Source organism: Metapseudomonas otitidis (genome assembly GCF_900111835.1).
GTDB classification, from domain to species: domain Bacteria; phylum Pseudomonadota; class Gammaproteobacteria; order Pseudomonadales; family Pseudomonadaceae; genus Metapseudomonas; species Metapseudomonas otitidis.
The window spans coordinates 110872-168131 of record NZ_FOJP01000009.1; the positions used below are offsets into that span (position 1 = coordinate 110872).

The 57260-nt window shown below is 67.6% G+C and carries 49 protein-coding genes and 2 tRNA genes (2 of these 51 only partly in view); 20 read left to right on the forward strand and 31 right to left on the reverse strand.

Annotation, left to right across the window (positions count from 1 at the left end):
* From BM198_RS13185 to BM198_RS13215, 7 genes are all read left to right on the forward strand, one after another.
* Positions 1–426, forward strand: the 3' portion of a protein-coding gene (locus BM198_RS13185; protein WP_044401292.1) for a TetR family transcriptional regulator. It extends 210 nt beyond the left edge of the window; 426 of the gene's 636 nt are visible here — the last part of the coding sequence; its start codon lies beyond the left edge, outside the window; it ends in the stop codon at positions 424–426.
* A 171-nt stretch (positions 427–597) separates the two neighbouring features.
* Positions 598–1098 carry an urease accessory protein UreE gene (gene ureE, locus BM198_RS13190; protein WP_074970484.1) on the forward strand — a complete coding sequence of 167 codons (501 nt, stop codon included), beginning with the start codon at positions 598–600 and terminating at the stop codon, positions 1096–1098.
* Between the two features lie 17 nt (positions 1099–1115).
* On the forward strand, positions 1116–1787 hold the full coding sequence (locus BM198_RS13195; RefSeq protein WP_074970679.1) for an urease accessory protein UreF: 672 nt from the start codon (positions 1116–1118) through the stop codon (positions 1785–1787).
* 9 nt (positions 1788–1796) lie between these two features.
* Complete coding sequence (ureG, locus tag BM198_RS13200; RefSeq protein ID WP_044401282.1) at positions 1797–2411, forward strand: urease accessory protein UreG; 615 nt, start codon at positions 1797–1799, stop codon at positions 2409–2411.
* Between the two features lie 18 nt (positions 2412–2429).
* Positions 2430–3002: a HupE/UreJ family protein gene (locus tag BM198_RS13205; RefSeq protein WP_074970487.1), complete on the forward strand. Its 573-nt coding sequence runs from the start codon at positions 2430–2432 to the stop codon at positions 3000–3002.
* Between the two features lie 384 nt (positions 3003–3386).
* Positions 3387–3836: a BRO-N domain-containing protein gene (locus tag BM198_RS13210; RefSeq protein WP_044401276.1), complete on the forward strand. Its 450-nt coding sequence runs from the start codon at positions 3387–3389 to the stop codon at positions 3834–3836.
* A 280-nt stretch (positions 3837–4116) separates the two neighbouring features.
* Complete coding sequence (locus tag BM198_RS13215; RefSeq protein ID WP_074970489.1) at positions 4117–5031, forward strand: glycerophosphodiester phosphodiesterase family protein; 915 nt, start codon at positions 4117–4119, stop codon at positions 5029–5031.
* On the opposite strand, the gene BM198_RS13220 is transcribed toward BM198_RS13215, so the two are convergent.
* From BM198_RS13220 to amaB, 9 genes are all read right to left on the reverse strand, one after another.
* On the reverse strand, positions 5009–5773 hold the full coding sequence (locus BM198_RS13220) for an SDR family oxidoreductase (RefSeq protein ID WP_044401270.1): 765 nt from the start codon (positions 5771–5773) through the stop codon (positions 5009–5011). The two genes, BM198_RS13215 and BM198_RS13220, sit on opposite strands and share 23 nt — an antisense overlap.
* A gap of 820 nt (positions 5774–6593) precedes the next feature.
* Positions 6594–7523 (reverse strand): bifunctional Delta(1)-pyrroline-2-carboxylate/Delta(1)-piperideine-2-carboxylate reductase, encoded by a 930-nt coding sequence (gene lhpI / locus BM198_RS13225; protein WP_074970491.1) that lies wholly within the window; start codon positions 7521–7523, stop codon positions 6594–6596.
* A gap of 96 nt (positions 7524–7619) precedes the next feature.
* The gene (locus BM198_RS13230; RefSeq protein WP_074970493.1) at positions 7620–8336 is read right to left on the reverse strand and encodes an ABC transporter ATP-binding protein; all 717 of its coding nucleotides are present in this window, start codon (positions 8334–8336) and stop codon (positions 7620–7622) included.
* Entirely contained in the window at positions 8333–9208 is an 876-nt protein-coding gene (locus tag BM198_RS13235; RefSeq protein WP_074970495.1) for an ATP-binding cassette domain-containing protein, read from the reverse strand. The genes BM198_RS13230 and BM198_RS13235 overlap by 4 nt, the downstream gene beginning before the upstream one ends.
* Positions 9205–10482: a high-affinity branched-chain amino acid ABC transporter permease LivM gene (livM, locus tag BM198_RS13240; RefSeq protein ID WP_044401258.1), complete on the reverse strand. Its 1278-nt coding sequence runs from the start codon at positions 10480–10482 to the stop codon at positions 9205–9207. Before livM ends, BM198_RS13235 begins: the two co-directional genes overlap by 4 nt.
* Before the next feature lie 2 nt (positions 10483–10484).
* Entirely contained in the window at positions 10485–11399 is a 915-nt protein-coding gene (locus BM198_RS13245) for an ABC transporter permease subunit (RefSeq protein WP_044401255.1), read from the reverse strand.
* Positions 11400–11674: 275 nt separating this feature from the next.
* Positions 11675–12796, reverse strand: coding sequence for a branched-chain amino acid ABC transporter substrate-binding protein (locus BM198_RS13250; protein WP_044401252.1), 1122 nt, complete (start codon positions 12794–12796; stop codon positions 11675–11677).
* A 438-nt stretch (positions 12797–13234) separates the two neighbouring features.
* Positions 13235–14518: an L-pipecolate oxidase gene (gene amaA, locus BM198_RS13255; protein ID WP_074970498.1), complete on the reverse strand. Its 1284-nt coding sequence runs from the start codon at positions 14516–14518 to the stop codon at positions 13235–13237.
* Between the two features lie 33 nt (positions 14519–14551).
* Positions 14552–16042, reverse strand: coding sequence for an L-piperidine-6-carboxylate dehydrogenase (gene amaB / locus BM198_RS13260; protein WP_074970500.1), 1491 nt, complete (start codon positions 16040–16042; stop codon positions 14552–14554).
* 130 nt (positions 16043–16172) lie between these two features.
* On the opposite strand from amaB, the gene BM198_RS13265 reads away from it, so the two are divergent.
* Positions 16173–17084 carry a LysR substrate-binding domain-containing protein gene (locus tag BM198_RS13265; protein WP_044401243.1) on the forward strand — a complete coding sequence of 304 codons (912 nt, stop codon included), beginning with the start codon at positions 16173–16175 and terminating at the stop codon, positions 17082–17084.
* 80 nt (positions 17085–17164) lie between these two features.
* Positions 17165–18190 (forward strand): DUF1338 domain-containing protein, encoded by a 1026-nt coding sequence (locus BM198_RS13270; protein ID WP_074970502.1) that lies wholly within the window; start codon positions 17165–17167, stop codon positions 18188–18190.
* Between the two features lie 192 nt (positions 18191–18382).
* On the opposite strand, the gene azu is transcribed toward BM198_RS13270, so the two are convergent.
* Positions 18383–18832: an azurin gene (gene azu, locus BM198_RS13275; protein ID WP_074970504.1), complete on the reverse strand. Its 450-nt coding sequence runs from the start codon at positions 18830–18832 to the stop codon at positions 18383–18385.
* Between the two features lie 357 nt (positions 18833–19189).
* On the opposite strand from azu, the gene BM198_RS13280 reads away from it, so the two are divergent.
* The 8 genes from BM198_RS13280 (at position 19190) to BM198_RS13315 (ending at position 30371) form a co-directional block, all read left to right on the forward strand.
* Positions 19190–19777, forward strand: coding sequence for an LOG family protein (locus tag BM198_RS13280; RefSeq protein ID WP_044401235.1), 588 nt, complete (start codon positions 19190–19192; stop codon positions 19775–19777).
* Positions 19778–19849: 72 nt separating this feature from the next.
* Positions 19850–20224 (forward strand): thiol-disulfide oxidoreductase DCC family protein, encoded by a 375-nt coding sequence (locus tag BM198_RS13285; protein ID WP_074970506.1) that lies wholly within the window; start codon positions 19850–19852, stop codon positions 20222–20224.
* A 3-nt stretch (positions 20225–20227) separates the two neighbouring features.
* Entirely contained in the window at positions 20228–20674 is a 447-nt protein-coding gene (locus BM198_RS13290) for a GNAT family N-acetyltransferase (RefSeq protein WP_074970508.1), read from the forward strand.
* Between the two features lie 91 nt (positions 20675–20765).
* Positions 20766–22007 (forward strand): parallel beta-helix domain-containing protein, encoded by a 1242-nt coding sequence (locus tag BM198_RS13295; protein WP_074970510.1) that lies wholly within the window; start codon positions 20766–20768, stop codon positions 22005–22007.
* A complete protein-coding gene (locus BM198_RS13300; protein ID WP_074970512.1) occupies positions 22004–23125 on the forward strand; it encodes an SO2930 family diheme c-type cytochrome in 1122 nt (373 codons plus the stop codon). The genes BM198_RS13295 and BM198_RS13300 overlap by 4 nt, the downstream gene beginning before the upstream one ends.
* A 509-nt stretch (positions 23126–23634) precedes the next feature.
* The gene (locus BM198_RS13305; RefSeq protein ID WP_074970514.1) at positions 23635–26916 is read left to right on the forward strand and encodes a transglutaminase family protein; all 3282 of its coding nucleotides are present in this window, start codon (positions 23635–23637) and stop codon (positions 26914–26916) included.
* Between the two features lie 27 nt (positions 26917–26943).
* Positions 26944–29439 (forward strand): circularly permuted type 2 ATP-grasp protein, encoded by a 2496-nt coding sequence (locus BM198_RS13310; protein WP_074970516.1) that lies wholly within the window; start codon positions 26944–26946, stop codon positions 29437–29439.
* The gene (locus tag BM198_RS13315; protein WP_074970518.1) at positions 29439–30371 is read left to right on the forward strand and encodes a transglutaminase family protein; all 933 of its coding nucleotides are present in this window, start codon (positions 29439–29441) and stop codon (positions 30369–30371) included. Before BM198_RS13310 ends, BM198_RS13315 begins: the two co-directional genes overlap by 1 nt.
* A 79-nt stretch (positions 30372–30450) precedes the next feature.
* Here BM198_RS13315 and BM198_RS13320 read toward each other — a convergent pair whose 3' ends face one another.
* Entirely contained in the window at positions 30451–32745 is a 2295-nt protein-coding gene (locus BM198_RS13320) for a YgiQ family radical SAM protein (RefSeq protein ID WP_044401200.1), read from the reverse strand.
* 234 nt (positions 32746–32979) lie between these two features.
* Here BM198_RS13320 and BM198_RS13325 point away from each other — a divergent pair, with 234 nt between their 5' ends.
* Positions 32980–34866 carry a diguanylate cyclase gene (locus BM198_RS13325; protein ID WP_139233621.1) on the forward strand — a complete coding sequence of 629 codons (1887 nt, stop codon included), beginning with the start codon at positions 32980–32982 and terminating at the stop codon, positions 34864–34866.
* Between the two features lie 18 nt (positions 34867–34884).
* Here BM198_RS13325 and alr read toward each other — a convergent pair whose 3' ends face one another.
* From alr to rnr, 8 genes are all read right to left on the reverse strand, one after another.
* Entirely contained in the window at positions 34885–35961 is a 1077-nt protein-coding gene (gene alr, locus BM198_RS13330) for an alanine racemase (protein WP_074970522.1), read from the reverse strand.
* Positions 35962–36048: 87 nt separating this feature from the next.
* A complete protein-coding gene (gene dnaB, locus BM198_RS13335; protein ID WP_044401194.1) occupies positions 36049–37443 on the reverse strand; it encodes a replicative DNA helicase in 1395 nt (464 codons plus the stop codon).
* A 144-nt stretch (positions 37444–37587) separates the two neighbouring features.
* The gene (rplI, locus tag BM198_RS13340; protein ID WP_044401193.1) at positions 37588–38034 is read right to left on the reverse strand and encodes a 50S ribosomal protein L9; all 447 of its coding nucleotides are present in this window, start codon (positions 38032–38034) and stop codon (positions 37588–37590) included.
* Positions 38035–38055: 21 nt separating this feature from the next.
* Positions 38056–38931: a hypothetical protein gene (locus BM198_RS13345; RefSeq protein ID WP_044401192.1), complete on the reverse strand. Its 876-nt coding sequence runs from the start codon at positions 38929–38931 to the stop codon at positions 38056–38058.
* Positions 38932–38965: 34 nt separating this feature from the next.
* Entirely contained in the window at positions 38966–39196 is a 231-nt protein-coding gene (rpsR, locus tag BM198_RS13350; RefSeq protein WP_003452992.1) for a 30S ribosomal protein S18, read from the reverse strand.
* A 29-nt stretch (positions 39197–39225) separates the two neighbouring features.
* On the reverse strand, positions 39226–39645 hold the full coding sequence (gene rpsF / locus BM198_RS13355) for a 30S ribosomal protein S6 (protein WP_044401190.1): 420 nt from the start codon (positions 39643–39645) through the stop codon (positions 39226–39228).
* A gap of 222 nt (positions 39646–39867) precedes the next feature.
* Positions 39868–40635 carry a 23S rRNA (guanosine(2251)-2'-O)-methyltransferase RlmB gene (rlmB, locus tag BM198_RS13360; protein ID WP_044401189.1) on the reverse strand — a complete coding sequence of 256 codons (768 nt, stop codon included), beginning with the start codon at positions 40633–40635 and terminating at the stop codon, positions 39868–39870.
* Entirely contained in the window at positions 40632–43421 is a 2790-nt protein-coding gene (rnr, locus tag BM198_RS13365) for a ribonuclease R (RefSeq protein WP_074970524.1), read from the reverse strand. The genes rlmB and rnr overlap by 4 nt, the downstream gene beginning before the upstream one ends.
* 203 nt (positions 43422–43624) lie before the next feature.
* Here rnr and BM198_RS13370 point away from each other — a divergent pair.
* Positions 43625–43711 (forward strand) — tRNA-Leu (locus BM198_RS13370).
* Positions 43712–43819: 108 nt separating this feature from the next.
* Positions 43820–43906 (forward strand) — tRNA-Leu (locus BM198_RS13375).
* 55 nt (positions 43907–43961) lie between these two features.
* Here BM198_RS13375 and BM198_RS13380 read toward each other — a convergent pair.
* From BM198_RS13380 to tsaE, 12 genes are all read right to left on the reverse strand, one after another.
* A complete protein-coding gene (locus BM198_RS13380; RefSeq protein WP_074970526.1) occupies positions 43962–45896 on the reverse strand; it encodes a methyl-accepting chemotaxis protein in 1935 nt (644 codons plus the stop codon).
* Positions 45897–46113: 217 nt separating this feature from the next.
* Positions 46114–47409, reverse strand: a complete 1296-nt coding sequence (locus BM198_RS13385; RefSeq protein ID WP_044401184.1) for an adenylosuccinate synthase — start codon at positions 47407–47409, stop codon at positions 46114–46116.
* Between the two features lie 52 nt (positions 47410–47461).
* The gene (locus tag BM198_RS13390; RefSeq protein WP_044401182.1) at positions 47462–48646 is read right to left on the reverse strand and encodes an ATP phosphoribosyltransferase regulatory subunit; all 1185 of its coding nucleotides are present in this window, start codon (positions 48644–48646) and stop codon (positions 47462–47464) included.
* Between the two features lie 34 nt (positions 48647–48680).
* Entirely contained in the window at positions 48681–48866 is a 186-nt protein-coding gene (locus tag BM198_RS13395; RefSeq protein WP_044401399.1) for a DUF2065 domain-containing protein, read from the reverse strand.
* Positions 48867–48971: 105 nt separating this feature from the next.
* On the reverse strand, positions 48972–49838 hold the full coding sequence (hflC, locus tag BM198_RS13400) for a protease modulator HflC (protein WP_044401180.1): 867 nt from the start codon (positions 49836–49838) through the stop codon (positions 48972–48974).
* Entirely contained in the window at positions 49838–50998 is a 1161-nt protein-coding gene (gene hflK / locus BM198_RS13405) for an FtsH protease activity modulator HflK (protein WP_074970528.1), read from the reverse strand. Before hflK ends, hflC begins: the two co-directional genes overlap by 1 nt.
* Positions 50999–51095: 97 nt before the next feature.
* Positions 51096–52397, reverse strand: a complete 1302-nt coding sequence (hflX, locus tag BM198_RS13410) for a ribosome rescue GTPase HflX (protein WP_074970530.1) — start codon at positions 52395–52397, stop codon at positions 51096–51098.
* A 12-nt stretch (positions 52398–52409) separates the two neighbouring features.
* A complete protein-coding gene (gene hfq, locus BM198_RS13415; RefSeq protein ID WP_003453015.1) occupies positions 52410–52664 on the reverse strand; it encodes an RNA chaperone Hfq in 255 nt (84 codons plus the stop codon).
* Positions 52665–52761: 97 nt separating this feature from the next.
* Positions 52762–53736, reverse strand: coding sequence for a tRNA (adenosine(37)-N6)-dimethylallyltransferase MiaA (gene miaA / locus BM198_RS13420; RefSeq protein WP_074970532.1), 975 nt, complete (start codon positions 53734–53736; stop codon positions 52762–52764).
* 1 nt (position 53737) lies between these two features.
* Positions 53738–55621, reverse strand: coding sequence for a DNA mismatch repair endonuclease MutL (gene mutL, locus BM198_RS13425; protein WP_074970682.1), 1884 nt, complete (start codon positions 55619–55621; stop codon positions 53738–53740).
* A 5-nt stretch (positions 55622–55626) separates the two neighbouring features.
* On the reverse strand, positions 55627–57066 hold the full coding sequence (locus tag BM198_RS13430) for an N-acetylmuramoyl-L-alanine amidase (protein WP_160480390.1): 1440 nt from the start codon (positions 57064–57066) through the stop codon (positions 55627–55629).
* Between the two features lie 8 nt (positions 57067–57074).
* Positions 57075–57260, reverse strand: the 3' end of a protein-coding gene (tsaE, locus tag BM198_RS13435; protein WP_074970538.1) for a tRNA (adenosine(37)-N6)-threonylcarbamoyltransferase complex ATPase subunit type 1 TsaE. It continues 282 nt past the right edge of the window; the window shows 186 of its 468 coding nt (coding positions 283–468); its start codon lies off the right edge, out of view; the stop codon is at positions 57075–57077.

Below are 57260 nucleotides of genomic sequence, written 5' to 3' on the forward strand. Positions count from 1 at the left end.
ACCTTCCGCGCCACCATCCGCGTGGTGCGCCACAACGAATTCGAGATGGGCGGGATCATCGACGCCTCGGTGCGCATCTTCCTCGACGCCGTCGCCGCCAACCGTGGCCAGTTCCTGTTCCTCGCCCGCGAGCAGTACGGCGGCTCGCAACCGGTGCGCCAGGCCATCGCCGCCCTGCGCGAGCGCATCACCGACGACCTGGCCGCCGACCTCAAGCTGATCAACCGCATGCCGCACCTGGACGACGACGCCCTCGACGTGGTCTCCGACCTGGTGGTGAAGACCGTCTTCGCCACCCTGCCCGAGCTGATCGACCCGCCCGCCCGCGACTTGCCGGCGCACCTCACCCCGGCGGCGAAGATCACCCAGCAACTGCGCTTCATCATGATCGGCGGCAAGCACTGGCACGGCCTCGGCCGGGCCTGAAGCTGACCGAAGCGTCAGCGCACCATTTCGACCCACGCCACGCACCAATAGCGCGCACCCGAGCGCCCCGTCCTTGCGCACCCACGCGCCACAGGCCCGCGCCCCGGGCGTTTCGCCGTCTTGGCAAGCCCCTTGCTGAGGCACCGGCATTGCACACTGCCGGAACTGCCCATGCTGGTCATCCAGGAACGCCTCCCGCCCCGCGAGCAGTGGGACGAAGAACTGCTGCTCACCTACGAAGCGCGAAGCAAGAGCCGCCTGCGCTGCTTCACCGTCGCCGGTGAAGACGTCGGGCTGTTTCTCGAACGGGGCCAGCCGCCCCTGCGCGACGGCGACTGCCTGCTGGCCGGGGATGGCCGCGTCGTGCGCGTCCGTGCCCGGCCCGAGGCCCTGCTCCACGTCACCTGCGCCAACGCCTTCGAACTGACCCGCGCCGCCTACCACCTGGGCAATCGCCACGTCGCCCTGCAGATCGGCGACGGCTGGCTGCGCCTGCTGGACGACTACGTGCTCAAGGCCATGCTCGAACAGCTCGGTGCCACGGTGACCGCCGTGGAGGCCGGCTTCCAGCCCGAGCACGGCGCCTACGGCGGCGGCCACCACCACTCCCACCAACTGGAAGCCGACTTCAACTACGCCCCGCGCCTGCACCAGTTCGGAGTGCGCCCGTGAGCGAAGCCGGCCCCTCCCTGGGCGCCTGGCAACTGCTGCGCCTGGCCAGCCCCCAGCTGCCCATCGGCGGCTACAGCTATTCCCAGGGGCTGGAGATGGCCGTGGACCAGGGCCAGGTGCACGACACCGAAAGCGCCCGGCGCTGGCTGGACGACCAGCTGCGCCTCAACCTCGCCCGCTTCGAAGCGCCCATGCTGCTCGACCTCTGCCAGGCCGCCGCCGACGAGGACTGGGCGCGCCTGCTGCAACTGGGCGCCGAGCAGCGCGCCAGCCGCGAGACCCGCGAACTGCACCTGGAATGCCGGCAGATGGGCTACTCCCTGCAACAGCTGCTGGAGGGCCTGCCCGAGCTGGATGCCCCGGCCCGCGACGCCCTGGCCCGCCAGGGCGAACCCACCCTCGGCGTCGCCTGGGCGCTGGCCGCCCGCGCCTGGCGCATCCGCCCCGACGAGGCCCTTGGCGCCTGGCTCTGGGGCTGGCTGGAGAACCAGCTGGCTGTGCTGATGAAGACCCTGCCCCTGGGCCAGCAGGCCGCCCAGCGCCTCACCTCGCACCTGCTGCCGAGCCTCCAGGCCGCGAGCCTGGCCGCCCGCACACCCCCTTCCCACCCACGGGGCAGCGCCGCTTTCGGCCTGGCCCTGGCGAGCATGGCGCACGAGCGCCAGTACAGCCGCCTGTTCCGTTCCTAGGAGAGCACCATGAACAGCCAACCCCTGCGCGTCGGCATCGGCGGCCCCGTCGGCTCCGGCAAGACCGCCCTCACCCTCGCCCTCTGCCGTGCCCTGCGCGAGCGCTACAACATCGCCGTGGTGACCAACGACATCTACACCCAGGAAGACGCCCAGTTCCTGGTGCGCAACGAGGCCCTGGAGCCCGAGCGCATCATCGGCGTGGAGACCGGCGGCTGCCCGCACACCGCCATCCGCGAGGACGCCTCCATCAACCTGGAGGCGGTGGACCAGCTCAACCGCCGCTTCCCGGGCCTGGACCTGATCCTGGTGGAATCCGGCGGCGACAACCTCTCCGCCACCTTCAGCCCCGAGCTATCGGACCTGACCCTCTACGTGATCGACGTCTCCGCCGGCGACAAGCTGCCGCGCAAGGGCGGCCCCGGCATCTGCAAGTCCGACCTGCTGGTGATCAACAAGATCGACCTGGCGCCCATGGTCGGTGCCTCGCTGGAGGTGATGGAACGCGACGCCCGCAAGATGCGCGGCGAGCGGCCCTTCGTGTTCAGCAACCAGAAGGTCGGCCAGGGCCTGGACGACATCATCGCCTTCATCGAAAAACAGGGCCTGCTCGGCGCAGCCTGACCCCCACAAGGAGCCCCCATGAACCTGCGCAAATCCCTCTTCGCCCTCGCCCTGTTCTGCACCCCGGCACTGGCCTTCGCCCACGCCGGGCATGACCACTCCGGGCTGATGGCCGGCGTCGCCCACCCGGTGACCGGCCTCGACCACCTGCTGGCCATGCTCGCCGTCGGCCTCTGGGCCGCCCAGCAACAGGGCCGTGCCCGCTGGGCCCTGCCGCTGACCTTCGTCGCCACCCTGCTGCTCGGCGGTCTGCTGGGCTTCCAGGGCCTGCAGCTGCCCTTCATGGAAACCGGCATCGCCGCCTCCGTGCTCGCCCTCGGCCTGCTGGTGGCCGTGGCCGTGCGCCCGCCGATGGCCGTCGCCGTGACCATGACCGCCCTGTTCGCCCTGGCCCACGGCGTCGCCCACGGCCTGGAGCTGCCGGAGCTGGCCAGCCCCTGGGGCTACGCCGCCGGCTTCGTCGCCGCTACCGCCGCCCTGCATGCCATCGGCTACGCCCTGGTGCGCACCCTGCCCCTGGCCGCCGCGCCCCTGGTACGCATCGCCGGCGGCGCCTCGGCCGTCGCCGGGGCCTGGTTGCTGGCGGGCTGAAAGGCTCGCCCCCAGGAAGTACAGGCCGGCCCCATCTCACCATTGCCATGAGCATGAGGAATTTTCTGAAACCGCTTTCCTGAGCTTGTTCCTGGCCCGCAGGGCTCCTAAGTTCGCCCGGTCGCGGCAAACGCCGCGACCGGGTTTGACGACCTGAAGCAAACGGCGCGATAGCGCCTACGGGACAAGTGGAGAGCGGCGTACGCTCTCCGCGAGTCCTGGCTGGCATGCAGTTTTTCTGGCTGCAGCCTGTAATGGCGGATCGCGTGGGGAGACCCTTGTGGTCTGCCGGCTCCGTTTGCCCGGTTCGTCAACCCCACGCGATCCTCCACCCTTTGACGACGACAAGGGATGGAGGCGGAGAACTGCAAACGGAGTCTTGCCATGGAAGATGCATACATCCCCATCACTTTCATCCGCCATAAGCGTCCATTGCGCGGCGTGATGATCGACAACCAGCCCTGGTTCAGCACCTACGACTTCGCCCGCTTGCTGGGCCTGCACCACCCGCATTCGTTGCACAGGCGTCTTCGTGCACATGAAACACAGCGCGTACGACTGACCTACCGAACAGGTAGCGAAGAGATTGTCGATGTCATGAACGAAGCCGGGCTCTACAAGGCACTTATCCGTTTTGGCCATCCGGAAACCCATCACCTCGATGAGTGGCTGACCCGTGAGGTAATCCCCACCCTCCGTGACCAAAACAACGCAGGGCTCTACGCGCCTCGACGCGTGATGATCGGTTGGCAGAACCAACGGCTATCGCTGCTGGAGTGGCAAGGCGAGCTGTGGATGCACTGGGAAGACGTACCTCGCCATCTGACCCAGTAGATGCCCCCAAGTTGCCCCGTGCGCACGGGGCAACTCCAAAGCTGAATAGCTTCTCCTGGCGAAAAATCGTCCGCCATTCGGCAGCCCACGGAACGCAAGGCCTGCAGCAATCTACCCAGAAGATACCCACAGGCTGGCCCACCGTTTATGTGGGCAGCCCCGGCCCCGCCCCCCACACGCGGGGCCCCTGGGACACCTCGCCACTCGCGGCGCTTTCATGTCTTTGTCATAGTCGCCGGGTCTGATTCGGCACGCCCGTCTTCATCGAAATGGAAGCCCCATGAAACGCTTTGCCCGGTTCTGCCTCGTTCCGCTCTGCCTCCTGGCCATCGCCCTGCTGGGCATGGCGCTGACCAGTCGCCCGGTGGAGCGGCCGGCGGTGCTCGCCGGGCTGGGGGACCACCCGCTGGTGATCGCCCATCGCGGCGGCCGAGGGTTGTGGCCGGAGAACACCCTGTTCGCCTTCGAGCGCGCGGCCGCGCTGGGGGTGGACATGCTGGAGATGGACCTGCGCCTGACCGCCGACGGCCAGGTGGTGGTGCTGCATGACGCCACCGTGGACCGTACCACCGAGGGCAGCGGCGCGGTGGCCGCCCTCAGCCTCGCGCAGGTGCAGGCGCTGGACGCCGGCTACCGCTGGACCGCCGACGGCGGCGAGAGCCACCCCTACCGGGGCCAGGGTGTGCGCATCCCCACCCTCGACGCGGTGCTGCAGGGCTTCCCGCAGGTGGCCAAGGTCATCGAGATCAAGGTGCCCGACGTGGGGCTGGAAGAACGCCTGTGCAGCGCCCTGCAGCAGGCCGGGCAGCGCGACCGGGTCATCGTCGGCAGCTTCTACGAGCGCAGCCTCACGCACTTCCGCAGCGTCTGCCCCGGTGTGGCCACCTCGGCTGGGCCGACCTCGGTGAAGCTGCTGGTGGTGCTGCAGAGCCTCGGCCTGGAACGCCTGCTGAGCCCCTCCTACGAGGCCCTGCAGATCCCCGAGGAACACGCCGGGATGCAGCTCGCCACGCCGTCGATGATGCGCAGCGCCCGCGAGCGCGGGCTGAGCGTGCAGATGTGGACCATCAACGAACAACCGGTGATGCAGCGCCTGCTGGACATGGGCGCCCAGGCGCTGATCACCGACTACCCCGACCGCGCCCTGCAGCTGCTGGGGCGGTCGACCCGCCTCACTTCGCTGAACGATCGATAGCGAAGCCGGCCCAGGTCTGGCTCACCGGCATCAGCTCCAGGGTGTTGATGTTGATGTGGGCCGGCTGGTTCATCACCCAGAAGATGGTCTCGGCGATGTCCTGCGGCTGGATCGGCTCGGCCCCGGCATAGGTGGCGTCATAGCGCGCCTGGTCGCCGCCGAAGCGCACCAGGGAGAACTCGCTCTCGCACAGGCCCGGCTCGATGTCGGTGACGCGCACCCCGGTGCCCACCAGGTCGTTGCGCAGGTTCAGCGAGAACTGCCGGACGAAGGCCTTGGTGCCGCCGTACACGTGGCTGCCCGGATAGGGGTAGGTGCCGGCGATGGAGCCGAGATTGACGATGCCGGCGCCCCGGCCGTGGGCGATCAGGCGCGGCAGCAGCAGGCGGGTGCTGTAGAGCAGGCCCTTGATGTTGGTGTCCACCATGGTGTCCCAGTCATCCAGGCTGCACTTGGGCGCCGGGTCGGTGCCCAGGGCCAGGCCGGCGTTGTTGATCAGCCCCTGCAGGCGGTCGAACTGGGCGGGCAGGCCGGCGATGGCGGCTTCCATGGCCTGGCGGTCGCGCACGTCCACGGTCAGCGGCAGCACCTCGGTGTGGGCCGAGAGTTCGGCGGCCAGGGCCTTCAGGCGGTCTTCGCGGCGACCGGTGATAACCAGCTTCCAGCCCGCCTGGGCGAAGCGACGGGCACAGGCTTCGCCGAACCCGGAGGTGGCGCCGGTGATGAACAGGGTGGATGTCATGGAATCTCTCCTCGCTGGGGCGGGCTATGTCACGGGGCGCCCACAGTGCCAGAAAGCGGGCGGGTTCTCCTAGCCCGTGGCGGATTTCCAGGCGGCCGCCAACGGGCCCTTGCAGGGCGTGGGATTGCGCCATCCGCCCCCAGGTTTTCCACAGGCAGGCCACAGGCTGTTCCACAGATCGTGGGGACAACTCCAGCGGGCCTGGACACGCCGGCCCGGCTGTTCGCCTTTATTCGTGAACGCCAGCAACCACGAGGCCTCCAGGGAATCCTTCCGGCGCTTCTGGTGATTTTTCGAGCAGCCTGCCCGGCGCCCCGACGGCAGGGGCTGCCGGCCAGGGCTCCAGAGCTTGCCCACACAGTTATCCACAGGTCACGGGGATAACTGCCAGGGCACTTCAAGGCCCGCGCGCAAGCAACTGTTCTGCTTAAAAAAAGCCTGGCTGTACGAATCCCGAGCAAGCGACGCGGGCGACCGCCGGTCGGGCCCGGCAGCCAGCTGCCCACATGTTTTCAACAGCCCGGCCCACAGATTTTGTGAGCAGCGCGAGGCGCCCGCCTGCCGCCGGTAGGGGTGCATTCATTCGTCCAGGAAGCGTGCGGTGCCGTAGGGAGGGCTTCAGCCCACACTGACCACCGCTGGTGGGCTGAAGCGGAACGCCGCCCGGCCACCCTACATGGCCGCCACGGACGGGCATCGATGCGGTTCGCTGAGCTCACCGCATCCTACGGACAGGCTCTGTGCGCCTTGGATGGCGCTCTTTCCATCCACCATTGGCGCTCGCCCTGACCCCGCCTGGTGGGCCGGTGGAGCGCCTGGCTCAGGCGCCGGCCAACAGCACCCGCGCGGCCACCAGGTCTTCCAGGGCATAGCCCACCGACTTGAACAGGGTGATCTCCGTGGCATCGCGTCGGGCGCCGCGTCCGGCGAGCAGGTCGCGCAGCTCGGTGTCGAGGCGGTCGGCGTCGAAGGCGCCGTCGGCCATGGCGAACAGCAGGTCGCCGGCTTCCTCCAGCGCGCCTTCGCGGGTGTCCACCACCACACGGGCGCGGCCCACGGCGGCGGAGTCGGTCTCCCGCATGCTCGGCAGGAAGGCGCCGACCAGGTCGAGGTGGGTGCCGGGGAGCAGCCATTCGCCCCGCACCAGCGGCTCGCGGGAGGTGGTGACGCAGCTGATGCAGTCCGCCGTGGCCACGGCGCTGGCCAGGTCGCCGACCGCCTGCACCGGGTAGCCCTCGTCGCGCAGTGCGGTGGCCAACGCCGCCGCCTTGCCCGCGTCACGGCCCCAGAGTTCGATGCGGCGGTAGCCGCGCACGCAGGCATGGGCCCGCACCATGTGCCGCGCCAGGGTGCCGGTGCCCACCACCAGCAGGCGCTCGGCGTCGGCGCGTACCAGGTGATCGGCCGCCAGGGCCGAGGTGCAGGCGGTGCGCCGGGCGGTGAGTTCGGAGGCTTCGAGCAGGGCCAGGGGCTGCCCGGTGACGTCGTCGAACAGGGCGAACACCGCCGCCACGGCGGGCAGGCCCTGGGCGCCGTTGCCGGGGAACACCGTCACCAGCTTCACGCCGACGCCCTGCCCGGCACGCCACACCGGCATGCACAGCAGCGAGGCGTCCTGCGGCAGGGCGTGGCAGGCGCGCACCGGCGCCTCGGCGGGCTGCGCCAGGCCCTGGCGCAAGGCTTCGATGAGTGCGGGATAGGCCAGGGTCGCCGCGACCTCGGCATTGGTGAAGAAACGGATGCTGGACATGACGCGCTCCTTTGCCGGCACGGCCACCCTGCCGGTGGCCGCGTTCCAGGGGCAGCCGCCCCCGGTGGCCCGGGTGGCGGCGTGGGTGACGGCGGGCTAGTGGCCGCCGAGGTAGGCGTTGCGCACCTCCTGGTTGCCCAGGAGTTCCTCGCCGGTGCCGCTCATGCGGATCTCCCCGGTGACCATCACGTAGGCGCGGTCGGAAAGCTTCAGCGCGTGGTTGGCGTTCTGCTCCACGAGGAAGATGGTCATGCCGCTCTTCGCCAGCTCCCGCAGGGTCTGGAAGATCTGCTTGACCACGATGGGCGCGAGCCCGAGGGAGGGCTCGTCCAGCAGCAGCAGCCTGGGGCGGCTCATCAGCGCACGGGCGATGGCGAGCATCTGCTGCTCGCCGCCGGACATGGTCATGGCCCGCTGGTTGCGCCGCTCCTTGAGCCGGGGGAAGAGGTCGAACATGCGCTGCATGTCCTCGTCGGCGTGGGCGGTGCCGATGGGGATGGTGCCCATCAGCAGGTTCTCCTCCACGCTCATGTCGGGGAACACGCGGCGCCCCTCGGGGGACTGGGCGATGCCGTTGGAGGCCACGTAGTGCGGCGATTTGCGGGTGATGTCGACGCCCTGGTAGAGGATCTGCCCGGCAGCCGCGCGGGGCTGGCCGAAGATCGACATCAGCAGGGTGGACTTGCCGGCCCCGTTGGCGCCGATGAGGCTCACCGTCTCCCCTTCGTTGATGTGCAGGCTGACCTGGCGCAGGGCCTGGATGGGCCCGTAGAAGACATCGACGTCCTTGAATTCGAGCAGGGGGGCACTCATGCGACCTCCTCCTCGTCGGCGCCCAGGTAGGCGGCGATCACCTTCGGGTCGTTGCGGATCGCATCGGGGCCGCCCTGGGCGATCACCACGCCGTGGTCCAGCACCACGATGTGGTCGGAAATGCTCATCACCATGCCCATGTCGTGCTCGATCAACAGTACGGTCAGTTGGTGTTCGTCGCGCAGCGTGCGGATGATCCGGCTGAGCGCCTCGGTTTCCGCCGGGTTGAGACCGGCGGCGGGTTCGTCCAGGCAGATCAGCTGCGGCCGGGTGCACATGGCGCGGGCGATCTCCAGGCGGCGCTGCTGGCCGTAGGAGAGTTCGCCGGCCAGGCGGTTGGCGCAGTCGGTGAGGTCCACCACCTCCAGCCAGTAGAAGGCGTGGTCCAGGGCCTCCTGCTCGGCGCGGCGGAAGCCCGGGGTGTTGAGCACGCCGGCCAGCAGGTTGCGGTTGACCCACATGTGCTGGGCCACCAGCAGGTTCTCCACCACCGACATCTCCCGGAACAGGCGGATGTTCTGGAAGGTGCGCGCGAGCCCGGCGCGGTTCACCAGGTGGGTGCCGCCGAACATCTTGTAGTAGAGGCGGCTGCCGAAGCGCGCCGGGTTGACGAAGTCGGTGGGCTGGAAGGGCTCGCCGAGCACCTGGATGACGTCGGTGGAGGTGCCCCGGGCGTCCAGCAGGATGCTGCCGCCGGTGGCCTTGTAGAAGCCGGTGAGGCAGTTGAACACCGTGGTCTTGCCGGCGCCGTTGGGGCCGATCAGCGCCGAGATGGAATGGCGCTGGATGTCCAGGCTGACGTCGTTGAGGGCCTTGATGCCGCCGAAGTGCATCATCAGGTTGCGCACGCTGAGGATGGTGTCCTGGCTCATGGCGCGACTCCTTTGCGCGGGGCGAAACCGGCACGGCTGATGCGGATCAGCCCGCGCGGCCGCCACATCATCATCACCACCATGAGGATGCCGAACATCAGCACCCGGTAGTCGGCGAAACTGCGCAGCATCTCCGGGGCGATGGTCAGCACGAACGCGGCGATCACCACGCCGACGGTGGAGCCCATGCCGCCGAGCACCACGATGGCGAGGATCAGCGCCGACTCGAAGAAGGTGAAGGACGAGGGGTTCACGAAGCCCTGGTAGCTGGCGAAGAACACCCCGGCCAGGCCCGCGGTGGAGGCGCCGAGCATGAAGGCGGAGAGCTTCACCAGCACGTGGTTGAGGCCCAGGGAGCGGCAGGCGATCTCATCCTCGCGCAGCGCCTCCCAGGCCCGCCCGACGGGCATGCGGGTGAGGCGGTGCTTGATGTAGAGCACCAGCAGCACCACCAGGAACAGCACCACGTAGATGAACAGGAACTTCAGGTTGGGGTTGTAGGCGATGCCGAGGAACTCGTGGATCGGCGTCCCCCCGTCCTTGGCCCGCCGGCCGAACTCCAGGCCGAAGAAGGTCGGCGACGGCACCGACATGCCGTTGGGACCGCCGGTGAAGCTCAGCCAGTTGTTCAGCACCAGGCGGATGATCTCGCCGAAGCCGAGGGTGACGATGGCCAGGTAGTCGCCGTGCATGCGCAACACCGGGAAGCCGAGGATGGCCCCGGCCAGGGCAGCGGCCAGGGCGGCCAGCGGCAGCACGCTCCAGAAGCCCAGCCCCAGGTGCTCGTAGCCCAGCGCCAGGCCGTAGGCGCCGATGGCGTAGAAGGCCACGTAGCCGAGGTCGAGCAGGCCGGCGAGGCCGACCACGATGTTCAGCCCCAGGCCCAGCAGCACGTAGATCAGCCCGAGGATGACCACGGTGAGCAGGTACTTGCTGGCGAAGAAGGGGAAGATCACCGCGGCGACGATCACCAGCGGCAGCACCCAGCGCATCGCGCTGCGGTGGTCCGGCGGCAGCACGTGGACGCCGGAGCCGCCGCGTTCGAAGCGCTCCAGCAGGCCGGAACCGCCGGCGCTCTGCAGGTACAGGCTGAGGAGGAAGCGGCCGACCACCACGGCGCCGACCATCCAGGCGACGCGCTCCGGCTGCAGGTTGAAGCTGTAGCCGTCGAGCACCACCCCGACGATGGGGCCGAACACGATCAGCGCCAGCAGGCCGGCGACGATGGCGTCCACCAGGCTCTTCTTGATATCGATCTTGGAGGCAGAAGACATGCTTACACCTTGGCGACGTGCGGGCGGCCGAGCAGGCCCTGGGGACGGAAGATCAGGATCAGCACCAGCAGGGAGAAGCTGAAGACGTCCTTGTAGTCGGTATTGACCATCCCGGAGAACTGCGCCTCCGCGACCCCGAGGATGATCCCGCCGAGCATCGCGCCGGGCAGCGAGCCGATGCCGCCGAGCACCGCGGCGGTGAACGCCTTGATGCCGATGATGAAGCCGGCATAGAAGTCGAAGGTGCCGTAGTTCATGGTGATCAGCACGCCGGCCAGCGCGGCCATGGCAGCGCCGATGACGAACACGTAGGAGATCACCCGGTCGGTGTTGATGCCGAGGATCGAGGCCATCTTGCGGTCCTGCTGGGTGGCGCGGCACATGCGCCCGAGCTTGGTGCGCTGGATCACGTAGGTGAGCACGCCCATGCCGATGAAGGCGGCCACCAGGATGAACACCTTGGTGTAGGTGAGCTGCACGAAGCCCTCGCCGACGTGGAACTTCAGCGCGCCGTCCAGCAGCGTGGGCACGCCCTGCTGGCGGGCGCCCTGGGCCAGCTGCACGTAGTTCTGCAGGATCAGCGACATGCCGATGGCGGAGATCAGCGGTGCCAGGCGCGTGGAGTTGCGCAGCGGCTTGTAGGCGATGCGCTCGATCACGAAGCCGTAGATGCCGGTCACCGCGATGGTGAACAGCAAGGTACCGAGGATCAGCAGCGGGAAGGATTCGAGCCCGAAGAAGGCCAGCAGCGCGAGGCCGATGGCCGAGAGGTAGGCGGAGATCATGTACACCTCGCCGTGGGCGAAGTTGATCATGCCGATGATGCCGTAAACCATGGTGTAGCCGATGGCGATGAGCCCGTAGACCGACCCGAGGGTCAGGCCGTTGATCAGCTGTTGCAGGAAGATGCCGTCCATTGATCAGTCTCGTCTTCTGGAGGACGGGCCTTGGGTTCGGCCAGCCCCCGCGAGTGAAATCGGACGGGTGCCACTGAATCGCCGTGTTACGTCGGGCAGTCGCCTGCGCGGCACAAGCAGGTGGGATTCGAGCGGGACCCGGAACACACCGGCCGGCCAGGTGCGGGTGGCGCCTGGCGGGCCGGCCGAGCCATTACGCCGGGGATCGGTCGCTCGAAGGCCGGGCGGCGTCGTGGACACCGCCGGGCCGGCGCGCGGCCGTTCCCGGCCGGCGCTTACTGCTGGTGGTACTTCCCTTGGTCATCCCACTCGTAGATCACGTAGTCGGATACCTTCAGGTCGCCCTTGGCATCCCACTCCTTCTTGCCCATCACGGTCTGCACCGGGTGCGACTTCAGCCAGGCGGACGCCTTGGCCGCATCGTTGGCACCGGCCCCGTTGAAGGCCGCGGCCAGGGCCTGCAGGGAGGCGTAGGAGTAGAGGGTGTAGCCTTCCGGCTCGAAGCCGTTGGCGCGGAACTTCTCGATCACGGCGGCACCGTCGGCGATCTTGCGCGGGTCGGCGCCGAAGGTCATCAGCACGCCCTTGACGTACTGCGGGCCGCCGGCGGTGGTGACCAGCTCGTCGGTGACGATGCCGTCGCCGGAGAGGAACTTGGCGGTCAGGCCCTGCTCGCGCATCTGCCGGACCAGCGGGCCGGCCTCGGGGTGCAGGCCGCCGAAGTAGACCACTTCCGCCCCGCTGGCGCGGATCTTGGTGACCAGGGCGTTGAAGTCCTTCTCGCCACGGGTCAGGCCCTCGTACAGCACCTCCTTCACGCCGCGCTTGGCCAGCTGCGCCTTGGTGGCGTCGGCCAGGCCCTGGCCGTAGGTGTCCTTGTCGTGGACGATCGCCACCTTGGTGGCCTTGAGCACGTCGACGATGTAGTCGCCGGCGACGATACCCTGCTGGTCGTCACGGCCGCACATGCGGAACATGCCGGACAGGCCGCGCTCGGTGACCTGCGGGTTGGTGGAGCCGGGGGTGATGGCGATGATGCCCGCCTCGTCGTAGACCTCCGACGCCGGGATGGTGGAGGAGGAGCAGAAGTGCCCGACCACGCCGATGGCCTTGTCCTGGTCCACCAGGCGGTTGGCCACGGCCACGGCCTGCTTCGGTTCGCAGGCGTCGTCCGCCTTGACCAGCTTGATCTTCTCGCCGTTGACCCCACCGGCGGCATTGATGTCCTCGGCGGCCTGGCTCGCGCCACGCCAGTACTGCTCGCCGAAGGAGGCGTTGGCGCCGGTGTGCGGACCGGCCACGCCGATCACCACGTCGGCGAACGCCAGGGAAGACAGACTCATAACACTGGAAACCGCAACAGCCAGAACACCTTTCTTGAAAGACTTGTGAGGCATGGGAGTTGTGCTCCTGAGGGGGGTTATGTGTTGGCAGCGGTTACTTCAGCAAGCGCCGTGCCACTCGTTTTTGCGCGTCCTGAAAAAACGTCGTACAGCCCTCCGAACCGTCTGGAACGGCAATGTGCAACCCGCCTCCGGACAAAGGTGCAACCCGGCAGCACCCCTCCTTCCGGGCACTCGCCAGGCAATAGCAACCCCCGGCGCCGCAAGCGCAACCCCTGGTAACTGCCACTGTCACCGAAGTGCACACGCCTGGTGCGCGGGCGGCGGGCTCGCGCACCAATACAGGCTAGTGCATGACCGCCCGGGCGGCGGTCCGGATTGCCGACAGTGTGATGGACACGGCGTCGCAGGCCGGGCGAAGGCCCGGCTCGGCGTGCCGCTGTCGCGAAGAGGCCGCACCGCGCCCGGCCGGGCGGTCGGGGCGGTGGCCCATCAGATGACCACCCGCAGGCACTGCCCGGCGTGGTAGAGGGAGAAGCCCAGCTCGTACAGGCCGCTGCGCAGGCCCACGGCGGCCACCGGCGTCATCGGCTGGAAGGGCATCGGCAGGGCATCCGGCGAGGCGCCCAGCAGGTAGTCGGCGAAGGCGCGCCCGACCACGGTGCCGGTGGTGACGCCCCGGCCGTTGTAGCCGGTGACCGCCACCAGCCCGGGGGCTGGCTCGAACAGGCGCATCAGGTGGTCCGGGGTGAAGGCGATGCAGCCGGTCCAGGTGTGGGTCCACTCCACCTTGCCCAGGTAGGGGAAGTAGTGGCCCTGGATGCGGTCGGCCCAGGCCTTGAGGAACCACAGCGGCTTCTGCGCGCCATTGCCCAGGCTGCCCAGCAGCAGGCGGCCCTCGGCGTCGCGGCGGATGCTGCTGAGCACCTGGCGGGTGTCCCAGGAGCCCTGCCCGCCCGGCAGGATGCGCGCGGCGGCCTCGCCGGTGAGCGGCGCCGAGGCCACCTGGTAATAGAAGCCGGGGAAGAAGTGGCGGCGCAGCTCGGTCCATTCCCCTTCGGTGTAGGCGTTGGAGGCGATGACCACCTGGGGCGCCATCACGGTGCCGCGCTCGGTGGCGACGCACCAGAGCGAGCCCTGGCGCTCCAGCCGGTTCACCGCGCTGTGGTGGAACAACTGGCCGCCCAGCCCCACCACCGCCCGCGCCAGCCCCCGGGTGTAGCCCATGGGGTTGAGGGTGCCGGCGCGGCGGTCCAGCAGGGCCGCCGCGATGCGGTCGGTGCCGGTGGCATCGCGGCAGGCCTGGCCGGTGAGCAGCTCCACCGGAGCGCCACGCCGCTGCCACTGGGCACAGCGGCTGGCGAGGTCGGCCTGGCCACGGGCGTTGTGGGCCATGTGCAGGGTGCCTTCGCGGCGCAGCTGGCAGTCGATGCCGTAGCGTTCGATCACCTCGAACACCTGGGCCGGGGCGCCGCCAAGGGTGCGGTTGAGGCGCTCGCCGACCGCCTCGCCGAGCCCGGCGACGATGTCGTCCGGCGGAATCCACAGGCCGGCGTTGACCAGCCCGACGTTGCGCCCGGAGCCGCCGTGGCCCGCTTCATGGGCCTCCAGCACGCACACCCGGCGCCCCGCCTCCAGCAGGCGCAGGGCGGCGTTCAGGCCGGTGATGCCGCCACCGATGACGCAGACGTCGGCCCGGACCTCGCCGGACAGCGCGGCGGCCTCGGGCAACGCCGGTGTCACGGACTCCCAGAGACAGGACGAACGCAGGGACATGCACGACTCCTCAGGGCCGGTGTAGCGACCCGCTCAATCGAAGGTGATGCCCTGGGCCAGCGGCAGCTCGTGGGAATAGTTCACGGTGTTGGTCTGCCGGCGCATGTAGGCCTTCCAGGCGTCGGAGCCGGATTCGCGGCCACCGCCGGTTTCCTTCTCGCCGCCGAAGGCGCCGCCGATCTCCGCCCCGCTGGGGCCGATGTTGACGTTGGCGATGCCGCAGTCGCTGCCCACCGCCGACTGGAAGCGTTCCGCCTCGCGCACGTCGGTGGTGAACAGGCAGGACGACAGGCCCTGGGGCACGGCGTTGTTCAGCGCCACCGCCTCGTCGAAGTCGCGGTAGCCGATGACGTAGAGGATCGGCGCGAAGGTCTCGTGGCACACCACCTCGGTCTGTCCCGGCATCTCGACGATGGCCGGCGACACGTAGTAGCCGCCTGGGTAGCGCTCGGCCAGCTGGCGCTCGCCGCCGAACACCGTGCCGCCTTCGGCGCGGGCCTTGTCCAGCGCGGCCTGCATGGCCTCGAAGCTGCCCCGGTCGATCAGCGGGCCGACCAGGTTGCCCTCCAGCGGGTGGCCGATGCGCACGCGGGCATAGGCGACCTTGAGGCGCTCGACGATCTCGGCCTTCACCGACTCGTGGGCGATCAGCCGGCGCAGGGTGGTGCAGCGCTGGCCGGCGGTGCCGACGGCGCTGAAGAGGATGGCCCGCACCGCCAGGTCGAGGTCGGCGCTGGGGGCGAGGATCATCGCGTTGTTGCCGCCCAGTTCGAGGATGCTGCGGCCGAAGCGCGCAGCCACCCGGGGCGCCACTTCGCGGCCCATGCGGGTGCTGCCGGTGGCGCTGACCAGCGCCACGCGACGGTCGTCCACCAGCGCCTCGCCGGCCTCGCGGGCACCCAGCAGGACCTGGCAGAGGTGCGCCGGGGCCTCGGTGAACTCAGCGGCCACGCGCTCGAACAGCGCCTGGCAGGCCAGGGCGGTGAGCGGGGTCTTCTCCGAGGGCTTCCACACCACGCTGTTGCCGCACACCAGCGCCAGCGCGGCGTTCCACGACCACACCGCCACCGGGAAGTTGAAGGCGCTGATCACCCCGACCACACCCAGCGGGTGCCAGGTCTCGCGCATGTGGTGGCCCGGCCGCTCGGAGGCGATGGTCAGGCCGTAGAGCTGGCGCGACAGGCCGACGGCGAAGTCGCAGATGTCGATCATCTCCTGCACCTCGCCCAGGCCTTCCTGGGCGATCTTGCCGGCCTCCCAGGAGACCAGCTCGCCGAGGTCCGCCTTGTGCGCCCGCAGCGCCTCGCCGAAGCGGCGCAGCAGCTCGCCCCGGCGCGGCGCCGGCACCTGGCGCCAGGCCTGGAAGGCGGCATCGGCCCGCTCGATGCAGGCCCGCGCCTCGTCACGGCCCTGCAGCCGCACCTGGCCGATGACACTGCCGTCGATGGGGGTGTGCACGGCGTGATCGCCCTGCTGGTAGAGGCCGGGGGCGACGCCCAGGCGATCGAGCAATGCGGCAACCATGGGAACTCCTGGAAAGCACGGGATGAAAGGTCGGCGCCAGTATTAGCCGCTCCGGGGGCTTGCCAACAAACGACCTTTGCTCCACATATCATTCCGTTTGCTCATGAACCCCAGCCGCCCGGACCCGCCCATGCTCAAGCGCCACATGCCCTCCCTCACCGCCCTGCAATGCTTCGAGGCCGTGGCCCGGCACCTGAGCTTCACCCGCGCTTCGGAAGAACTGGCACTGACCCAGAGCGCCGTGAGCAAGCAGGTGGCGCAGCTGGAGGACATGCTCCAGCACCTGCTGTTCCGCCGCGTGCGCCGGCGCCTGCAGCTGACCCCGGCGGGTGCGCTGTACCTGGCCGAGGTGCGCAAGATCCTCACCCAGGTAGAGATGTCGACCCACTACATGCTGTCCTACGGCGGCGAGACCGAGGTGCTGCGGGTGGCGACGCCGCCCACCTTCGGCGCGCGCTGGCTGATCCCGCGCCTGAAGGGCTGGCGCCTGCGCCACCCAAACATCCACCTGGACGTGCGCAACGAGCTGGAGCCGGATGCGCTGGTGCAGGGCCGCGCCGACGTGGCGCTGTTCTTCGGCCAGGGCGCACTGCCCGGTGCCGAGTGCATCCGCCTGTTCAGCGAGGAGGTGGTGCCGGTGTGCGCCCCCTCCACCCTGCCCGAGGCCCCCTTCACCGACCCCACCCAGCTCACCCGCCTGGTGCTGCTGCAGAACGCCACCCGCCCGGAAGCCTGGCACGAGTGGTTCCAGAGCCAGGGCCGGCACACCGAGCACAGCTACCACGGGCCGCGCTTCGACACCTCCTACATGTGCATCCGCGCCGCCCAGGCCGGCTGCGGCGTGGCCCTGCTGCCGCGCTTCCTGGTGGAAGAGGAACTGGCCGAGGGCAAGCTGGCGATCCCCTGGGACCACGCCATGCCCAGCCGCAACGCCTACTACCTGGCCTACCCCGAGCACACCGCCGAGGTACCCAAGGTGCGCGATTTCGTGCGCTGGATGCGCGAGCAGCTGGAACCGCCCCATCAGGAAAAAACGGAATGAATGCAGCGGTTTTTTTCGTTTGCCGCGCCCCCGCCCGGCTGCTTGGATAACGCCATCGTCCTCGCCGCTGGAAGCCGCCGATGTCCACCGACCGCCTGTTCGACCTGGTTGCCCATGTGATCGGCCCCGACGCCGCCCATTGGGTGCGCACCCACGTGGAAGTGCCCGAGGGCCTGGCCGCCTTCCCCTTCGATGACCGGCAGGTGCACCGCGCCTGGCTGGCCGAGGCGCTCAACCTGTGCCTGTTCCACAAGCTGGTGGAGGCGGTGCCCATCGGCCGCACCTACGTCGAGGAACAGCGCGCCGCCGGGCGCCAGGTGTGCTTCGACCACGGCGCCATCCGCACCGTCGACTGGCCGGACAACGGCGCGCTGCCGCGCGGTCGCCAGGCCTTCAACCGCCTGCTGGAGCCCCTGGGCTTCACTGACGTGCGCACCTACCCGCTGACCCGCCTGAACATGACCGGGCACGCCTACCGCCACCTCGACCTGCCGGAGGACATCGCCCAGTTCTTCGTCTCCGAACTGCACCCGGGACGTTTCAGCGAAGGCTTCCGCGAGGCCGTGAGCCGCGTGGTGGGCCAGAGCCGCGACCCGCTCTCGCCCACGCACCTGGCGGTGCTCGACCAGCTCTGGCGGGAGCGCCAGTGCAGCCCGGCCCAGGCCCGCGAACTGCTCCCGGCGCTCCACGCCGCCTTCGACCGCCAGCACCCGGCCCCGCACGAAGCGGACTACCTGCGCCTGCGGGAGGAAAGCGTGGAGATGGCCTGGATCGCCACCGAGGGCAACATGTTCAACCACCTGACCGACCGCGTCGCCGACCTGGAGGCCCTGGTGGCCGAGCAGAACGCCAAGGGCCGGCCGATGAAGCCGAGCATCGAGGTCTCCGCCTCCGGCCGCGTCCTGCAGACCGCCTACCGCGCCGTGCAGGTCCGGCGCGAACTGCTGGACGCCAGCGGCCGACCGGTGCAGCGGGAGGTGCCGGGGTCCTTCGTGGAGTTCATCCAGCGCCGGGTGGACGACAGCACCGGCCGCCTGGACCTGGCCTTCGACAGCAGCAACGCCCAGGGCATCTTCAAGATGACGGCGGGGCAGGTCGGGGCCTGATACGGGCTTCCCAACCCGGGAGTTCGCGAGCAGAGCGCGCTCCTGCACACAGGCACGTCGCCGGTCGGGGCGCAGGGTGGATGGCGCTCTTTCCATCCACCATTGGCGTTCGCCGTGTCCCCGTGTGGTGGACAAAAAACACCCATGAAAAAGGCCGCTTCGATGAGCGGCCTTCTTGCCTTGCCTGAGTGATCAGTCGACCAGGGCCAGGTTGCCCTTCATCATCGCCACGTGGCCGGGGAACGAGCAGAAGAACTCGTAGCTTTCACCCGCAGCCAGCTTGGACACGTCGAAGGAGACGCTGGTGCTCTCGCCGCCACCGATCAGCTTGGTGTGGGCGATGATGCGGGCGTCGTCGGCCTTCAGGTAGTCCTTGTCGACACCGGCGGCCATGCCTTCGGTGGCAACCGGCTGGGCGTCGGCGGTCTTGGTCAGCACCCAGTTGTGACCCATCACGTTCTTGGGCAGCTTGCCCACGTGTTTGAGGTTCACGGTGAAGCTCTTGCAGCTCTTGCTGACCTTGATTTCCTTGGTGTTGAAGGTCATCTGGTCGGTGGCCTCGACATCCACGGAGCATTCAGCAGCGAGCAGCGGAGCACTGGCCAGGGCCAGCACGGATGCAACGACGAGCTTGCGAATCATGGGTTTCTCCTTGGCAGGTTTGGGCAAAGCGCCCGACACGGAAGACTGCCTGACTCGAGCGCCAGTTCCCATAACCTGCGGCAACGGGCCGCACGATTGGCAACCGCCTATCAGGGCGATGCAAAGCCTTGTCGTGCAGGCCACGGCGGGCGCCCCTAGGCTGTGCACGTCATCCCAACGGAGCCTTGCCATGAACTTCCTGCAGAGCCTGCTCGCCGCCTACGCTGCCGGCGCCAGCGGCACCTGCGCCGACTGAACCCGGCGCGTCCCTACCGTTCGGAAGCTGCGCCCATGCGCCGCTTCCGGGACGGGTGCGAAGTCGGTAATCTTGCGCGCTTTTTTCGCCAGGAACCGATCATGACCTTGCGCTCCGTCTGCGTATTCTGCGGCGCCAGCCCCGGCGCCAACCCCATCTACCAACGCGCGGCCAGCGACCTGGGCCGTACCCTCGCCGAGCGCGGCATCACCCTGGTGTACGGCGGTGGCGCCGTGGGCCTGATGGGCACCGTGGCCGATGCAGCCCTGGCTGCTGGCGGCGAGGTGATCGGCATCATCCCGCGCAGCCTGGAAGAGGCGGAGATCGGCCACAAGGGCCTGAGCCGCCTGGAAGTTGTCGACGGCATGCACGCGCGCAAGGCCCGCATGGCCGAACTGGCCGACGCCTTCATCGCCCTGCCCGGCGGCCTGGGCACCCTGGAGGAACTGTTCGAGGTGTGGACCTGGGGCCAGCTCGGCTACCACAGCAAGCCCCTGGGCCTGCTGGAGGTGAACAGCTTCTACGGCAAGCTCACCGAGTTCCTCGACCACCTGGTGGAAGAGCGCTTCGTGCGTGACCAGCACCGCGGCATGCTGCAGGTCGGCGGCACCCCCGACCAGTTGCTCGGCCGCCTGGAAGCCTGGCAGCCCACCGTCGCGCCCAAGTGGGTGGACCGCAAGCCGCACTGACCGCTGGACAGCCCGAGGGGCGCTGCAGCACCCTGGCGCCCGGGCCGATCCGGCCCGCGCAGGGAGTGCCCCATGGCCGATGACCAGGACCGCATCAAGGTCTACTACAACAGCGCCTGCCCGGTGTGCCGGGCGGGCATCGAAGGGCAGAAGGACAAGACCACCGCCTGCCAGGTGCAATGGGCCGACATCCACCAGGACAACGACGCCGTCGCGGAGATCGGCGAATCGCTGGAATACGTGCGCGAACGCCTGCACGTGGTGGATGAGCAGGGCGTGAAGCGCATGGGCGTGGACGCCTTCATCGTGCTCTGGCGCCACTCGCCGAAGGAGCGCTGGAAGGCCCGCCTGTTGTCACTGCCTCTTGTCCATTCGCTGGCGCAGCTGGGCTACAAGGCCTTCGCCCGCCTGCTCTACCACTGGAACCGACGCAAAGGACACTGGTAACCCATGGACCTGGAAACCCTTTCCCCCCTCACCGACGCCGACCGCCAGCGCCTGGCAGCCATCTGGGAAGCCGCCGTGCGCGCCACCCATCACTTCCTTGGCGAAGACGACATCGACTTCTTCCGCCCCCTGGTGCGCGACACCTACCTGGATTGCGTACGGCTCACCGCCGCACGGGATGCGGCCAGCCAGTTGCACGGCTTCGTCGGCACCGCCGAGGGCAAGGTGGAGATGCTCTTCGTCGACCCGGCCTGCCACGGCCAGGGCCTGGGGCGCCGCCTGATGCAGCACGCCATCGACGTGGACGGCGCCCGCGCGGTGGATGTGAACGAACAGAACCCGCAGGCCGTGGGCTTCTACCACCACCTGGGCTTCGAGCTGGAGCAGCGCTCCGAGCTGGACGGCTCCGGTCGCCCCTTCCCCATCCTGCACCTGCGTCTGCCCGCCTGAACCGCCGGGCGGCAGGCTCCTGAAAGAACTGGTTACACATTGTTTTTAGCACTATAGTGCCAATTCAATAAAAACAATGACGGAGCCTGCCATGCGTATCGCCCCTCTCTCCCTTCTTGCGCTGTCACTCGTCCTGGCCGCCTGCGGCGAGCAGGACAAGGCACCCACCACCCACGCGGACTTCCAGAAGGACCTGCAGGCCAGGCTGATCAAGGCCAAGCCGGGCACCGTCATCGAGATTCCCGCCGGCACCTACCAGCTCGACCGCAGCCTCAGCCTCAAGGTCAGCGGCGTGACCCTCAAGGGCGCCGGGATGGACAAGACCATCCTCAACTTCAAGGGCCAGAAGGCCGGCGCCGAAGGGCTGCTGGTGGATGCCTCGGACTTCACCATCGAGGACCTGGCCCTGGAGGACACCAAGGGCGATGCGCTCAAGGTGGTGGGCGGCAAGAACATCGTCATCCGCAACGTGCGCACCGAATGGACCAACGGCCCGGCCACCGAGAACGGCGCCTACGGCATCTACCCGGTGCAGACCGAGAACACCCTGATCGAAGGCGCGGTGGCCATCGGCGCCTCCGACGCCGGCATCTACGTCGGCCAGTCGCGCAACGTGGTGGTGCGCAACAGCCGGGCCGAGCGCAACGTCGCCGGCATCGAGATCGAGAACACCATCGGCGCCGACGTCTACGACAACGTCGCCACCGGCAACACCGGCGGCATCCTCGTGTTCAACATGCCCAACCTGCAGCAGCCGGGGCACGGCACCCGGGTCTACCGCAACCAGGTCAAGGACAACGACCACGACAACTTCGGCCACAAGGGCACCCCGGTGGCCAGCGTGCCGGCGGGCTCCGGCGTGGTGATCAACTCCAACGACGACGTGGAGATCTTCGACAACGATATCGGCGGCCACCGTACCGCCAACGTCATCGTCAGCAGCTACTTCAGCACCGGCTACACCAACCTCTCCACCTCGGAGAGCTTCGACCCCTACCCCGAGCGCATCTACATCCACGGCAACCGCTTCGGACCGGGCGGCGACAGCCCCGACAACCTCGAACTCAAGGCCCTCAAGCTGGCCAAGTTCGGCCTCAACGGCCGCCTGCCGGACATCCTCTGGGACGGCTACGTGAACCCCGCCAAGCGGGTGGACGGCAAGCTGCCGGCGGAGCTGGGCATCTGCGTCGACAACGGCGAGGCCACGCTGATCAACGTCGACGGCCCCAACGGCTACAAGAACATCAGCACCGACATGAGCGCCCACCGCTGCACGCTGCCGCGCCTGCCGGAAATCGTCCTCGGCACCCCGGCCAAGGCGCCTGGCGCATGAAGGGGCGCGCGCTCCTGCTGGCGCTGCTGCTGCTCGCCGGTTGCGGCCGGGAGCAGGCGCCGCGCTTCATGCCCGAAGGCGATGCCTACCCGGAGACGCTCAGCCAGTGGGGCATGCTGCACCTGCGCGACGGGCACCTCACGCCCGCCGCCGAGGTGCTGCCCTACGACCTGAACACCCCGCTGTTCACCGACTACGCGCACAAGCTGCGCACCGTCTGGATGCCGGAGGGCCAGGCCGCGCAGTACGGCGAAGACCACTTCGACTACCCGGTGGGCACGGTGCTAACCAAGACCTTCTACTACCCGAAGGACGCCCAGGGTCGCCTGCTGAAGAACACCCGCGACGAACGCGACCCGACCAAGGGCCTGCCCCTGGACCAGGTGCGGCTGGTGGAGACGCGCATCCTGCTGCGCCAGAAGGACGGCTGGGTGGCCCTGCCCTACGTGTGGGACGAAGCCCAGCGCGAAGCCACCCTGGAATGGGCCGGCGCCAGCCTGGACCTGACCCTGCAGGACGACGCCGGGCAGCCCCTGGCGGTGGACTACCAGGTGCCCGACGCCAACCAGTGCGCCGGCTGCCACGAAGAGCACCACGGCGAGGGCGTACGCCCGCTCGGGCCCAAGGTTCGCCACCTGAACCGCGAGCTGGTGTACGCCGACGGCAACGCCAACCAGCTGGAGCGCTGGCAGGCCCGGGGCTTTCTCGCCGGTGTACCGGGGCCGGTCGCCGACCTGCCGCGCAACGCGCTGTTCGGCCACCCGCGCCCCGACGAGCCCCTGGAGCGGCAGGCCCGCAGCTACCTGGACGCCAACTGCGGCCACTGCCACAACCCCAAGGGGCCGGCACGCACCTCCGGGTTGTTCCTCGATGCGGCGGCTGCGATGGGCATCAACTACGGCCTGTGCAAGCAGCCGGTGGCGGCGGGCAAGGGCTCCGGCGACCGCCTGGTGGACATCCACCCCGGCCAGCCCGACGCCTCGGTGCTCACCTACCGCGTAGAAAGCACCGACCCCAGCGTGATGATGCCGGAGCTGGGCCGCTCCACCACCCACCGCGAGGGCCTGGACATCCTCCAGCGCTGGATCGCCAGCCTGCCGGGCAACTGCCAGGGCTAGGCCCCCACCGCAACGTCGATGGACGAGAGAGCAACGTCTGCCCTACCGGCTGGCTCGGCTCTCCCGGGCTGAAGCCCGGGCTACCTACGCCGCGCGCTGTGGGGGCAGGCTCATCGGCGATGGGTGGGCCGCGCTTCACCGGTCCACCAGCGGAGCACCCGCCGCACCGTCGGCGGACGTAGAGAGCGACGTCCGGCCTACCGACTGGCTCGGGCCTCCCGGGCTGAAGCCCGGGCTACCTATGCTGCGCCCTGTGGGAGCGGATTTATCCGCGATGGGGCGGGCACGGCTGCCTCCGCCTGCGCGCCGGTCATCTTCCCTGTCTAAGCTCACCCGCGGACCCGACCCGAGTGCGGCACGAACCATTTTCGTGCAGGCCGCTCGAAACGGTGCGGTTGCGGCCCCAATGCGGTGCCGCAAGCGCCGTCGACCACCCCAAAACAGGACCCTGGCCGCTGGCATGAGACTTGCGCAGCAGGCTCATCGCCCAGGCTCGCAGGAGGCACGCCGTGTCGATCCACGTCGCTCTGCATCACGTCACCCACTACCGCTACGACCGGGCCATTGCCCTCGGCCCGCAGGTGATCCGCCTGCGCCCGGCGCCCCACAGCCGCACCCGCATCCTCGGCTACAGCCTGAAGGTGCTGCCCGAGCAGCACTTCATCAACTGGCAGCAGGACCCCCAGGGCAACTACCTGGCGCGCCTGGTGTTCCCGGAGAAGACCGGCGAACTCAAGGTCGAGGTGGACCTGGTGGCCGAGATGGCGGTGTTCAACCCCTTCGACTTCTTCCTCGAGCCCTACGCCGAGCTGGCGCCCTTCGACTACACCGCCGACGAGGCCCGCGAACTGGCGCCCTACCTGATCCGCCTGCCGGCCACACCGCTGTTCGCCGACTACCTGGCCGGCGTGGACCGCACGCCCCGGGGCACGGTGGATTTCCTGGTGGAGCTGAACCAGCGCCTGGCCAACGACATCCGCTACCTGATCCGCCTGGAGCCGGGGGTGCAGAGCCCGGAGGAGAGCCTGGAGAAGGGCTCCGGCTCCTGCCGCGACTCCGCCTGGCTGCTGGTGCAGTTGCTGCGCCACCTGGGCCTGGCGGCGCGCTTCGTCTCCGGCTACCTGATCCAGCTCACCGCCGACCAGAAGGCCCTCGACGGCCCCAGCGGCACCGAGGTGGACTTCACCGACCTGCACGCCTGGTGCGAGGTGTACCTGCCCGGCGCCGGCTGGATCGGCCTGGACCCCACCTCCGGGCTGTTCGCCGGTGAAGGCCACATCCCGCTCGCCTGCAGCCCCGAGCCCTCCTCCGCCGCGCCCATCAGCGGGATGCTGGAGGAATGCGAGTGCGAGTTCAGCCACAGCATGCGCGTGGAGCGGGTCTGGGAAGCGCCCCGGGTCACCCGCCCCTACAGCGACGCGCAATGGCAGGCCATCCAGGACCTCGGCCGGCGCATCGACCGCGACCTGCAGGCCCGCGACGTGCGCCTGACCATGGGCGGCGAGCCGACCTTCGTCGCCATCGACTACCCCGACGACCCGGAGTGGAACACCGCCGCCCTCGGCCCCAACAAGCGGCGCCTGGCCGCCGAGCTGTTCCACCGCCTGCGCGACCACTACGCACCCCAGGGCCTGGTGCACTTCGGCCAGGGCAAGTGGTACCCCGGCGAGCAATTGCCGCGCTGGTCGCTGAACTGCTTCTGGCGCAAGGACGGCGAGCCGGTCTGGCAGGACCGCGCCCTGCTGGCCGACGAACGCCGCGACTACGGTGCCGACGCCGAGCTGGCGGCGCGCTTCCTGGCCGGCGTGGCGCAGCAGCTGGGCCTGCCGGACTCGGCGCTGTTCCCGGCCTATGAGGACGCCCTCTACTACCTGTGGCGCGAGCGCCGCCTGCCGATCAACGTCACCCCGGACGACCCGCGCCTGGCCGACCCGCTGGAGCGTGAACGCCTGCGCCGGGTGTTCGAGCGCGGCCTGGGCAGCGTGGTCGGGCAGGTGCTGCCACTGGCGCGCAGCCCAGCCGGCGACGCTTGGCAGACCGGCCCCTGGTTCCTGCGGGACGAACACTGCCGGCTGATCCCCGGCGACTCGCCGCTGGGCTATCGCCTGCCGCTGGACTCGCAACCCTGGGTCAGCGAGGCGGACTACCCCTACGTGCAGGCCGCCGACCCCAGCCAGGCCTTCCCCCCGCTGCGCCGAGCCGCCGAGCTGCGCACCCAGCCGCGCCATGGAGCCGCCACGCCGGCACAGCAGCCGCCCGGCCCGCACCAGTCCGCCGGCGGCATCACCCGCACCGCGCTCTGCGCCGAGCCCCGCGAGGGCCGGCTGTACCTGTTCATGCCACCGCTGGGGGAGCTGGAGGCCTACCTGGAACTGGTGGCGGCCATCGAGGCCACCGCCGGGGCCCTGGCCTGCCCGGTGCTGCTGGAGGGCTACGAGCCGCCGCGCGACCCGCGCCTGGAATGCTTCCGCGTCACCCCGGATCCGGGCGTGATCGAGGTGAACATCCACCCGGCCAGCAACTGGGACGAGCTGGAGGAGCGCACCGAGTTCCTCTACGAGGCAGCCCGGCAGACGCGGCTGGCCAGCGAGAAGTTCATGGTCGACGGCCGCCACGTCGGCACCGGCGGCGGCAACCATTTCGTCCTCGGCGGCGCCACCCCGGCGGACTCGCCCTTCCTGCGCCGCCCGGACCTGCTGCGCAGCCTGGTGAGCTACTGGCACAACCACCCGTCGCTGTCGTACCTGTTCTCCGGCCTGTTCATCGGCCCCACCTCCCAGGCACCCCGGGTGGACGAGGCGCGCAACGATGCGCTCTACGAGCTGGAAGTGGCCTTCTCGCAGATGCCCGCACCCGGCAGCGACTGCCCGCCCTGGCGGGTGGACCGGCTGCTGCGCAACCTGCTGGTGGACGTGACCGGCAACACCCACCGCGCCGAGTTCTGCATCGACAAGCTCTATTCACCCGACAGCGCCAGCGGCCGCCTGGGCCTGCTGGAGCTGCGCGCCTTCGAGATGCCGCCCCACGCACGCATGAGCCTGGCCCAGCAGCTGCTGCTGCGCGGGCTGGTGGCACGCTTCTGGGAGGCGCCCTACGCGCCGCCGAAGCTGGCCCGCTGGGGCACCGACCTGCATGACCGCTTCATGCTGCCGCACGTCGTCCGCCAGGACTTCGAGGACGTGGTGCAGGAGCTGAACGAGGCCGGCTACCCGGTGCGCAGCGACTGGTTCGACCCGCACTTCGAGTTCCGCTTCCCGCGGTACGGCGACTTCGCCGTGAAGGGCATCGAGCTGGAGCTGCGCCAGGCCCTGGAGCCCTGGCACGTGCTCGGCGAGGAAGGCACCATCGGCGGCACCGTGCGCTACGTCGACTCCTCCCTGGAGCGGGTGCAGGTGCGCCTCGGCGGCCTGGCCCCGGACCGCTACGTGCTGACCTGCAACGGCGAACCGGTGCCGCTGCAGAACACCGGCCGGGTCGGCGAGTACATCGGCGCCGTGCGCTACCGCGCCTGGCAGCCGGCCGCGTGCCTGCAGCCCACCATCGGCGTGCACGCGCCCTTGGTGTTCGACTTGGTGGACACCTGGATGCAGCGCTCCCTGGGCGGCTGCCAGTACCATGTGGCCCACCCGGGCGGGCGCAACTACGAGCGCGTGCCGGTCAACGCCTACGAGGCGGAAAGCCGGCGCCTGGCGCGGTTCTTCCGCCACGGGCACACCCCCGGCACGCTGGAGGTCACCGCCCCGGCGAGGAGCGACGAACTGCCCATGACCCTGGACCTGCGCCGCCGCTGATCCGGGCCACCCTGAACCGAGTCCCCGATGCCTGACCTGCTCGCCCACTACCCCTACAGCCCCACCGCCTACCACGAGCTGCTGGAGGCGGAGGGCCGTGTGCGTCCCCACTGGCAGCGCCTGCACCAGCAACTGGCGCGCAGCGGCGCGGCCCAGCTGCGCCAGCGCCAGGAGCTGCTGGTGCGGCAGATCCAGGAGAACGGCGTCACCTACAACGTCTACGCCGACCCCAAGGGCACCGACCGCCCCTGGGAGCTGGACCTGCTGCCGAACCTGCTCAGCGCGGCGGAATGGGCGCCCATCGCCGCCGGCGTGGCCCAGCGCGCACGCCTGCTGGACGCGGTGCTGGCCGACCTCTACGGCGAGCAGCGCCTGGTGGGCGAGGGTCTGCTGCCCAGCGAGCTGGTGTTCGGTCACACCAGCTTCCTCTGGCCCTGCCAGGGCATCCGCCCGGCGGGCGGGCGCTTCCTGCACAGCTACGCGGTGGACCTGGCGCGCGATGCCGACGGCCAGTGGCACGTGCTGGCCGACCGCACCCAGGCCCCCTCCGGCGCGGGCTATGCGCTGGAGAACCGGCAGATCGTCTCCCGCGCCCTGCCGGAGCTGTACCGCGACCTGCGGGTGCAGTACCTGGCCGGCTACTTCCGCGCCCTGCAGGACACCCTGCTGCGCCAGGCCCCCAGCGATGGCGAGACGCCGCTGGTGGTGCTGCTGACCCCCGGACGCTTCAACGAGACCTACTTCGAGCACCTGTACCTGGCCCGCCAGCTGGGCTTCCCCCTGGTGGAAGGCAGCGACCTGACTGTGCGCGACGCCACCCTCTACCTGAAGACCTTGGGCGGCCTGAAGCGCGTGCACGCCGTACTGCGCCGCCTGGACGACGACTTCTGCGACCCGCTGGAACTGCGCACCGACTCGGCCCTGGGCGTGCCCGGCCTGCTGGAGGCGGTGCGCCAGGGCCGGGTGCTGGTGGCCAATGCCCTGGGCAGCGGCGTGCTGGAATCACCGGGGCTGCTGGGCTTCCTCCCGGGGGTGAACCGCCGCCTGTTCGGCGAGGAGCTGCTGCTGCCCACCGTGGGCACCCGCTGGTGCGGCGAGCCGGGCGCGCTGGGGGACATCCTCACCGGGCTGGAGGGGCTGGTGATCAAGCCGGCCTTCCCTTCCCAGAGTTTCGAACCGGTCTTCGGCCACACCCTCTCGGCCCCCGAGCGCGAAGCCCTGCACCAGCGCCTGCGGACACGCCCCCACGCCTACGTGGCGCAGCACCAGGCGCAGCTGTCGCTGGCCCCGGTGTGGCAGCCGGACCACGGCGGCACCCTGCAGGCCCGCGCCATCGGCATGCGGGTGTTCGCGGTGGCCACGGCCGACGGCGGCTACTGGGTGATGCCCGGCGGGCTGACGCGGGTGGCCTCGGAGGCGGATGCCGAGGTGGTGTCCATGCAGCGCGGCGGCGCCAGCAAGGACACCTGGGTGCTGGCCGACCGCCCGGTGACCGGGGAACCGCTGCGCCCGCGCGAACTGGGGGTGCGCGACCTGGTGCGCCAGGACCCGTACCTGCCCTCGCGGCTGGTGGAGAACCTGTTCTGGTTCGGCCGCTACGCCGAGCGCTGCGACGACTCGGCGCGCTTGCTGCGGGTGGTGCTGACCCGCTACGTGGACGCCGACGGCGACGAGCAGGCGCTGCACAGCGCATTGCACCTGGCCGGCCAGCTGGGGCAGTTGCCGGCCGGCGACGCGCCCCTGGAGCGGCGCCTGCTGGACGCTTTGCTGAGCGAGGACTGGCCCTTCAGCCTGCGCGCCAACCTGCGCCGGCTGCACTGGTCCGCCGCACAGGTGCGCGGGCGCCTGTCGCGGGAGAACTGGCACGCGCTGCTGGAGCTGCAACGCGAGGTGAATGCCCTCGACCCGCGCCAGGTGGACCTGGGCGATGCCCTGGACTTCCTCGGGCGGCTGCTGATGTCGATGGCGGCGCTGTCGGGCTTCGCCCTGGACGACATGACCCGCGACGACGGCTGGCGCTTCCTGATGATCGGCCGGCGCATCGAGCGGGTGCAGTTCTTCGCCGAGGCCATCGCCGGCGTCCTGCGCGGTGGCGCGGCCTGGGAGGCCGGCACCCTGGACTGGCTGCTGGAGCTGGGCAACAGCACCATCACCTACCGCTCGCGCTACCTGGCCTCGCCGCAGCTGATCCCGGTGCTGGACCTGCTGCTGCTGCACGAACAGAACCCCCACGCCCTGCGCTTCCAGCTGCAGGCGCTGGAACGCTCGCTGGCGCGCGTGCACGAGACCTTCGGGGCGCCCCAGGAGCTGGTGCTCAGCGGGCTGATCGGGCGCCTGCTGGCCTTCGACCTGGGCAGCCTGGAGAACCCGCTGTTCGGCGCCGACAGCGTCGACGAGGTGCTGGAAGGGCTGGCCGGCCTGCTGCAGGAGATCGCCACCCTCGCCGGCCAGCTCTCCGACCGCCTCGGGCTGCGCTATTTTGCCCATGTCGATGACGTCAGCCAGCAAACGGTGTCCACCTGATGCACGCCCCCGCCCTCTCCATCGCGCCCCAGGGCGCGCGCTACCAGGTGTTCCACGACACCCTCTACCGCTATGCCTCGCCGGTGTCGCTGTCGCAGCAGCAGGTGCACCTGTGGCCCCGGGAATGCCCCTGGCAGCGCTGCCATGGCCAGTCCCTGGAGATCCACCCCGCACCCTCGACCCGCAGCGACGGGCTGGACGTGTTCGGCAACCCGCTGACCCGGCTGGCCTTCGAGCGCCCCCACGACGAACTGCAGGTCAACGCGCGGCTGCTGGTGGAGGTGCTGCCCCGCGGCCCCTTCGACCTCGACGCCTCGCCAGCCTGGGAACAGGTGCTGGCCGGCCTGGCCTACACCGGGCGGCCGCTGCCGGCGGACACACTGGAGGCCTGCCGCTTCCGCAGCGAGTCGCCCTACGTGCGCCTGAAGCGCCAGTTCGCCGACTACGCCGAGGACTGCTTCCCCCTCGGCCGACCGCTGCTGCGGGGCGTGGCGGCACTGATGGAGAAGATCTTCCGCGAGTTCGACTTCGACGCCGACGCGACCCAGGTGGCGACGCCCCTGGTGGAAGTGCTGGAGCGCCGCCGTGGCGTGTGTCAGGACTTCGCCCACCTGATGCTGGCCTGCCTGCGCTCGCGGGGCCTGGCCGCACGCTACGTCAGCGGCTACCTGCTGACCCAGCCCCCACCGGGGCAACCCCGGCTGATCGGCGCCGACGCCTCCCACGCCTGGGTGTCGGTGTACTGCCCCCGGCACGGCTGGGTGGACTTCGACCCGACCAACAACATGCTGCCGGACCTGGAGCACATCACCCTCGGCTGGGGCCGGGACTTCTCGGACGTCTCCCCACTGCGGGGGGTGATCCTCGGGGGCGGCAGCCATGACCCGGAGGTGCGGGTGACGGTGATGCCGTTGTGGGAGATGGCGGTCTAGTCTCTACGCCCGGCAGCCGGGAGGCTCATCCGCTGGAGCGCACACACAAAAACGCCAGCCCGAAGGCTGGCGTTTTCATTTAGCGCGGCGCGACGGGGCGCTTTGCGGGCTTCTTGCCACCGCCCTTGCCGGGCCCGGCGGCCTTCTCCTCGGCGCGCTTGCGGGCCTGGGCTGCCGCCTTGGCCTGCTCGCGCTTGTCCCAGGGCTTGCTGCCATCGCTGCCGCGGGGCGGCAGGCCGGTGTGCTGGGTGAGCACCTTGCCGGTGCTGCCGGCCTTGCGTGTGCCGGCCGTGGTGGAGTTCTTGCGGCGGGCGCTGTGGTACTCGTCGGCCTGGGGCTGGAAGGTGGGGATCAGCTGGTGCTTGGCGTTACCGATCAGGTCGGCGCGGCCCATGCGCTGCAGGGCCTCGCGCAGCAGCGGCCAGTTCTTCGGGTCGTGGTAGCGCAGGAAGGCCTTGTGCAGGCGACGCTGCTCCTCGCTCTTGACGATGGTGACGCCGTCGCTCTTGTAGGTGACCTTGCGCAGGGGGTTCTTGCCCGAGTGGTACATGGCCGTGGCGGTGGCCATGGGCGAGGGGTAGAAGGCCTGCACCTGGTCGGCGCGGAAGCCGTTGCGCTTGAGCCACAGGGCGAGGTTCATCATGTCTTCGTCGGTGGTGCCGGGGTGGGCGGCGATGAAGTACGGGATGAGGTACTGCTCCTTGCCCGCTTCCTTCGAGTACTTCTCGAACATCTGCTTGAAGCGGTCGTAGCTGCCGATGCCGGGCTTCATCATCTTGTCCAGCGGGCCGCGCTCGGTGTGCTCCGGGGCGATCTTGAGGTAGCCGCCGACGTGGTGGGTCACCAGCTCCTTGACGTACTCGGGGGACTCCACGGCCAGGTCGTAGCGCAGGCCGGAGGCGATGAGGATCTTCTTCACGCCGGGCAGTGCGCGCGCCTTCCGGTACAGCTCGATGAGCGAGCTGTGGTCGGTGTTGAGGTTCTCGCAGATGCCGGGGAAGACGCAGGACGGTTTGCGGCAGTGACGCTCGATCTCCGGGTCCTTGCAGGCGATGCGGTACATGTTGGCGGTCGGGCCGCCGAGGTCGGAGACCACGCCGGTGAAGCCCGGCACCTTGTCACGCATTTCCTCGATCTCGCGGATGATCGAGTCGTGGGAGCGGTTCTGGATGATGCGGCCTTCGTGCTCGGTGATGGAGCAGAAGGTGCAGCCACCGAAGCAGCCACGCATGATGTTCACCGAGAAACGGATCATCTCGTAGGCGGGGATCTTCTCCTTGCCATAGGCCGGGTGCGGCACGCGCGCGTAGGGCATGCCGAACACGTAGTCCATTTCCTCGGTGGTCATGGGGATGGGTGGCGGGTTGAACCACACGTCCACCTCGCCATGCTTCTGCACCAGTGCGCGGGCGTTGCCCGGGTTGGTCTCCAGGTGCAGCACGCGGTTGGCGTGGGCGTAGAGGACCGGGTCGTTACGCACCTTCTCGAAGGACGGCAGGCGGATCACCGTCTTGTCGCGGGTCATGCGCGGGCTGTCGAGGATCTGCACGACCTTGGCTTCGTTCGGGTCCTCGACCTCCCCTTTGGCCTGCTCGATGGCGCAGGCTTCGGTGTCCTGGGTGTTGACGTAGGGGTTGATGATCTTGTCGACGCGGCCCGGGCGGTCGATGCGGGTGGAGTCCACCTCGTACCAGCCTTCGGGGGTGTCGCGGCGGACGAAGGCGGTGCCGCGCACGTCGGTGATGCGTTCGATGGCTTCGCCACGGGACAGGCGCTGGGCGATCTCGACCACGGCGCGCTCGGCGTTGCCGTAGAGGAGGATGTCGGCGGTGGCGTCCATGAGGATGGAGCGGCGCACCTTGTCCTGCCAGTAGTCGTAGTGGGCGATGCGGCGCAGGGAGGCTTCGATGCCACCGAGCACCACCGGGACGTGGGTGTAGGCTTCCTTGCAGCGCTGGCTGTAGACCAGGCTGGCGCGGTCGGGGCGCTTGCCGGCGACGCCGCCGGGGGTGTAGGCGTCGTCGGATCGGATCTTACGGTCGGCGGTGTAGCGGTTGATCATGGAGTCCATGTTGCCGGCGGCGACCCCGAAGAACAGGTTCGGCTCGCCGAGCTTCATGAAGTCGTCCTTCGAGCGCCAGTCGGGCTGGGCGATGATCCCCACGCGGAAGCCCTGGGCCTCCAGCAGACGGCCGATGATGGCCATGCCGAACGAAGGATGATCGACGTAGGCATCGCCGGTGACGATGATGATGTCGCAGGAATCCCAGCCCAGCTGATCCATCTCTTCCCGGCTCATGGGCAGGAAGGGGGCGGGCCCGAAGCACTCGGCCCAGTACTTGGGGTAGTCGAACAGCGGCTTGGCGGCTTGCATGTTTTTTGATCAGCTGGCTTTCACGGGGGCGCGGAATATAGCACAAAAAATGTACAAGCCCGACTCCCACGCTTGGTTTTTTGAGGGTGCTTCGGACAGATGACGGCACGATTCGTGCTCCTGTCATGAAGCGTTGATGTCCAATGGCTATACTCCCGCCGATAACAAGATCGCCCGCTTCCACCGGTAACGGGCACACAGGAGCGTGCGGTGTTATCTCGACTCATCCCCCTGATGGCTCTGCTGGGTGTTCTTGGTCTGTGCACGTACGCCGGCGCAGCCCCCTTCACCCTGCAACCCGATAGCAGCGGCCGCACCCTCAACGGCTCCATCGAACTCCTCGAAGACCCCAGCGGCCAATTGACCATCGCCGACATGGCCGACCCGGCGGTGCAGGCGCGCTTCGTGCCGGCCGAGGGGCGTGCTTCGGTGGGGCAGAGCCGCAGCCAGTGGTGGGTGAAGGTGCAACTGGCCCGCGCGCCGGGGGCTCCGGCGCAGTGGTGGCTGGAGAACTCGGGCATCACCGTGTACCGGGTGAGCCTGTTCCTGCCGGACGGCCAGGGCGGCTGGCAGGAGCGCATCACCAGCGAGAGCGTGCCCTTCGCCGAGGGCCGCGACCATGACTACCGGCGCATGGTGTTCCGCCTGCCGCCCATCGACGAGCAGGGGCTGACCTTCTACTTCCGCAGCTACGACCCGGCCGGCAACTCCTTCCCGCTGAAGGTCTGGCAGCTGCAGGACCTGCAGGACCTGCGTGCCACCGAGAACATGGGCTTCGGCATCATCTACGGGGTGATCCTGGCGCTGTTCCTCTACAACCTGTTCATCCTCGTGGCGCTGCGGGACAAGGCCTACTTCTGGTACGTGCTGGCCACCGGCTGCGCGCTGGTGTTCATCCTCAGCATGACCGGTCACGGCTTCCAGTACTTCTGGGGAGACTGGCCGGTGCCGTTCTGGCTGGACCGCATCACCCTGCCCTCGCTGTGGGGCATCTTCGTCATGCGCTTCACCCAGGAGCTGCTCTACACCCGGCGCGGGCTGGTGTGGGCGGATCGGGCGTTCAACACCGGCTGCGTGCTCTATGCCATCGCCATCCTGATCAACGCCTTCGGCTACCGCGCCGAGGGCGCCCTGCTGATCGCCCTGACGCCCATCGTCACGGTGCCCACTGCGCTGGTCAGCGCGGGGGTGCGCTGTTACCAGGGCTTCTTCCCGGCGCGCTTCTACCTGGTGGGCTACGGCACGGTGCTGATCAGCACCGCCGTGCTGGTGATGCGTGCGGCGGGAATCGTGCAGCCCACCAACTTCACGGCCTACATGTTCCCCATCGCGGTGGCGGCCGAGTCCATCCTGTTCTCCTTCGCCCTGGCCTACCGCATCCAGATGCTCAAGCAGGAGAAGGCGGCCGCGCTGGAGCTGGCCGACCGCGAGAAGACTGCGCGGCTGGCGCAGATGCAGGCCAGCTCGGACGAGCTGCAGGCGGCGGTGACCCGGCGCACGGCGGAACTGGCGGCGGCCAACCAGCGCCTCAGCGAGCGGGAGCGCGAGCTGGAGCACGCGGCCTTCCACGACAGCCTCACGGACCTGCCCAACCGTCGCCACCTGATCGACCGCGCCGAGCAGGCCCTGGCCAATGCGGGACGCCGCGAGGAAACGGTGGCGCTGATGCTGATCGACCTGGACCACTTCAAGCCGATCAACGACCGCCATGGCCACGACGCCGGGGACGCGATGCTGCGGGCCATCGGCCACCGCCTGCGCGAGCACGTGCGCGGCGGCGACAGCGTGGCGCGGCTGGGCGGGGACGAGTTCGCGGTGCTGATCTGCGGGCCGGATGCCGAACCCCACGCGCGCGAGATCGCTGAGCGCCTGCTGGCGGAGCTGTCCAAGCCGGTGAGCTACGGCCAGCACGAGCTGACGGTGACCATCAGCATCGGCGTGGCGCTCTACCCGAACCACGCCCGGCAGTTCGCCGGCCTGTACAAGACGGCGGACCAGGCGCTCTACCAGGTGAAGGACCGGGGACGTTCGGGCTTCGCCATATTCGGCGACAACGGCGAGCTGTCCGGCGAGGCCTGCCTGCGCCTGGACGTGCTGAAGGTGCCCACCGGGCTGACCTGAGCCTGTGTGCCCTCCCCGTCAGCTGAGGTAGCGACGGGGAACGCGGGCAGTGACCTTGGTCAGCAGCTCGTAGCCGATGGTGCCGCAGGCGGCGGCCACTTCATCCACCGGCAATTGCGCCCCCCAGAGTTCCACGGCATCCCCTTCGCGGGCCTCCGGCAGGTCGGTGAGGTCCACCGCGAGCATGTCCATCGACACCCGCCCGGCCAGCGGGACGCGCTGGCCGTGGATCACCACGGGGGTGCCGCTGGGGGCGTGGCGCGGGTAGCCGTCGGCGTAGCCGCAGCTGACGGTGCCGATCCGCGAAGGGCGCTGGGCGACCCAGGTGGCGCCGTAGCCAACGCTCTCGCCGGCAGCCACGTCGCGCACGGCGATCAGTTCGGCGGTCAGGCTCATGGCCGGCTTGAGCCCCAGTTCGCGGGCGCTGAGGTCGCTGATGGCGCTGGCGCCGTAGAGCATGATGCCGGGGCGGACCCAGTCCATGTGAGCGGCCGGGACGCTGAGCACGGCGGCCGAGTTGGCCAGGCTGCGCTGGTGGAAATCCAGGTCGAGGACGTCGAGGAAGCGCTCCAGTTGCACCTCGGTGAGGCTGTGGCCGCGCTCGTCGGCACAGGCGAAGTGGCTGATTAGGTTGAGCTCGGCGATGCGTGCGTCGCCCTGCAGGTGGGCATGCCAGGCACGCAGGCTGTCACCGTCGAAACCCAGGCGGTGCATGCCGGTGTCGAGCTTGAGCCAGACGTTCAGCGGACGGCCGATGTCAGACGCCAGCAGGGCGCGGGCCTGGCGCTCGCTCTGGATCACCAGGTCGAGGCCGAGCTGGGCGGCGATCATCACTTCACGCGCTTCGAAGCAGCCTTCCAGCAGCAGGATGCGGGCGCGGTCGTCCAGGGCGCGGACTTCGGCAGCCTCCTCCAGGCAGGCGACGGCGAAACCGTCGGCAACGCCACGCAGCACGCTCACCACTTCGCGTACACCGTGGCCGTAGGCATTGGCCTTGACCACCGCGAACACCTGGCGTCCGGGCGCGCAGCGCTGGGCGACGGCGAGGTTGTGGCGGATGGCGGAAAGGTCGACGGCGGCGATCAGCGGGCGCATGGGCGTGGCTCATGAACGAAAACGGGCGCCCATGATACCTGCAGGGCGCCCGTGTTCATTGATCCACGACGGATGTTGCGAGCCGGTCTACTCGTCTTCGAAGTTGTAGCTGCCGGGGGCGAGGTTCTCGAAGCGCGAGTACTTGCCGAGGAAGGCCAGGCGCACGGTGCCGATGGGGCCGTTACGCTGCTTGCCGATGATGATCTCGGCGACGCCCTTGTACTCGGTCTCGGGGTGATACACCTCGTCGCGGTACACGAACATGATGATGTCGGCGTCCTGCTCGATGGCCCCGGATTCGCGGAGGTCGGAGTTGACCGGACGCTTGTTGGGGCGCTGTTCCAGGGAGCGGTTGAGCTGGGACAGGGCGATCACCGGGCAGTTGAATTCCTTGGCCAGGGCCTTGAGCGAGCGGGAGATCTCGGAGATCTCGTTCACCCGGCTGTCGCCGCTGGAACCCGGGATCTGCATGAGCTGCAGGTAGTCGACCATGATCAGGCCGATCTCGCCGTGCTCGCGGGCCAGGCGGCGGGTACGGGCGCGCATTTCCGAGGGGGAGATGCCGGCGGTGTCGTCGATGAACAGCTTGCGGTCGTTGAGCAGGTTCACCGCGGAGGTGAGCCGCGGCCAGTCGTCGTCGTCCAGCCGGCCGGCACGGACCTTGGTCTGGTCGATGCGGCCGAGGGAGGCGAGCATACGGATCACGATGGATTCCGAGGGCATCTCCAGGGAGTACACCAGGATCGCCTTGTCGCTGCGCATCAGGGCGTTCTCCACCAGGTTCATGGCGAAGGTGGTCTTACCCATAGAGGGACGGCCGGCGACGATGATCAGGTCTGCCGGCTGCAGGCCGCTGGTCTGCTGGTCGAGGTCGTCGAAGCCGGTGGTCAGGCCGGTGATGGCATCGCCGTTGTTGAACAGTTCGTCGATGCGGTCGATGGCCCTGACCAGGATGTCGTTGATGCCTACCGGGCCGCCGGTCTTGGGACGGGCTTCGGCGATCTCGAAGATCTTGCGCTCGGCCTCGTCGAGGATCTCCTCGCCGGTACGGCCCTGGGGGGCGTAGGCGCTGTCGGCGATCTCGTTGCTGATGCCGATCAGCTGCCGCAGGGTGGCGCGCTCGCGGATGATCTGCGCGTAGGCCTTGATGTTGGCCACCGAGGGGGTGTTCTTGGCCAGTTCGCCGAGGTACGCCAGGCCACCGACCTGGGACAGCTGCCCTTCCTTGTCCAGTTGCTCGGACAGGGTGACGACGTCGAAGGGCATGTTGCGCTCGGCGAGCTTGAAGATGGAGCGGAAGATCAGTCGGTGGTCGTGGCGGTAGAAGTCGCCATCGGACACCTGGTCCAGCACCCGCTCCCAGGCGTTGTTGTCCAGCATGAGGCCACCCAGAACCGCCTGCTCGGCCTCGATGGAGTGCGGCGGCACCTTGAGGGCTGAGGTTTCCAGGTCGAACTGCTCGGGAATGCTGATCTCGTTCATGGGCTCGGAATGGAAGGGGGTAGAAAGACAACGGGCACGTCACCGCTTGCGCAATGACGTGCCCGATTGTTGAGCCGGCCGCACCGGAGTGCAAGCCTGCTCCGCCTGGATGGCCCTCAAGCGAGGACCCACCGGGCGCGTCGCTTAGGCGGCTACGACGATCAGCTTGACCGCGGCTTCGACGTCGGTGTGCAGGTGCACGGCCACGTCGTATTCGCCGGTCTGGCGGATGGTGCCGTTCGGCAGGCGGACTTCGGCCTTGGCAACCGGAACGCCAGCGGCGGTCAGGGCGTCAGCGATGTCGTGGGTACCGATGGAACCGAACAGCTTGCCTTCGTCACCAGCGGTGGCAGTGATGGTCACTTCCAGCTCGGACAGTTGGGCAGCGCGGGCTTCGGCAGAAGCCTTCTTGTCGGCAGCCAGTTTTTCCAGTTCAGCGCGGCGGGCTTCGAACGCAGCAACGTTCTCGGCGGTAGCAGCGGTGGCCTTGCCCTGCGGCAGCAGGTAGTTACGGCCGTAACCGGACTTTACGTTCACCTTGTCGCCCAGGTTGCCCAGGTTGGCGATTTTTTCCAGCAGGATGACTTCCATTTGGCATTAACCTCTTAACTTTTAACCTTCACCGTTCGCGGGGCCGGCGCCGTTCTTGCGCGCAAGGCGGCCGCGAAAATCAAACAGGCTGTCGATCACAGCCAACAGACAGATCAAGTTCCCGAGCATCAGCACGGCGGCGTACAACACCACCAGCCAACCGCCCGACAGCTGTTTCTGGGCGATCAGGCCATGCCCCAATGCGATACCGGCGACCAGCAGCGGCACGCTGCACAGCGGGCCGAACATCGCCGCCTCGGGCGACAGTTGCGGTGCCAGCATGGCACCCAGCAACAGCAACACCGCGACGACGGGCGACAGGCGCAGACTCCGGAATTCGCGGCCGAAACCGCCCGGGTTGTACAGCGCCGCCTGCCAGTAACGCGCAAGCACCAGGCAGAGCAGGCTGGTCATCTGCAGCGAGGAGGCCATCACTCCGGTAAGGAGCGGCAACATCATCGCCTGCAACGCGTCGGCCTCTTCGCCCGACGCGGGACTGCCACTCTTGAACTGCGCCATGACCTTGGAAATCTCGGTCGAGAGGGCGCTGATCAATTCGCCATGGGTATGGCCCAGCACCAGGGCGAACACCACCCCGATCACCAGGCTGCCCAGCAGTACATGGTTCCAGGAGGTGGTGGCGCGCAGGATCTGCGCCAGCACCAGCGTCCCGAGCAGGACCAGAAGGGTGCTCGGTTCGCCCAGGTACCACCAGCAGAACGCCGGCAGGACCGCCCAGGCCAGGATGCCGAAGGCATCGCTGAAGCCGCGCCGCAGCAGCACGAGGCCACCTGCGGCCGCACTCAGCCAGAACAACAGTGGAACAGCGGCGGAACCGGCTACGGCCAGTGTCGCCTGCATGCGGCCCCGCATGGTGAATTCAGCCAGTGCGCGCATGCGATCTATCTCTCAGCTTGCCGGCAGTCCGGGATCAACGGCCGTGGCTGTCGGTGTAGGGCAGCAGGGCCAGGTAGCGGGCGCGCTTGATAGCGGTGGCCAGCTGACGCTGGTACTTGGCCTTGGTACCGGTGATACGGCTGGGAACGATCTTGCCAGTTTCGGAGATGTAGGCCTTCAGGGTGTTGAGATCCTTGAAGTCGATCTCTTTCACGCCTTCAGCGGTGAAACGGCAGAACTTACGACGACGGAAGAAACGTGCCATGAACTTGGCTCCTCAATAAGGTCCGGGGATTACTCGTCAGCGTTGTCGCTGTCGTTGTCGCTGTCATCGCCTTCAGCGGCGCTTTCAGTCTCAACGCGCTCACGACGCTCACGGCGCTCGTTGCGGTTTTCCTCGGCCTTGAGCATCTCGGACTGGCCGGTAACGGCTTCATCGCGACGGATGACCAGGTTGCGCAGGACGGCGTCGTTGTAGCGGAAGTTGTCTTCCAGCTCGGCCAGGGCCTTGCCGCTGCACTCGACGTTCAGCATCACGTAGTGAGCCTTGTGAACGTTGTTGATGGCGTAGGCCAGTTGACGACGGCCCCAATCTTCCAGACGGTGGATCTTGCCGCCGTCTTCTTCGATCAGCTTGGTGTAGCGCTCGACCATGCCACCAACCTGCTCGCTCTGGTCCGGGTGAACCAGGAAGATGATTTCGTAATGACGCATAAATGCTCCTTACGGGTTGTAGCCTGCCAACATCGTGGTCAGGCAAGGAGTGAATGTTTCGTTTTGGCTTGCTGGACATCGGGCGTACGAACGCCTGCCGTCGCGGCAAGGGGCGCCATTCTAGAGAAGGGCGCAGGGCCACGCAAGAAAAACTGGTGAATATTTGAACAGCCGCGAAGGACGCGCCGGGACGGCCGAAGTGGCACGCCCCGGCGCGGTTTGCTAGCGGCCGCTGGCGGCGGAAGGCTTGCCGGCGGTGCGCTGGCGTACGGCCTCGAACAGGCAGATGCCGGTGGCGACGGAGACGTTGAGGCTGCTGACGCTGCCGCCCATGGGCAGCTTGACGAGGTAGTCGCAATGCTCGCGGGTCAGGCGGCGCATGCCCTTGCCTTCGGCCCCCATGATCAGCACGGTGGGGCCGGTGAGGTCCTGCTGGTAGATGACCTGCTCGGCCTCGCCGGCAGTGCCGACCGTCCACAGGCCCTTCTTCTGCAGTTTCTCCAGGGTGCGGGCCAGGTTGGTGACGGCCACCAGGGGCACCACCTCCGCTGCACCGCAGGCGACCTTGCGCACCGTAGCGTTGAGGGTGGCGGACTTGTCCTTCGGCACGATGACCGCCTGTACGCCGGCGGCATCGGCGGTGCGCAGGCAGGCGCCGAGGTTGTGCGGATCGGTGACGCCGTCCAGTACCAGCAGCAAGGGCGGGCCCTCGCTGCGCTCCAGCAGTTCGTCGAGCATGTTCTCGCCCCACACCTGGCTGGGGCTGACTTCGGCGACGACGCCCTGGTGGACACCCTCGGCCCATTCATCCAGCTCACGCCGATCCTTGTTGCCGACCGGTACGCGGGCCTGCCCGGCCAGGCCCAGCAGGGCCTGGATGCGCGGGTCCTGCCGGCTCTCGGCCAGCCACAACTGCTTCACGCGCTTGGGGTGGTGACGCAACAACGCTTCCACGGCGTGCACGCCGTAGACCTTTTCCAACTCACTCATGACTTGACCTTGTTCTTGCCGCTACCGGCGGCCTTGGGCTTGGGCGGCCCCTTGCGATGCTTGCCTGGCTTGCTCGCCTTGGCGGCGGGCTTGGCCTTCTTCGACTTGTCACCCCCCGCCTTGGCAGGCCGGGCCTTGCCGGCCGGGTCCTGGCCGTCGGCGCCGAAGGGCGCGGCGCGGGACGAACCCTTGCCGGCCTTGCCCTTGCCTTCGCGCGGCTTCTCGCCGCCCTGTCGGGCCTCGCTGAGCAACGCCTGCTTCAGGGCGCGACTGCGCTTGACGTCGGTATTGCCAAGCATCTCCTCGGCCTGGGCAAGGATTTCGGGCGCCACCGGCGGCAGCGCCTGGACCCTGCCGGCCTTGGCACGACGGGGTGCCACGGCGACGCCGGGAGCCATCTGCTCGGGCTGAAGCGCTCGCGCGGCCTTCTTCGCCTGGGCAGAGGGCTTGCTTCCGCGGCTGCGGGTCTTGGCCCCCTTGGCGGTACGAGGCTCAGCAACCGGCGCGGCCTTGTCGGCCCCGCGTTTCTTGCGGCCGACCGGCGCAGTCAGCACGTTCTCGGACAGCTCGAAGTCGATCTTGCGCTCGTCCAGGTCGACCCGGGCGATGACCACTTCCACCTGATCCCCCAGACGGAAGCTGCGGCCGCTGCGCTCACCGGCGAGGCGGTGATGGATTGCGTCGAAGTGGTAGTAGTCGCCAGGCAGGGCGGTGACGTGCACCAGGCCTTCCACATAGATGTCGGTGAGTTCGACGAACAGGCCGAAGCCGGTGACGGCAGAGATGACGCCGGGGAAGGTCTCGCCCACCCGCTCGCGCATGTACTCGCACTTCAGCCAGTTGGTGACATCGCGGGTGGCTTCGTCGGCACGGCGCTCGGTCATGGAGCACTGCTCGCCGAGGCGCTCAAGAGCCGCTTCGTCGTACGGGTAGATGCGTGCCTTGGGCATGGCGGCGGCGCCGGCACGGCGGACGTGCTCGGTTTCGCGCTTGGAGCGGATCACGCTGCGGATGGCGCGGTGCACCAGCAGGTCCGGGTAGCGACGGATCGGCGAGGTGAAGTGGGTGTAGGCGTCGTAGTTGAGGCCGAAGTGGCCCTGGTTGTCGGCGCTGTACACCGCCTGGCTGAGGGAACGCAGCATGACCGTCTGGATCAGGTGATAGTCCGGACGATCGCGGATGGTTTCCAGCAGCGCCTGGTAGTCGCTCGGCGTCGGTTCGCCCTTGCCTTTATTGAGGGTCAGGCCCAGTTCGCCGAGGAACAGGCGCAGCTTCTCCAGGCGCTCGGCCGGCGGGCCATCGTGCACGCGGTAGAGCGAGGGGATGTCATGGTCCTGCATGAAACGCGCGGTGGCGACGTTCGCGCAGAGCATGCATTCCTCGATCAGCTTGTGGGCATCGTTGCGCTGGGTCGGACGGATCTCGGCGATCTTGCGATCGGCGCCGAAGACGATGCGCGTCTCCTGGGTCTCGAAGTCGATGGCGCCACGCTTGTGGCGTGCGGCCAGGAGCACCTTGTAGAGCTTGTAGAGCTGCTGCAGGTGCGGGACCAGGTGCGGCATCTGCTCGGCGAGTTGCTGCCCTTCCGGGGAGTCGGGCGTCTCCAGCAACTGGCTGACCTTGGTGTAGGTGAGCCGTGCATGGGAGTGGATGACGGCTTCGTAGAACTCGTAGCCGGTCATCTTGCCAGCCCGGGACAGGGTGACCTCGCAGACCATGGCCAGCCGGTCGACCTGGGGGTTCAGCGAACAGAGGCCGTTGGAGAGGACCTCCGGCAGCATCGGCACGACCTTCTCGGGGAAGTAGACGGAGTTGCCGCGCTTGGCGGCTTCTTCATCCAGCGCCGAACCGACCTTCACATAGTGGGAAACGTCGGCGATGGCGACGAACAGGCGCCAGCCGCCGCCCTTGCGAGCCTCGGCGTAGACCGCATCGTCGAAGTCGCGGGCGTCCTCGCCGTCGATGGTGACCAGGGGCAGGTCGCGCAGGTCGACGCGCTTCTGCTTGTCCTTCTCGGCCACTTCGGGCTTGAGCTTGGCGGCCTCCTTCTCGACGGCCTCGGGCCACTCGTGGGGGATGTCGTAGCTGCGCAGGGCGACTTCGATCTCCATGCCGGGCGCCATGTAGTCGCCCAGTACGTCCACCACTTCACCCTGGGCCAGGCGGAAGGCGCTCGGCCATTGCTCGATGCGCACCTGGACGAACTGGCCGTGGCGTGCACCGCCCCGCTTGTCGGGAGCCACCAGCACTTCCTGCTGGATCTTGGGATTGTCGGCGACCACGCGGCCGATGCCGCTCTCTTCGAAGAAGCGGCCCACCAGGGTCTCGTGGGCGCGCTCGATGACTTCCACCAGCGCACCTTCACGGCGGCCACGGCGGTCGTGGCCGGAAACACGCGCGAGGGCGCGGTCGCCGTCAAACACGAGGCGCATCTGGGCGGGGCTGAGGAAGAGGTCGTCGCTGCCATCATCGGGGATCAGGAAGCCGAAGCCGTCCCGGTGGCCGCTGATGCGGCCGCGTATGAGGTCGAGCTTGTCCACCGGTGCATAGGCACCACGGCGCGTATAGATAAGCTGGCCATCACGTTCCATGGCACGCAGCCGGCGCCGCAGGGCTTCCAGCTCGTCGTCCGTGGTCAGGCCGAACTCTTCCACCAGCTGCTCGCGGCTGGCGGGCGCGCCACGTTCGTCGAGGCGCTGCAGGATGAGTTCACGGCTGGGAATGGGGTTGTCGTATTTTTCCGCTTCGCGTGCGGCCTCGGGATCGAGGTTTTGCCAATCGGCCATCAGTTGGGAATCACCTTTTCATTCATAGGTCGGCTTGTCATGTAGCTATTGAAGCGCGAAATCCAATCGTCGGTCAGCTTTCGCCAGAGAATAATTTTTTTCGGGGTCAGGGGTTTACAAGCAAAAACCCGAACCGTATAGTTCGCGCCCACAACGTTGCTGACGTTGTAGTGTGAAGACGGTGAGCAATCATCGCACGCAGTGCCCAGGTGGCGGAATTGGTAGACGCACTAGGTTCAGGTCCTAGCGGTGGCAACACCGTGGAAGTTCGAGTCTTCTCCTGGGCACCACTCTTCAGAAACACGACAATGCGTCGGATTTCAAAATAGGGACGCAGCACTCCCTGTCGACACAGTCGATCAAGTGCAGCAAAAGTCGATGAGTAATCATCGCAAAGTGCCCAGGTGGCGGAATTGGTAGACGCACTAGGTTCAGGTCCTAGCGGTGGCAACACCGTGGAAGTTCGAGTCTTCTCCTGGGCACCACTCTTCAAGACAAAGCCGAGCAATGCTCGGCTTTGTGCTTTCTGGCATTCCCTCATCACGCCTTGAACTGCCCGAGACTGGACTTGAGCTGGGCCGCCAGGCCATCCAGCACGCGCCCGCTGCTGGCCGTGGCCGCGACAGCCTCGGCTGCAAGGCGCGCCTCGGCGTGGATGACATCGACCCGCCCGCGTACCGCCCCCGCTCCCTCGGCCTGATGCTCAGCCGCGCGCGCCGCAGTCCGTACCGCCTCGTGCACACCTTCGACCGCCTGCTGGACGCTCTGCTGCAGGCGCTCGCTGTCCCGCAGAGCGTCGATCCCCTCGGCAGCCCGCGCTCGGGCCTGGGAGATGGCAGCCACCGCCTCCTGCGCACCTTTTTGCAGCGCACCGATATGAGCCTGGATGTCACCGGTGGATTGCTGGGTCTTGCTGGCCAGCGCCCGGACCTCATCGGCGACCACGGCGAATCCGCGACCGCTCTCCCCTGCGCGCGCCGCCTCGATTGCAGCGTTGAGCGCGAGCAGGTTGGTCTGCTCGGCAATACCGTGGATCACCGAGAGCACGACTTCGATCTGCTCGCTTTGCCGCGCCAGGCGCTCGATGACTTCGGAACCGTTCTGGACCCGCTCCTCCAGGGTTTCGATCAGCCCACCTACCTTGCGAGCGATCGCTGCACTGTCCTGGGTGGCTTGGCGAATCTCGCCGACCTGCTGGAGCGCGGTCTGCATGGCATGGCTCTCGGCCTGGGCCTCGGCCGCCATCTGGCCCAGAGCCTCCAGGCTGCCGGCGACTTCGTTGCGCTGCCGATCAGCGGCAGCCTCGGCCACCCTACTGCGCTCCGCCAGGGAGCGGATCTCCGAACCGGTGCGCACCGCCACCTCGCCCGCCTCACGGACGATCGGCTGGAGCTTGTCGATGAAGCGGTTAACCGCACCCGCCATCTCCCCCACCTCGTCACGGCTGTCGATCTGCACGCGCCGGGTCAGGTCGCCCTCGCCTGCCGCCAGGTCATTCAACGCGGATATGAGCAGGCGCAGGCGATTGACCACCCGATGCCCCAGCACCACCGCTAGGACCAGCAGCACGCCAAGACCGACCAGCACAAGCGCCAGACCGATGCGCCAGCGCAACTCATGGGCGGCGCCCTCGACGGTGTTCTGGGCACCGGTGCTCATGCTGCTGGCTGCATCCTGGGCAGACTTCAAGCGCGCCGTGAGTACGGCGGTACTGCCGGTAGCCGCCCCCGCGAGACTCTGGGCCACGAGGTCGCCGCTGCTGGCGATGAGGGCACTGAAGCGACTGTCCAGGGCTTTCAACTGGGTTTCGACGGAGGCGGTGGAAACGCCGAGGCGCACCTTGCCGATCTCCACTCCGTTGGGACTGATGGAGGCCTCGACCAGATAGACAGAAGGGTCGTGGGCCGCTGCATCCAGGACCTTGTCCAGCGCGCGCTCACCCTGACCTTTGTCCAGCAGGGCCTTGATGACTTCGTTCTCGCGATTGAGGTAGCGGGTCAGGTGCTGACCCTGGGCATCGTCGTAGATCACGAACAGCACATTGGGGTTGCGCTGGGCGCGCCGAGCGAATTCGGAAAGGGTGGGGATATCGCTGTCCCACATGGCGCGAGGTGCTACGGCCGCCAGCAGTTGGGCCAGGTCGTTGGCGGATGCCTTCAGGCTCTGCTCGAGGGATTCGCGCAGCTGCCCCTGCTCGGCCTTCAACCGCTCGGAAAGGGAGGCGCTCAGGCGCTCGCGGGTCTGGGTGGAGAGACTGGAAAGGCTTCCCGACACCTCCTGCCCCGCCTGGGCCAGTTCTCCGGACAGGCGCTGGGTGTCATCCCCCAGGCGCTTGCCAAGGTCCGTGACCAAGGCATCGACCGTGCCCCGAGTCAGTGCAACAGCCACCACCACCTGCACCAGCAGGGCGATTCCGAGGGCGATAAATACAGGCCGCAACAGGCGGCTCTGCAGGAGGGAAAGGATGGCGGACACGACGATTACTCCTCAACGACCGTTCTGGGTTAACGGCGACTTCCGGGATTTATATAGGTCCTCAGCAAGGGGCATGCCGCAAATTTTTGAAACCCGGCCCATGGAGTGTGGCTGCGACGGGGCGGACGCGCGGAGGGGAAGGAGAAGGGGTCGACGAACGGTCGCTGTCTCGCAAAGAAAAAGGGCCGCATCAGCGGCCCTTTCTCGTTCATCGCACTCAGGCGTAGGGATGGCGCAGGACGATGGTCTCGTTGCGATCCGGGCCAGTGGAGATGATGTCGATGGGCGCCCCCACCAGCTCTTCCACGCGCTTGATGTAGGCGCGGGCGTTGGCGGGCAGCTCTTCGAGGGACTTGGCCCCGACGGTGGACTCGGTCCAGCCCGGCATTTCCTCGTACAGCGGCTGCAGGCCGATGTAGCTGTCGGCATCGGTCGGCGCGTCGTCCAGCAGGTTGCCGTTCTGGTCCTTGTAGCCAGTGCAGATGCGGATGGTTTCGAGGCCATCCAGCACATCCAGCTTGGTCAGGCACAGGCCGGAGATGCTGTTGATCTCGATGGCGCGGCGCAGGATGACGGCATCGAACCAGCCACAACGACGGGCACGACCGGTGGTGGAACCGAACTCGTGGCCACGCTTGGCCAGGTATGCACCGGTGTCGTCGAACAGCTCGGTGGGGAACGGGCCGGAGCCGACACGGGTGGTGTAGGCCTTGGTGATACCGAGGATGTAGTCCAGGTACAGCGGGCCGAAGCCGGAGCCGGTGGCGGTACCGCCAGCGGTGGTGCTGGAACTGGTCACGTAGGGGTAGGTGCCGTGGTCGATGTCCAGCAGGGAGCCCTGGGCGCCCTCGAACATGATGTAGGCGCCCTGCTTGCGCAGTTCGTGCAGGCGGGCGGCGACGTCGGTGATCATCGGCTTCAGCAGCTCGGCATAGCCCAGGGCTTCGTCGAGGGTCTTCTGGAAGTCGACGGCCGGCTCCTTGTAGTAGTTCTGCAGGACGAAGTTGTGGTAGTCCAGCAGCTCGCCCAACTTGGCGGCGAAACGCTCGCGGTGGAACAGGTCGCCGATCCGCAGGCCACGGCGGGCAACCTTGTCCTCGTAGGCCGGGCCGATGCCACGACCGGTGGTGCCGATCTTGGCGTCACCACGCGCCTTCTCGCGCGCCTGGTCGAGGGCCACGTGGTACGGGAGGATCAGGGTGCAGGAGGGGCTGATGCGCAGGCGCTCGCGAACCGGTACGCCTTTCTCCTCGAGCTTGGTGATCTCGCGCATCAGCGCGTCCGGCGCCACAACCACGCCGTTGCCGATCATGCACTGCACGTTCTCGCGCAGGATGCCGGACGGAATCAGGTGCAGGACGGTCTTCTCGCCATCGATCACCAGGGTGTGACCTGCGTTGTGGCCGCCCTGGTAGCGCACGACAGCTGCAGCCTGGTCGGTCAGCAGGTCGACGATCTTGCCTTTGCCCTCATCACCCCACTGGGTGCCCAGGACCACGACATTCTTACCCATAACACTTGTCCTCTTCGGAAGCTCGATGCCGGCGCGCGCCGGCGGGAAAACCTTAAACCAGGGGCGCAACCTGCCAGCGCCCATCCTGCAGGATCAGCTGGCGATCGCATGCCACTTCCTGCGCACTGCCCACATCCTGGCCCGGCAGCGCCTGAACGACACGCTGGCCTTCGCCACGCAGGCGCTTGATTGCCTGCCAGAGGTAGACGTCATGGACATCCGGTGCCCAGATTCCGGCGGGCGCATCATCCAGCTGCATGCGCCCCAGGGTCACCAGGGTCTTCAGATCGGTGGAGAAGCCCGTTGCGGGGCGCGCACGCCCGAAGTCGGCGCCGATGTCGTCGTAGCGACCACCCTGGGCAATGGACTGCCCTTCACCTGGTACGAACGCCGCGAAGACCACGCCCGTGTGGTAGTGGTAGCCACGCAGCTCACCCAGGTCGAAGTACAGCGGAAGCTCCGGATAACGTAGCTCCAGCTCATCCGCGATGGCGACGAGTTCATCGAGCGCGACATGGACCTCTTCGGGCGCATCCACCAGGACGCCTTGGGCAAGCTCAAGAACCTGGCGATCACCGCAGAGCTCGGCGAGGGAGCGAAGCATCCCGGCCAGGTGCGCAGGGAGGCCTTCGGTCAGCTCGGCCACCTCATCGACCGCCTTGCGTTGCAGGGCGTCGAAAAGACGCTGCTCAGCTTCGCCCGACAGCTCGGCAGCACGGGCAAGACCACGGTAGATACCGACATGACCAAGGTCCATGTGCACGTCCGGCACATCGGCCAGCTCGAGCATCTCCAGCATCAGGCTGATGACTTCGACATCGCTGGCCGGGCTGGCATCGCCATACAGCTCGGCACCCAGCTGGATCGGGCTGCGGGAGGTGGAAAGTGCGCGCGGCTTGGCATGCAGGACACTGCCCGCATAGCACAGCCGGTTGGGCCCTTCGCGACGCAGGGTATGGGCGTCCAGGCGCGCAACCTGGGGCGTGATGTCGGCGCGGAAGCCCATCTGCCGTCCCGATTGCGGGTCCGTGACCTTGAACGTACGCAATTCAAGATCCTGCCCGGCGCCCGTGAGCAGGGATTCGAGAAATTCGATGTGCGGGGTTACCACGAAGTCGTAGCCCCAGCGCTGGAACAGGTCCAGTACCTGGCGGCGGGCTGCCTCGATGCGCGCCGCGTCGGGCGGCAGTACTTCTTCGATTCCGTCTGGCAGCAGCCAGCGATCTACCGTTGCCATTTCGCCACTCCCCTCTTAGCTGGGCGGCAAGCCTTCAGTGAAGCAGATACAGGAGGCCGGTCCCCAGCAACATGCTGGCGAGGCCCATGAGGCGGAGATGGCGATCCTTCAGACTCGCCAACCCAAGCACCGCGGCACGCCAACGGCGCGGATAGAGGAAGGGCAGGATGCCTTCCAGCACCAGCACAAAACAGATCGCTATGCCGATTTCCTGCCACATGATTCCCGCGGACGCAAAAAAGCCGGGATTTCCCGGCTGGCCCATCATAACACGTTTTCCCGGAGGGTCACCCCGGCGGTCAGGTTCGTCCGCCGGGGTGCATCCTCACTTGGCCTTGTTCAGGAACTGGAAGAACTCGCTGTGCGGGTCCAGCACCATCACATCGCTCTTCTTGGCGAAGCTCTCGCGGTAAGCCTGCAGGCTCCGGTAGAAGGAATAGAACTCCGGGTCCTGGCTGTAGGCCTTGGCATAGATGGCAGCCGCCTGGGCATCACCATCACCGCGAAGCTCTTCGGACTCCCGGTAGGCCTCGGCCAGCAGTACACGGCGCTGACGGTCGGCATCCGCGCGGATACCTTCTGCCAGCTCGCTACCCTTGGCACGATGCTCACGTGCTTCCCGCTCGCGCTCGGTACTCATGCGCTCGAAAACGCTGCGGTTCACCTCGCGAGGCAGGTCAATGGCCTTCACGCGGACGTCCACGACCTCGATACCCAACTCCTTGCTGGCCATGGTGTTCAGCGAACGCGTGATATCGGCCATCAGGCCATCGCGCTCACCGGACACCACTTCATGCAGGGTGCGCTTGCCAAACTGGTCGCGCAGGCCGGCCTCGAGACGACGGGAGAGTCGCTCGTCCGCAATCTGCTTGAGGCCGGATGTGGCGGTGTAGAAGCGCTCGGCATCGGAGACCCGCCACTTGGCATAGGCATCCACCATCACCGCTTTCTTCTCCTGGGTCAGGAAACGCTGGGTGGGTGAATCCAGGGTCAGCAGGCGCGCATCGAACTTACGCACCTGGTTGACGTAGGGGATCTTCACGTGAAGGCCGGGCTGGACATCCGCCTCGACGATACGGCCGAACTGGAGGAGAACCGCTCGTTCGGTCTGGGCCACGATGTAGAAGCTGCTCCAGGCTACCAGCCCGAGCACGACAGCCCCGATCAGGGCGATCAGCGACTTGTTACCCATCAGCGACTCTCCCTAGAACGCAGATCGCGCTGCTGCAGATCGGTGGTGACACGCGAACCCAGGTCGCTGGCCGCGCCGCTCGATGGGGCTGGGGCCGGCATCGCCGCACTGGCACCACCGCGGTTGTCGATCATCTTATCCAGCGGCAGATACAGCAGGTTGTTCTGCCCCTTATCACCCGTTACCAGGACCTTGCTGGTGTTGCTGAAGACTTCCTGCATGGTGTCGAGGTAAAGGCGCTGGCGCGTGACATCGGGCGCCTTGCGGTATTCAGCCACGAGTTTGGTGAAGCGATCAGCCTCACCCTTGGCACGGGAGATGACCTCTTCACGGTAACCGTTGGCCTCTTCGATGATGCGCTGGGCCTGACCACGGGCTTCAGGGATCACGCCATTGGCGTAGGCCTCTGCCTGGTTCTTGGCACGCTGTTCATCTTCACGGGCACGGATCACGTCATCGAATGCTTCCTGCACCTCACGGGGCGCAGCCGCACTCTGGACGTTGACCTGGGTGACGGTGATGCCGGTGCCATAGGTGTCGAGGAAGCGCTGCAGGCGCTCCTTGATCTCACTGGCCATCAGCTCACGGCCTTCGGTCAGCACCTGGTCCATCTCGGTCGAGCCCACCACATGACGGAGGGCGCTCTCGGTGGCGTGCTGCAAGCTCACTTCAGGCTGATCGACGTTCAGCACGAACTTCTGCAGGTCACTGATCTTGTACTGCACAGTGAGCGGCACTTCGACGATGTTCTCGTCCTCGGTGAGCATCTGCCCCTGCTTGCTATAGGCGCGCTCGCGGGTGACGTTCTCCTGGAACTTGCGATCGATCGGCGGGAAATAGATGTTCAGGCCAGGCCCAACGGTGTCGTAGTACTTGCCGAAGCGAAGTACCACCGCCTGCTCCTGTTCATCGACCACGTACACCGCGCTGTAGAGCCAGCCCAGTACAAGGATGAACAGGGCGATACCCAGCAAACCGAAGCCACCGCCACGGTTTTCATCGCCGCCTCGTTTCTTGCCGCCCCCGAACAGGCCATTAAGGCTGTCCTGCAGCTTGCGGAAGGCTTCGTCCAGATCCGGCGGTCCCTTGCGGTCACCGCCACGGCGGCCACCCCAGGGATCCTGATTGTTCGAGTTGCCACCCGGCTCGTTCCAAGCCATAGCGCTCTCCATACTGATAAAGCAAAGACGCGCCCAAGGCACGTCCGCCAATGCTACCGAAAGCCCGCTATCTGCGGCAAAAAGCCATTCCGCGGCCTTATTGCAAAGTGTGTTGCTCGATGAACGCCTGAGGTTGCCAGCCTTCGCGACTGACAAGCCGGTTCAGCTCGACACGCGGCAACCTGACTGCCAGCAATGTATCGCCAGCCTCGTCGTGCTGCTCGCTCTGCACGGCCCCCAGTGCGAAGAACTGCGCCCGCAGGCGCCCCAAACGCTGCGGTAGCTTCAGGGTCCCTACGAAGAGGTCCTCCCCCAACAACTCGGCAATCGCTTGCTCAAGCAGCTCAAGCCCTTTGCCCTCGCGGGCAGACAACCAGACACGCTCGGGCTTGCCATTCTCGTCTCGCTGGATCTGCGGCTCCATGGATTCCAGCAGGTCGATCTTGTTGTAGACCTCCAGCATCGGCAATCCATCGGCACCGATCTCCCCCAGTACCGCCAGCACTTGTTCGATCTGCGCCATCCGCTCAGGCTCATGAGCATCGATAACGTGCAGCAGCAGGTCGGAGTTGCTGGACTCCTCAAGGGTAGCCCGGAAAGCCTCGACGAGCTTGTGCGGAAGATGGCGGATAAAACCCACGGTATCTGCCAGCACGATCGGCCCCAGATCGGCCAGTTCGAGCCGGCGCAGCGTGGGATCCAGCGTGGCGAACAGTTGGTCTGCCGCATAGACCTCGGACGTGGTCAGGGCATTGAAAAGCGTGGATTTACCCGCGTTGGTATACCCCACGAGTGACACGGAAGGGATATCCGCTCGCTTGCGGCCACGCCGGGCCTGCTCACGCTGGCTGCGGACCTTTTCGAGGCGCTGCTTGATCTGGCGGATGCGCACGCGCAGGAGGCGACGGTCCGTTTCCAGCTGGGTTTCACCGGGACCACGCAGGCCAATACCGCCCTTCTGGCGCTCCAGGTGGGTCCAGCCGCGAACCAGGCGGGTGCTCATGTGTTCGAGCTGCGCGAGCTCCACCTGCAGCTTGCCTTCATGGGTCCTGGCGCGCTGGGCGAAGATATCGAGGATCAGACCGGTGCGGTCCAGCACCCGGCATTCGAAGGCGCGCTCGAGGTTGCGCTCCTGGCTGGGTGTAAGGGTGTGATTGAAGATGACGAGTTCAGCCTGCTCAGCCTTGACCAGATCGTGAAGCTCCTCGACCTTGCCGCTGCCGATCAGGTATTTGGCGGTCGGCTGGTGACGGGAAACGGAGATGAAGGCCACCGTATCCGCACCAGCCGATCGAGCCAGCTCCTGGAATTCCTGCGGGTCTTCTCGCGCCTCAGGATCATGGCCTTCCAAATGAACAAGGACGGCACGTTCACCACCACCTGGGCGTTCGAAAAACAAAGCAGACTCCTATCAGGCGTTACCGGGCTCAGGCTGCTCTTGTTCGCTGGCGCTGGGCAGGCGGACGGGGCGGCTCGGTACAACGGTGGAAATGGCGTGTTTGTAGACCATCTGGCTGACGGTGTTCTTCAGCAGGATCACGAACTGGTCGAAGGATTCGATCTGGCCCTGCAGCTTGATGCCGTTGACCAGGTAGATGGAAACCGGTACGCGTTCCTTACGCAAGGTATTCAGGTAAGGGTCTTGTAGCGAATGCCCTTTTGACATATGCCGCACTCCTGTAGGGATCTAATTCGTATGAGTTGTCAAATGACGAGAAAGTTGGCCGCCCTACCCCCAAGGATAGACGGTAACTGGCGAGGTCTTAGCCCAATATGGAGACCGACTCCAGGTATTTCAAGGCGCGCGGCAGATTGTCGCAAGCCAGGCTATCGAGCCAGTGCAAATCGGCCCAACTGCGTAACCAGGTGAACTGTCGCTTGGCCAACTGGCGCGTGGCAATGATGCCTCGCTCCTCCATTTCGGCCCGGGTCAGGTTGCCCCCGAGGTATTCCCATACCTGGCGGTAACCCACAGCCCTTATAGACGGCAATCCTGCGTGCAAGTCACGTCTTTCGCGCAGGTTTTCGACCTCTTGGACGAACCCCTGTTCCAGCATCAGACGAAATCGTTGCGCAATTCGTGCATGCAAAACCTGGCGATCCGCAGGAGCAATCGCCAGCTGCGCGACAGTATAAGGCAAATGCCCCGCCCCAGCAGGGCCGGCGTCGTGATTTTGCGACGCCTGTCGACGCCGCAGCTCACTCATGGAAACACCGCCAGAGAGGTACACCTCCAGCGCCCGGGTCAGGCGCTGGGGATCATTGGGGTGTATGCGCGCCGCCGACTCGGGATCGACCGTTGCCAGCTCCTGATGCAAGACTTCCCATCCCTCCCGCGCGGCACGGGCTTCCAGCTCAGCCCGTATGGCCGGATCCGCGCTGGGCATATCTGCCAACCCCTCCAGCAACGCCTTGTAGTAGAGCATCGTGCCGCCAACCAGCAACGGTATGCGGCCCCGGGCGGTGGCATCCGCCATGGCGGCCAGCGCATCCGCGCGAAAATCCGCAGCTGAATAGGCGTCGGCAGGGTCGAGGATATCGATCAATTGATGCGGGTAGGCTTCCAGCGTGGCGCGATCCGGCTTGGCGGTGCCGATATCCATGCCGCGATACACCAGGGCGGAATCAACGCTGATCAACTCGCAGGGCAGCGCCTGGGCCAACTCGATGGCCAGATCGGTCTTCCCCGCAGCAGTCGGCCCCATCAGGAAGATGGCAGGCGGCAAACGCTCCCCCATCTCAACGGCCCCGCAGGAAGAGCTTGTCGAGGTCGTCCATGCCCAACTGGGTCCAGGTGGGGCGCCCGTGGTTGCACTGGCCGCTGCGCTCGGTCTGCTCCATGTCGCGGAGCAGGCCATTCATCTCCGGCACGGTCAGCCGGCGATTGGCACGCACCGCGCCATGGCAGGCCATGGTCGCCAGCAGCTCGTTCAGGTGCGCCTGAATGCGGTCGCTGGTCCCGTATTCGAGCAGATCCGACAGCACGTCGCGCACCAGCTGGGAGACTTCGGCCTGCTTCAGCAATGCCGGTGTCTGGCGGATCGCCAGGGTCTCCGGCCCCAGTCGCTGCAGCTCAAAGCCAAGCCGCTGGAACCAGGCCGCGTGCTCTTCAGCGCAGTCTGCTTCGCGCTGGCTCACCGCCAGGGATTCCGGCACCAGCAACGGCTGTCCTTTGAGCCCCTCGCTAGCCATGGCGATTTTCAGGCGCTCATAGGTGATGCGCTCGTGAGCCGCATGCATATCGACCAGCACAAGCCCCTGGGCGTTTTCCGCGAGGATGTAGATGCCCTTTAGCTGTGCCAGCGCATAGCCCAGCGGCGGAATATCGCCCTGGCTTTCCGGCAGGCTCACGGGCGCCGAATCCGGCAACGGCGCGAAATATTCGCGGTAAGCCGCCTGGGCCTCGGCCGTCCCTACAGGGCCGGCAGGCCGGGACGGCAGCGCATAACCGCCAGACGAGGCTGTCGGTCGCCAGGCAGGCTCGGCCACAGGACGCTCCAGCACACTGGCGGCCAGGCTCATCTCCCCCTGGGGACCGAACTCGCCCGCTTCCAGCCCGGTAGGGCGAACCACGGGCGCGACCGCCGCAGGCGCGGCGAGCTGGTCTTCGGGCCGCACCTCGCCCAGGGCGCGATGCAAGGTTCCGTAGAGAAAGTCATGGACGGTGCGCCCCTCGCGGAAACGCACCTCGTGCTTGGTGGGGTGCACGTTCACGTCCACCGCCGCAGGGTCCAGCTCCAGAAACAGCACGAAGGTCGGATGGCGACCGTTGTACAACACATCGCGATACGCCTGGCGCACCGCATGCACCACCAGCTTGTCCCGCACCATCCGACCGTTCACGTAGAAATACTGCAGGTCCGCCTGGCTGCGGGAGAACGTAGGCAGCCCCACCCACCCCCACAAGTGCAGACCGTTGCGCTCCACCTGGATGGGCAGCGCCTGCTCCAGGAAAGCCGAGCCGCACACGCTGGCAACGCGCCGCGCGCGGGAAATCTCGTCACGGGCCTCATGCAGCGCGAATACCGTTTTGCCGTTGTGGCGAAGGTGGAAGGCCACATCGAACCGCGCCAGGGCGAGGCGCCGGATGACCTCCTGCAGATGCTCGAACTCGGTCTTCTCGGCCCGCAGGAACTTGCGCCGCGCCGGCGTGTTGAAGAACAGGTCGCGCACCTCCACCGAGGTTCCCACCGGGTGGGCGGCAGGCTGAACGCGCGCTTCCATGTCACGCCCTTCGGTCTCCACCTGCCAGGCCTGGTCGGCATCCGCCGTGCGCGAGGTCATGGTCAGCCGTGCCACGGAGCTGATGGAAGCCAGTGCTTCGCCCCGGAACCCCAGGCTCATGACCCGTTCCAGATCATCCAGATCACGGATTTTGCTGGTGGCGTGGCGCGCCAGGGCCAGGGGGAGGTCATCGGAGGGGATGCCGCAACCGTCATCACGAACCCGCAGCAGCTTCACACCGCCCTGTTCGACCTCCACGTCGATCCGACGCGCACCGGCATCCAGGCTGTTTTCCAGCAGCTCCTTGATTACCGAAGCCGGGCGCTCGACCACCTCGCCGGCGGCGATCTGGTTGGCCAGGCGCGGGCTGAGCAGGTGGATGCGGCGCAGTTCTGCCATGTCGCTCATGGCTGGGCCGCCAGAGCCGTGGTGGCCGGGATGTTCAGGGTCTGGCCGACCTTGATGGTGTCGCTCTTCAAACCGTTGGCGTTGCGCAACGCCACCAGGCTGACCTGATAGCGCTGGGCGATGAGCGCGAGGCTCTCGCCGGACGCGACGATGTGCTCACGCGGGCCGGCGGCGATCTTGCCCGCATCACGCAAGGAGGCGATGTAGGTCCCCGGCGGCGGGTTCTGCACGAAGAACTGCTTGATGCCGCTCTGGATGGAGCGCGCCAGCGCCTGCTGGTGCCCGGCGGAGGCCAGCTTCTGGGATTCCTGGTGGTTGGAGATGAAACCGGTCTCCACCAGGATCGACGGGATGTCCGGGGACTTCAGCACCATGAAGCCCGCCTGCTCGACCCGGCGCTTGTGCAGCGGCGTGACGCGCCCGATGTTGGTCAGCACCTTGTGCCCGACGTTCAGGCTGGAGGACAACGTAGCCGTCATCGACAGGTCCAGCAGCACGCCAGCCAGCATACGGTCCTTGTCATCCAGGCTGACGCTGCCCACACCGCCAATGAGGTCGGAACGGTTTTCGTTGTCCGCCAGCCAGCGGGCCGTCTCGGACGTGGCGCCCCGGTCGGACAAGGCAAAGACAGAGGCACCGAACGCGCTGCGGCTCGGCGCCGCGTCGGCGTGGATCGAGACGAACAGGTCGGCGCCCTTCTTGCGGGCGATCTCGGTGCGCTTGCGCAGCGGAATGAAGTAATCGCCGGTACGCACCAGCTCGGCGCGGAAGCCCCGCTCCTGGTTGATCTGGCGCTGCAACTCCTTGGCGATGGCCAGCGTCACATCCTTCTCGTGCTGCCCCTTGGGCCCGAGGGCGCCCGGGTCCTCGCCGCCGTGACCGGCGTCGATGGCAACGATGATGTCGCGCTTGCCACCGGAAACCGGCGGCAGCTTGCCGGTGGACGGCTGAGTGGGGGAAACCGGCGGCTGCGGCGTGCTGGGCGCCGTCGCTACCTGCGGGGCGCTGGCCTCTTCGGCGGCAGAGGGCTGGTCGTACAGGTCGACCACCAGGCGATTGCCATACTGCTGGTTGGGCGCCAGGGTGAAGCTCTTGGGCGTGACGCCGGGCGCCACGTCGATCACCACCCGCAGGTCGGTCGGCGAGCGCTGGGCCGAGCGGACGCTCTTGATCGGCGTGTTGGCGATGGACAGCTTGTCCAGCTGAGTGCCCAACTGGGCGCCATTGATGTCGATGACGATGCGATCCGGCGCGGTCAGCGTGAACACGCTGTGCTGCACCGGGCCGGACAGGTCGAAGACCAGGCGGGTGTTGTCGGGAGCACGCCAGAGCCGCACACTGCGGACCTCGGTGGCAGCCAGGATATTGGTGGCAAAGGCTGCCAGCAGCAGACCGATCCCGGCAAACAGTGCGCGCGAGCGCATACTCCACCCCATACTCGTCTTCATTCTCCCGTGGCCAAGGCGGCACACCAGGCTTCGCCGCGCGCGGTATGCGGCGAGAAATGCAGCGAGCGGCCGCCTGCATGGGCGCTAATGGTAATGTCAAGGTCCGCCTTTGGCAAAACGCCCTGACCCCGCTCGGGCCACTCGATCAGGCACAACGCATCGCCCTCGAAATAGTCGCGGAT

Excerpts from the sequence above, each read along its gene's own strand:
- ureE (WP_074970484.1), top strand. The coding sequence starts at position 598 with ATGCTGGTCATCCAGGAACGCCTCCCGCCCCGCGAGCAGTGGGACGAA.
- ureG (WP_044401282.1), top strand. The coding sequence starts at position 1,797 with ATGAACAGCCAACCCCTGCGCGTCGGCATCGGCGGCCCCGTCGGCTCC.
- BM198_RS13205 (WP_074970487.1), top strand. The coding sequence starts at position 2,430 with ATGAACCTGCGCAAATCCCTCTTCGCCCTCGCCCTGTTCTGCACCCCG.
- BM198_RS13210 (WP_044401276.1), top strand. The coding sequence starts at position 3,387 with ATGGAAGATGCATACATCCCCATCACTTTCATCCGCCATAAGCGTCCA.
- BM198_RS13215 (WP_074970489.1), top strand. The coding sequence starts at position 4,117 with ATGAAACGCTTTGCCCGGTTCTGCCTCGTTCCGCTCTGCCTCCTGGCC.
- BM198_RS13220 (WP_044401270.1), bottom strand. The coding sequence starts at position 5,773 with ATGACATCCACCCTGTTCATCACCGGCGCCACCTCCGGGTTCGGCGAA.
- lhpI (WP_074970491.1), bottom strand. The coding sequence starts at position 7,523 with ATGTCCAGCATCCGTTTCTTCACCAATGCCGAGGTCGCGGCGACCCTG.
- BM198_RS13230 (WP_074970493.1), bottom strand. The coding sequence starts at position 8,336 with ATGAGTGCCCCCCTGCTCGAATTCAAGGACGTCGATGTCTTCTACGGG.
- BM198_RS13235 (WP_074970495.1), bottom strand. The coding sequence starts at position 9,208 with ATGAGCCAGGACACCATCCTCAGCGTGCGCAACCTGATGATGCACTTC.
- livM (WP_044401258.1), bottom strand. The coding sequence starts at position 10,482 with ATGTCTTCTGCCTCCAAGATCGATATCAAGAAGAGCCTGGTGGACGCC.
- BM198_RS13245 (WP_044401255.1), bottom strand. The coding sequence starts at position 11,399 with ATGGACGGCATCTTCCTGCAACAGCTGATCAACGGCCTGACCCTCGGG.
- BM198_RS13250 (WP_044401252.1), bottom strand. The coding sequence starts at position 12,796 with ATGCCTCACAAGTCTTTCAAGAAAGGTGTTCTGGCTGTTGCGGTTTCC.
- amaA (WP_074970498.1), bottom strand. The coding sequence starts at position 14,518 with ATGTCCCTGCGTTCGTCCTGTCTCTGGGAGTCCGTGACACCGGCGTTG.
- amaB (WP_074970500.1), bottom strand. The coding sequence starts at position 16,042 with ATGGTTGCCGCATTGCTCGATCGCCTGGGCGTCGCCCCCGGCCTCTAC.
- BM198_RS13265 (WP_044401243.1), top strand. The coding sequence starts at position 16,173 with ATGCTCAAGCGCCACATGCCCTCCCTCACCGCCCTGCAATGCTTCGAG.
- BM198_RS13270 (WP_074970502.1), top strand. The coding sequence starts at position 17,165 with ATGTCCACCGACCGCCTGTTCGACCTGGTTGCCCATGTGATCGGCCCC.
- azu (WP_074970504.1), bottom strand. The coding sequence starts at position 18,832 with ATGATTCGCAAGCTCGTCGTTGCATCCGTGCTGGCCCTGGCCAGTGCT.
- BM198_RS13280 (WP_044401235.1), top strand. The coding sequence starts at position 19,190 with ATGACCTTGCGCTCCGTCTGCGTATTCTGCGGCGCCAGCCCCGGCGCC.
- BM198_RS13285 (WP_074970506.1), top strand. The coding sequence starts at position 19,850 with ATGGCCGATGACCAGGACCGCATCAAGGTCTACTACAACAGCGCCTGC.
- BM198_RS13290 (WP_074970508.1), top strand. The coding sequence starts at position 20,228 with ATGGACCTGGAAACCCTTTCCCCCCTCACCGACGCCGACCGCCAGCGC.
- BM198_RS13295 (WP_074970510.1), top strand. The coding sequence starts at position 20,766 with ATGCGTATCGCCCCTCTCTCCCTTCTTGCGCTGTCACTCGTCCTGGCC.
- BM198_RS13300 (WP_074970512.1), top strand. The coding sequence starts at position 22,004 with ATGAAGGGGCGCGCGCTCCTGCTGGCGCTGCTGCTGCTCGCCGGTTGC.
- BM198_RS13310 (WP_074970516.1), top strand. The coding sequence starts at position 26,944 with ATGCCTGACCTGCTCGCCCACTACCCCTACAGCCCCACCGCCTACCAC.
- BM198_RS13315 (WP_074970518.1), top strand. The coding sequence starts at position 29,439 with ATGCACGCCCCCGCCCTCTCCATCGCGCCCCAGGGCGCGCGCTACCAG.
- BM198_RS13320 (WP_044401200.1), bottom strand. The coding sequence starts at position 32,745 with ATGCAAGCCGCCAAGCCGCTGTTCGACTACCCCAAGTACTGGGCCGAG.
- BM198_RS13325 (WP_139233621.1), top strand. The coding sequence starts at position 32,980 with ATGGCTCTGCTGGGTGTTCTTGGTCTGTGCACGTACGCCGGCGCAGCC.
- alr (WP_074970522.1), bottom strand. The coding sequence starts at position 35,961 with ATGCGCCCGCTGATCGCCGCCGTCGACCTTTCCGCCATCCGCCACAAC.
- dnaB (WP_044401194.1), bottom strand. The coding sequence starts at position 37,443 with ATGAACGAGATCAGCATTCCCGAGCAGTTCGACCTGGAAACCTCAGCC.
- rplI (WP_044401193.1), bottom strand. The coding sequence starts at position 38,034 with ATGGAAGTCATCCTGCTGGAAAAAATCGCCAACCTGGGCAACCTGGGC.
- BM198_RS13345 (WP_044401192.1), bottom strand. The coding sequence starts at position 38,931 with ATGCGCGCACTGGCTGAATTCACCATGCGGGGCCGCATGCAGGCGACA.
- rpsR (WP_003452992.1), bottom strand. The coding sequence starts at position 39,196 with ATGGCACGTTTCTTCCGTCGTCGTAAGTTCTGCCGTTTCACCGCTGAA.
- rpsF (WP_044401190.1), bottom strand. The coding sequence starts at position 39,645 with ATGCGTCATTACGAAATCATCTTCCTGGTTCACCCGGACCAGAGCGAG.
- rlmB (WP_044401189.1), bottom strand. The coding sequence starts at position 40,635 with ATGAGTGAGTTGGAAAAGGTCTACGGCGTGCACGCCGTGGAAGCGTTG.
- rnr (WP_074970524.1), bottom strand. The coding sequence starts at position 43,421 with ATGGCCGATTGGCAAAACCTCGATCCCGAGGCCGCACGCGAAGCGGAA.
- BM198_RS13385 (WP_044401184.1), bottom strand. The coding sequence starts at position 47,409 with ATGGGTAAGAATGTCGTGGTCCTGGGCACCCAGTGGGGTGATGAGGGC.
- BM198_RS13390 (WP_044401182.1), bottom strand. The coding sequence starts at position 48,646 with ATGGCAACGGTAGATCGCTGGCTGCTGCCAGACGGAATCGAAGAAGTA.
- BM198_RS13395 (WP_044401399.1), bottom strand. The coding sequence starts at position 48,866 with ATGTGGCAGGAAATCGGCATAGCGATCTGTTTTGTGCTGGTGCTGGAA.
- hflC (WP_044401180.1), bottom strand. The coding sequence starts at position 49,838 with ATGGGTAACAAGTCGCTGATCGCCCTGATCGGGGCTGTCGTGCTCGGG.
- hflK (WP_074970528.1), bottom strand. The coding sequence starts at position 50,998 with ATGGCTTGGAACGAGCCGGGTGGCAACTCGAACAATCAGGATCCCTGG.
- hfq (WP_003453015.1), bottom strand. The coding sequence starts at position 52,664 with ATGTCAAAAGGGCATTCGCTACAAGACCCTTACCTGAATACCTTGCGT.
- miaA (WP_074970532.1), bottom strand. The coding sequence starts at position 53,736 with ATGGGGGAGCGTTTGCCGCCTGCCATCTTCCTGATGGGGCCGACTGCT.
- mutL (WP_074970682.1), bottom strand. The coding sequence starts at position 55,621 with ATGGCAGAACTGCGCCGCATCCACCTGCTCAGCCCGCGCCTGGCCAAC.
- BM198_RS13430 (WP_160480390.1), bottom strand. The coding sequence starts at position 57,066 with ATGGGGTGGAGTATGCGCTCGCGCGCACTGTTTGCCGGGATCGGTCTG.